General features: G+C 69.6%; 45 protein-coding genes. 26 read left to right on the forward strand and 19 right to left on the reverse strand.

Going from position 1 to position 49,405, the window contains the following annotated elements:
- Positions 1 to 537: 537 nt before the first annotated feature.
- The 6 genes from AB4Z01_RS22445 to AB4Z01_RS22470 all read right to left on the reverse strand — a co-directional run bounded on the left by AB4Z01_RS22445 (position 538) and on the right by AB4Z01_RS22470 (position 6,228).
- Positions 538 to 867, reverse strand: a complete 330-nt coding sequence (locus AB4Z01_RS22445; RefSeq protein ID WP_441697747.1) for a hypothetical protein — start codon at positions 865 to 867, stop codon at positions 538 to 540.
- Between the two features lie 8 nt (positions 868 to 875).
- A complete protein-coding gene (locus AB4Z01_RS22450) occupies positions 876 to 1,235 on the reverse strand; it encodes a hypothetical protein (protein WP_441697749.1) in 360 nt (119 codons plus the stop codon).
- Positions 1,236 to 1,331: 96 nt separating this feature from the next.
- A complete protein-coding gene (locus AB4Z01_RS22455; protein WP_441697750.1) occupies positions 1,332 to 2,606 on the reverse strand; it encodes a DUF763 domain-containing protein in 1,275 nt (424 codons plus the stop codon).
- 29 nt (positions 2,607 to 2,635) lie between these two features.
- Positions 2,636 to 3,196 (reverse strand): DUF6886 family protein, encoded by a 561-nt coding sequence (locus AB4Z01_RS22460; protein WP_441697752.1) that lies wholly within the window; start codon positions 3,194 to 3,196, stop codon positions 2,636 to 2,638.
- Positions 3,197 to 3,363: 167 nt separating this feature from the next.
- Positions 3,364 to 5,517 (reverse strand): methylmalonyl-CoA mutase, encoded by a 2,154-nt coding sequence (scpA, locus tag AB4Z01_RS22465; RefSeq protein WP_441697753.1) that lies wholly within the window; start codon positions 5,515 to 5,517, stop codon positions 3,364 to 3,366.
- Positions 5,518 to 5,598: 81 nt separating this feature from the next.
- Positions 5,599 to 6,228: a LysE family translocator gene (locus tag AB4Z01_RS22470; RefSeq protein WP_441697755.1), complete on the reverse strand. Its 630-nt coding sequence runs from the start codon at positions 6,226 to 6,228 to the stop codon at positions 5,599 to 5,601.
- Between the two features lie 291 nt (positions 6,229 to 6,519).
- Between AB4Z01_RS22470 and AB4Z01_RS22475 the strand changes: the two genes are divergently transcribed.
- Positions 6,520 to 7,365, forward strand: coding sequence for an aspartyl/asparaginyl beta-hydroxylase domain-containing protein (locus AB4Z01_RS22475; protein ID WP_441697756.1), 846 nt, complete (start codon positions 6,520 to 6,522; stop codon positions 7,363 to 7,365).
- 116 nt (positions 7,366 to 7,481) lie between these two features.
- Positions 7,482 to 8,843: a P1 family peptidase gene (locus tag AB4Z01_RS22480; protein ID WP_441697758.1), complete on the forward strand. Its 1,362-nt coding sequence runs from the start codon at positions 7,482 to 7,484 to the stop codon at positions 8,841 to 8,843.
- 5 nt (positions 8,844 to 8,848) lie between these two features.
- Here AB4Z01_RS22480 and AB4Z01_RS22485 read toward each other — a convergent pair whose 3' ends face one another.
- Positions 8,849 to 9,313 carry an MEKHLA domain-containing protein gene (locus tag AB4Z01_RS22485; protein ID WP_441697760.1) on the reverse strand — a complete coding sequence of 155 codons (465 nt, stop codon included), beginning with the start codon at positions 9,311 to 9,313 and terminating at the stop codon, positions 8,849 to 8,851.
- A 184-nt stretch (positions 9,314 to 9,497) separates the two neighbouring features.
- Between AB4Z01_RS22485 and AB4Z01_RS22490 the strand changes: the two genes are divergently transcribed.
- Both AB4Z01_RS22490 and metH read left to right on the forward strand, forming a co-directional pair.
- Positions 9,498 to 10,289, forward strand: coding sequence for a substrate-binding domain-containing protein (locus AB4Z01_RS22490; RefSeq protein ID WP_441697762.1), 792 nt, complete (start codon positions 9,498 to 9,500; stop codon positions 10,287 to 10,289).
- Positions 10,290 to 10,545: 256 nt separating this feature from the next.
- Positions 10,546 to 14,313, forward strand: a complete 3,768-nt coding sequence (gene metH / locus AB4Z01_RS22495; RefSeq protein ID WP_441697764.1) for a methionine synthase — start codon at positions 10,546 to 10,548, stop codon at positions 14,311 to 14,313.
- A 34-nt stretch (positions 14,314 to 14,347) separates the two neighbouring features.
- On the opposite strand, the gene AB4Z01_RS22500 is transcribed toward metH, so the two are convergent.
- The 3 genes from AB4Z01_RS22500 to AB4Z01_RS22510 all read right to left on the reverse strand — a co-directional run bounded on the left by AB4Z01_RS22500 (position 14,348) and on the right by AB4Z01_RS22510 (position 15,686).
- Positions 14,348 to 14,782, reverse strand: a complete 435-nt coding sequence (locus AB4Z01_RS22500; protein WP_441697765.1) for a hypothetical protein — start codon at positions 14,780 to 14,782, stop codon at positions 14,348 to 14,350.
- Positions 14,783 to 14,792: 10 nt separating this feature from the next.
- A complete protein-coding gene (locus AB4Z01_RS22505) occupies positions 14,793 to 15,062 on the reverse strand; it encodes a type II toxin-antitoxin system prevent-host-death family antitoxin (protein ID WP_441697766.1) in 270 nt (89 codons plus the stop codon).
- A 150-nt stretch (positions 15,063 to 15,212) separates the two neighbouring features.
- A complete protein-coding gene (locus AB4Z01_RS22510; protein ID WP_441697768.1) occupies positions 15,213 to 15,686 on the reverse strand; it encodes a MarR family winged helix-turn-helix transcriptional regulator in 474 nt (157 codons plus the stop codon).
- Positions 15,687 to 15,800: 114 nt separating this feature from the next.
- Here AB4Z01_RS22510 and AB4Z01_RS22515 point away from each other — a divergent pair, with 114 nt between their 5' ends.
- From AB4Z01_RS22515 to AB4Z01_RS22530, 4 genes are all read left to right on the forward strand, one after another.
- Positions 15,801 to 17,204 (forward strand): MFS transporter, encoded by a 1,404-nt coding sequence (locus tag AB4Z01_RS22515; RefSeq protein ID WP_441697769.1) that lies wholly within the window; start codon positions 15,801 to 15,803, stop codon positions 17,202 to 17,204.
- Positions 17,205 to 17,362: 158 nt separating this feature from the next.
- Positions 17,363 to 19,225 carry a dihydroxy-acid dehydratase gene (gene ilvD / locus AB4Z01_RS22520; protein ID WP_441697771.1) on the forward strand — a complete coding sequence of 621 codons (1,863 nt, stop codon included), beginning with the start codon at positions 17,363 to 17,365 and terminating at the stop codon, positions 19,223 to 19,225.
- 137 nt (positions 19,226 to 19,362) lie between these two features.
- Positions 19,363 to 20,488, forward strand: a protein-coding gene (gene prfB, locus AB4Z01_RS22525; protein WP_441697773.1) for a peptide chain release factor 2 whose coding sequence is annotated in 2 segments (ribosomal slippage) — positions 19,363 to 19,431 and positions 19,433 to 20,488 — 1,125 coding nt in all. Because the reading frame shifts where the segments join, the coding sequence is not laid out codon by codon here.
- Positions 20,489 to 20,542: 54 nt separating this feature from the next.
- Positions 20,543 to 21,436, forward strand: a complete 894-nt coding sequence (locus AB4Z01_RS22530; RefSeq protein WP_441697775.1) for a TIGR01459 family HAD-type hydrolase — start codon at positions 20,543 to 20,545, stop codon at positions 21,434 to 21,436.
- A 47-nt stretch (positions 21,437 to 21,483) separates the two neighbouring features.
- Here AB4Z01_RS22530 and AB4Z01_RS22535 read toward each other — a convergent pair whose 3' ends face one another.
- Complete coding sequence (locus AB4Z01_RS22535; RefSeq protein ID WP_441697777.1) at positions 21,484 to 21,792, reverse strand: ribbon-helix-helix domain-containing protein; 309 nt, start codon at positions 21,790 to 21,792, stop codon at positions 21,484 to 21,486.
- A 178-nt stretch (positions 21,793 to 21,970) separates the two neighbouring features.
- Positions 21,971 to 22,933 carry a cation diffusion facilitator family transporter gene (locus AB4Z01_RS22540; RefSeq protein ID WP_441697779.1) on the reverse strand — a complete coding sequence of 321 codons (963 nt, stop codon included), beginning with the start codon at positions 22,931 to 22,933 and terminating at the stop codon, positions 21,971 to 21,973.
- Positions 22,934 to 23,162: 229 nt separating this feature from the next.
- Between AB4Z01_RS22540 and AB4Z01_RS22545 the strand changes: the two genes are divergently transcribed.
- The 6 genes from AB4Z01_RS22545 (at position 23,163) to AB4Z01_RS22570 (ending at position 30,050) form a co-directional block, all read left to right on the forward strand.
- Positions 23,163 to 23,723: a F0F1 ATP synthase subunit delta gene (locus AB4Z01_RS22545; RefSeq protein ID WP_438605820.1), complete on the forward strand. Its 561-nt coding sequence runs from the start codon at positions 23,163 to 23,165 to the stop codon at positions 23,721 to 23,723.
- On the forward strand, positions 23,723 to 25,252 hold the full coding sequence (gene atpA / locus AB4Z01_RS22550; RefSeq protein WP_441697781.1) for a F0F1 ATP synthase subunit alpha: 1,530 nt from the start codon (positions 23,723 to 23,725) through the stop codon (positions 25,250 to 25,252). The genes AB4Z01_RS22545 and atpA overlap by 1 nt, the downstream gene beginning before the upstream one ends.
- A 41-nt stretch (positions 25,253 to 25,293) precedes the next feature.
- Positions 25,294 to 26,172, forward strand: coding sequence for a F0F1 ATP synthase subunit gamma (locus AB4Z01_RS22555; RefSeq protein WP_441697783.1), 879 nt, complete (start codon positions 25,294 to 25,296; stop codon positions 26,170 to 26,172).
- Positions 26,173 to 26,224: 52 nt separating this feature from the next.
- The gene (gene atpD, locus AB4Z01_RS22560; RefSeq protein ID WP_441697785.1) at positions 26,225 to 27,658 is read left to right on the forward strand and encodes a F0F1 ATP synthase subunit beta; all 1,434 of its coding nucleotides are present in this window, start codon (positions 26,225 to 26,227) and stop codon (positions 27,656 to 27,658) included.
- Positions 27,659 to 27,687: 29 nt separating this feature from the next.
- Entirely contained in the window at positions 27,688 to 28,116 is a 429-nt protein-coding gene (locus tag AB4Z01_RS22565) for a F0F1 ATP synthase subunit epsilon (RefSeq protein WP_441697787.1), read from the forward strand.
- A gap of 125 nt (positions 28,117 to 28,241) precedes the next feature.
- The gene (locus tag AB4Z01_RS22570) at positions 28,242 to 30,050 is read left to right on the forward strand and encodes an adenine deaminase (RefSeq protein WP_441697789.1); all 1,809 of its coding nucleotides are present in this window, start codon (positions 28,242 to 28,244) and stop codon (positions 30,048 to 30,050) included.
- Positions 30,051 to 30,563: 513 nt separating this feature from the next.
- Here the strand turns inward: AB4Z01_RS22570 and AB4Z01_RS22575 are convergent.
- The 3 genes from AB4Z01_RS22575 to AB4Z01_RS22585 all read right to left on the reverse strand — a co-directional run bounded on the left by AB4Z01_RS22575 (position 30,564) and on the right by AB4Z01_RS22585 (position 33,820).
- The gene (locus AB4Z01_RS22575; RefSeq protein WP_441697791.1) at positions 30,564 to 31,019 is read right to left on the reverse strand and encodes a DUF3293 domain-containing protein; all 456 of its coding nucleotides are present in this window, start codon (positions 31,017 to 31,019) and stop codon (positions 30,564 to 30,566) included.
- An 11-nt stretch (positions 31,020 to 31,030) separates the two neighbouring features.
- Positions 31,031 to 31,315, reverse strand: coding sequence for a DUF4242 domain-containing protein (locus AB4Z01_RS22580; protein WP_441697793.1), 285 nt, complete (start codon positions 31,313 to 31,315; stop codon positions 31,031 to 31,033).
- A 63-nt stretch (positions 31,316 to 31,378) separates the two neighbouring features.
- Positions 31,379 to 33,820, reverse strand: coding sequence for a penicillin-binding protein 1A (locus AB4Z01_RS22585; protein ID WP_441697795.1), 2,442 nt, complete (start codon positions 33,818 to 33,820; stop codon positions 31,379 to 31,381).
- A gap of 590 nt (positions 33,821 to 34,410) precedes the next feature.
- On the opposite strand from AB4Z01_RS22585, the gene AB4Z01_RS22590 reads away from it, so the two are divergent.
- The 5 genes from AB4Z01_RS22590 to pth all read left to right on the forward strand — a co-directional run bounded on the left by AB4Z01_RS22590 (position 34,411) and on the right by pth (position 40,145).
- The gene (locus AB4Z01_RS22590; RefSeq protein WP_441697797.1) at positions 34,411 to 37,140 is read left to right on the forward strand and encodes an Rne/Rng family ribonuclease; all 2,730 of its coding nucleotides are present in this window, start codon (positions 34,411 to 34,413) and stop codon (positions 37,138 to 37,140) included.
- 530 nt (positions 37,141 to 37,670) lie between these two features.
- Positions 37,671 to 37,883 carry a hypothetical protein gene (locus AB4Z01_RS22595; protein WP_034848324.1) on the forward strand — a complete coding sequence of 71 codons (213 nt, stop codon included), beginning with the start codon at positions 37,671 to 37,673 and terminating at the stop codon, positions 37,881 to 37,883.
- 56 nt (positions 37,884 to 37,939) lie between these two features.
- Positions 37,940 to 38,746: a MetQ/NlpA family ABC transporter substrate-binding protein gene (locus tag AB4Z01_RS22600; RefSeq protein ID WP_441697799.1), complete on the forward strand. Its 807-nt coding sequence runs from the start codon at positions 37,940 to 37,942 to the stop codon at positions 38,744 to 38,746.
- 147 nt (positions 38,747 to 38,893) lie between these two features.
- Positions 38,894 to 39,544 carry a 50S ribosomal protein L25/general stress protein Ctc gene (locus AB4Z01_RS22605; RefSeq protein WP_441697801.1) on the forward strand — a complete coding sequence of 217 codons (651 nt, stop codon included), beginning with the start codon at positions 38,894 to 38,896 and terminating at the stop codon, positions 39,542 to 39,544.
- 28 nt (positions 39,545 to 39,572) lie between these two features.
- Complete coding sequence (gene pth, locus AB4Z01_RS22610; protein ID WP_441697803.1) at positions 39,573 to 40,145, forward strand: aminoacyl-tRNA hydrolase; 573 nt, start codon at positions 39,573 to 39,575, stop codon at positions 40,143 to 40,145.
- A 251-nt stretch (positions 40,146 to 40,396) separates the two neighbouring features.
- Here pth and AB4Z01_RS22615 read toward each other — a convergent pair whose 3' ends face one another.
- Positions 40,397 to 40,636 (reverse strand): hypothetical protein, encoded by a 240-nt coding sequence (locus AB4Z01_RS22615; RefSeq protein WP_441697805.1) that lies wholly within the window; start codon positions 40,634 to 40,636, stop codon positions 40,397 to 40,399.
- Positions 40,637 to 40,790: 154 nt separating this feature from the next.
- Complete coding sequence (locus tag AB4Z01_RS22620) at positions 40,791 to 42,311, reverse strand: YifB family Mg chelatase-like AAA ATPase (protein ID WP_441697807.1); 1,521 nt, start codon at positions 42,309 to 42,311, stop codon at positions 40,791 to 40,793.
- A 178-nt stretch (positions 42,312 to 42,489) separates the two neighbouring features.
- Here AB4Z01_RS22620 and AB4Z01_RS22625 point away from each other — a divergent pair, with 178 nt between their 5' ends.
- Genes AB4Z01_RS22625 through AB4Z01_RS22635 form a run of 3 tightly spaced genes read left to right on the forward strand, consistent with a single transcriptional unit; the run spans position 42,490 to position 43,997 of the window.
- A complete protein-coding gene (locus tag AB4Z01_RS22625; RefSeq protein WP_441697809.1) occupies positions 42,490 to 43,323 on the forward strand; it encodes a hypothetical protein in 834 nt (277 codons plus the stop codon).
- Positions 43,324 to 43,374: 51 nt separating this feature from the next.
- On the forward strand, positions 43,375 to 43,623 hold the full coding sequence (locus AB4Z01_RS22630; protein ID WP_429224797.1) for a type II toxin-antitoxin system Phd/YefM family antitoxin: 249 nt from the start codon (positions 43,375 to 43,377) through the stop codon (positions 43,621 to 43,623).
- Positions 43,620 to 43,997, forward strand: a complete 378-nt coding sequence (locus AB4Z01_RS22635) for a type II toxin-antitoxin system VapC family toxin (RefSeq protein ID WP_441697811.1) — start codon at positions 43,620 to 43,622, stop codon at positions 43,995 to 43,997. The genes AB4Z01_RS22630 and AB4Z01_RS22635 overlap by 4 nt, the downstream gene beginning before the upstream one ends.
- An 18-nt stretch (positions 43,998 to 44,015) precedes the next feature.
- Here the strand turns inward: AB4Z01_RS22635 and AB4Z01_RS22640 are convergent, their stop codons facing one another.
- Entirely contained in the window at positions 44,016 to 45,236 is a 1,221-nt protein-coding gene (locus AB4Z01_RS22640) for a PQQ-dependent sugar dehydrogenase (protein ID WP_441697813.1), read from the reverse strand.
- A 187-nt stretch (positions 45,237 to 45,423) separates the two neighbouring features.
- Between AB4Z01_RS22640 and AB4Z01_RS22645 the strand changes: the two genes are divergently transcribed.
- Positions 45,424 to 45,759 (forward strand): MliC family protein, encoded by a 336-nt coding sequence (locus tag AB4Z01_RS22645; protein ID WP_441697815.1) that lies wholly within the window; start codon positions 45,424 to 45,426, stop codon positions 45,757 to 45,759.
- A gap of 34 nt (positions 45,760 to 45,793) precedes the next feature.
- Here AB4Z01_RS22645 and ychF read toward each other — a convergent pair whose 3' ends face one another.
- On the reverse strand, positions 45,794 to 46,888 hold the full coding sequence (gene ychF, locus AB4Z01_RS22650) for a redox-regulated ATPase YchF (RefSeq protein WP_441697817.1): 1,095 nt from the start codon (positions 46,886 to 46,888) through the stop codon (positions 45,794 to 45,796).
- Positions 46,889 to 47,121: 233 nt separating this feature from the next.
- Between ychF and AB4Z01_RS22655 the strand changes: the two genes are divergently transcribed.
- The 3 genes from AB4Z01_RS22655 to AB4Z01_RS22665 form a co-directional block, all read left to right on the forward strand.
- The gene (locus tag AB4Z01_RS22655) at positions 47,122 to 47,853 is read left to right on the forward strand and encodes a glycerophosphodiester phosphodiesterase family protein (RefSeq protein WP_441697819.1); all 732 of its coding nucleotides are present in this window, start codon (positions 47,122 to 47,124) and stop codon (positions 47,851 to 47,853) included.
- A 52-nt stretch (positions 47,854 to 47,905) separates the two neighbouring features.
- Positions 47,906 to 48,556 carry a DedA family protein gene (locus AB4Z01_RS22660; RefSeq protein ID WP_441697821.1) on the forward strand — a complete coding sequence of 217 codons (651 nt, stop codon included), beginning with the start codon at positions 47,906 to 47,908 and terminating at the stop codon, positions 48,554 to 48,556.
- Positions 48,531 to 49,405 (forward strand): hypothetical protein (locus AB4Z01_RS22665; protein WP_441697823.1); only part of this gene is annotated, 875 nt, incomplete at its 3' end. The genes AB4Z01_RS22660 and AB4Z01_RS22665, both read left to right, overlap by 26 nt.

Consider the following 49,405-nt stretch of genomic DNA (forward strand, 5'->3'; position numbering starts at 1 on the left):
CACCGCACGCCCGCCGGATCTACCACCCCGGCCTTTGATGGCTATGGACTTCGCGATCATTTGCTCGCTCGTCCGGCCGGGTAGGCCTTCTATCCGGTTCTTGTCCATCGGGCCGCGGCTTTGCTCCACGCTTCCTTCAGACCCCGCCTCGCGGCGACGCCCTTGCGCTTCGCTAACCCTTCACCGCCATCAGGCTGGGTAGAGGACTTTCACCTCCAAGCTGTCGATCATGCTCGGCACACAAAAAAGCCCCCGGAGCGAGGCTCCGGAGGCTGCAAGTGTGGATCGGGCCGGAGGAACGCCAGCCAGGGACCGGCCCGATCGTCGACGGATCGACGGCTTTCACGATGGCGGCGGCTAGGTCGTCCAGCCCGCCCGATCCGTGATCTCATGAATGACTGCGGCCTCAACAGAGATTGCAAATCATTCGCAATCTCACGATACGACTCTGTCGGCCGAATGCAAGCGGGAAACGGCACGGGCAGCAAGAAGCCGGCCGCGGCACGAGACCACGGCCGGCTGAACGAACCCGGAGCTTCAGTCGAAGCGCAGCGGGATGTTGATGGTGATGCCCGGGCTCGGCGCGACATAGACCGGAGGCGGCGGCTCGACATAGACCGGCCGCGGGCGCCGAACGTAGTAGGCTGGCGGGTCGTCGTAGACGATCACCCGGTCGCGATGCGGCCGGTAGTAATAATGAGGCGGCGGTCCGTCGCGCCAATGGCCGTGGCGGTGATGGTGACGCCAGCCACCATCGTCATCGTCATCGTCCGCCAGCGCCGCCGCCGGATGCAGCAGCAGGGTCGGGGCGGCGGCGGTCAGGGCGAGCAGCGCCAGGAGCGACAGGCGCGCCAGGGACTGTTGCATGCCGGGCCTCAGTCGAAGCGCAGCGGGATGTTGACCGAGATGCCAGGGCTCGGCGCCACATAGACCGGCGGCGGCTCGTAGTAGGCCGGCGGCCGTTCGACATAGACGGGCGGGCGCTCGACATAGACCGGCGGCCGCTCATAGTACACCCGCGGCCGCTCGTAGTAGTAGCGCGGGCGCGGCTGCACCACCACCACGTCCGGGCGGCGGTCGTAGTAGCCGCGGTCGTAGTAGCCATCGTGGTGGCGCCACGGCGGTCCCCAGCCATGGCCATGCTTCCAGCCATCGGCGAGGGCTGGGGTCGACACCGCCAGCGTGACCGCGGCGGCGGCCAAGGCACCGGCCAGAATGCGGCGAGTCGAGATCATCAGGTCCTGTCCTTCTGCTGCCGGGCGGCCCACCGGGCCAAGCCCACCAACTCAGACCTCACAACGCATGACCCGGTTGCTTCGATCCGGCCGCAATCAAGGTATTTTCGTGGCATTGCCCGGAAGTTCGGCCAAGACCTCGGCCGGCGGCGGCTCCCAGCCGAAGACGCTGCGGCCGCCATATTCATGCGATCGCCGGCGCTCGGTCGCGATGTGCTCCGGCAAGGTCGGGCCGGTCGCGTGGCGCTCGACCCGCCGGGCCTGGTCGTCGAGGCGGCGGATCGCGTCCAGCCGCTCGTCATTGCCCAGCTTGGCCTGGGCGACGGCGGATTTCAGCACGGCGATGGTCTGGTCGTAGACCAGGGTCGGCACCGGATAGGGGTGCCGGTCCTTGCCGCCATGGGCCAGGGAGAAGCGGCCGGGATCGGCGAAGCGGCAGGGCGCGCCATGCACCACCTCGGCCACCATCGCGAGCGAATGCACGGTGCGGGCGCCGACGCCCGGCACCAGCAGCAGCTCGGAGAAATCCTCCGGCGCCCGGTCCGCCGCGGCGCTGAGCGCCCCGTGCAGCCGGCGCAGGATCACGTCCTTGGGCCGGACGTCGTGATGCGCCGGCATCACCAGATGCGGCAGCGCCGGCTGCTCCGGCGGCGGCGGTACCCGGCCCTCGATCGCCGCGACCTCGCCGACCAGCCGGTCGGGGCCGAGATCGCGCAACAGGTCCAGTTGGCGCCGGCGCGAGGCCGCGGCCCGCCGGTCGGTCAGGTTGACGATCACGCCCTGGCCGGGCCCCTCGATCGCCGTGTGCGGGGCTTCGACGAAGCTCTTCAGATCCTCGGAGCACCAGTGGTAGCGGCGGGCCAGGCGGCTGTCGCCGTTCATGCCCTGCTGCACCACCACCCAACGCCCGTCATCGGCGACGATGAAGCCGTGCAAGTACAGGTCGAAACCGTCCTGCACCGCGGCGCTGTCGACCTTGGCGACCAGCCGGCTGGCCCTGGCCAGCGCCGCGCCGTCGAAGCCGACGCGCTGGCCGATCGCCACCAGCTCCGCCGGGGTCTGCCGGGAATGGGACCCGCGGCCGCCGCAGACATGCAGGCCGAGCTCGCCCGCCATCGGCTGCAGGCCGCGCTTCAGCGCGCCGATCACGCTGGTGGTGATGCCGGAGGAATGCCAGTCCATGCCCATCACGGCGCCGAAGGACTGGAACCAGAAGGGGTGCGCCAGGCGGCGCAGGAACTCGTCGCGGCCGTAATGGTGGATGATCGCCTCGGCGATCACCGCGCCCAGCCGGGACATGCGTTGCCCGAGCCAGGCGGGCACCCGGCCGTGATGCAAGGGCAGATCGGCACTGCCGGCCCGTTTCGCCACGACTCCTCCGGAACAAAGACGGAACGATCCTAGCGCGGACCTTGTGGGGACGCCAGTGGCCAAGTGGCCGAATAGCGCAGCCGAATGCCGCTGACATGCAGGCTGCTGTCCCACAGGGCGGCGAGCGGCGCCAGGGAGTCGACCACGCAGAGGTCGACGCCGCAGCGCGCCAGCTCGCCGTCGAGTCCGGTCAGGGCGACGCGCCCGAGCGGGATAACCGGCGCCTCCGACACCCACATCCCGGCATCCTCAAGGCTGCGGAAGGTCGCGGCCGGCAGCTCATAGCGGTGGATCTCGGCGGCGCGCAGCCGGTCGATCCAGGCGGTCTCGACAAAGGCGGCGGCGCGGGGAGCGCCCGGCCCCAGCCAGCGCGCCCGGTCGGCCGCCGAGCTTTGCGGCGTCGCCCAGGCCAGGATCCGAGGGCAGTCCCGCGGGAAGAGGTAGAGCATCTGATGGGCGTCGTCGATCGCCCAGACCAGCGGGCCGTTCAGCCACTCCCGCCCGGTGGGGCGCACCGACGGCACCCCAACCGGCCGCGGCTCGAACCGCGCGATCGCCGGGTTGTCGCTGAAATGGAACAGCTTCACCATCGACGTCTCCAGATAGCGCGAGCGATGCGCCGGAGTCTCCCCCWCACCCGAAATCGCTGCGCGATTTCGACCTCTCCCCAAGGAGAGGTGAAAGGAGCCGGCGCTCTTCTCCCTCTCCTCGGGGAGAGGGAGGGGCCCGGCCCGCTTGGGCCGGGAGGGTGAGGGGGTTACGCCGCCGCCGCTCGCGCCTTGGCGATCAGGGCCAGGATCTCGGCCGCCGCCTGCGGGATGTTGGTGCCGGGGCCGTAGACGGCGCTGACGCCGGCGGCCAGCAGCGTCTCGTAGTCCTGCGGCGGGATCACGCCGCCGCACACCACCAGGATCTCGCCGGCGCCCTCGGCCTTGAGCGCATCCATCAGCTGCGGCACCAGGGTCAGGTGCCCGGCCGCCTGGGACGAGACGCCGACGACATGGACGTCGTTCTCGATCGCCTGGCGCGCCGCCTCCTCCGGCGTCTGGAACAGGGGCCCGACGTCGACGTCGAAGCCGATATCGGCGAAGGCCGTGGCGATCACCTTGGCGCCGCGGTCGTGGCCGTCCTGGCCCATCTTCACCACCAGCATGCGCGGCCGCCGACCCTCGGCCTCGGCGAACCGCGCGACCTCGGCCTGGATCCGGGCATAGCCCTCGTCGCCGGCGAAGGCGCCGCCATAGACGCCGGAGACCGAGCGGGTCACGGCGCGATGGCGGGTGAACACCTGCTCCAGCGCGTCGGAGATCTCGCCGACCGTGGCCCGCGCCCGGGTCGCCTTGACCGCAAGGTCCAACAGGTTGCCCTCGCCGGACCTGGCCGCCTCGGTCAGCGCTGCCAGCGTCGCCCTGCAGGCGGCCTCTTCGCGGCTGGCGCGGATCTGCTTCAGCCGCGCCACCTGGGATTCGCGCACCGCCGAATTGTCGATCGCCAGCACCTCGACATGGTCCGGCTTCTCGGGGACGTATTTGTTGACGCCGACGATCACCTGCTCGCCGCGGTCGATCCGGGCCTGGCGGCGGGTGGCGCTCTCCTCGATCCGCAGCTTCGGCAGGCCGGCTTCGACCGCCTTGGTCATGCCGCCCATGGCCTCGACCTCGTCGATCAGCAGCCGGGCCTTGGCCGCCAGCTCGGCCGTCAGCGCCTCGATGTAGTAGCTGCCGCCGAGCGGGTCGACGGTGCGGGTCACCCCGGTCTCCTCGGCGATGATCAGCTGGGTGTTGCGGGCGATGCGGGCGGAGAAGGGCGTGGGCAGGCCCAGCGCCTCGTCGAAGCTGTTGGTGTGCAGGCTCTGCGTGCCGCCCAGCACCGCGGCCAGCGCCTCGATCGTGGTGCGGACAACGTTGTTGTAGGGGTCCTGCTCGGTCAGCGACACGCCGGAGGTCTGGCAATGGGTGCGCAGCATCAGGCTCTCGGCCTTCTTCGGCGCGAACTCGGCCTGGACCAGCTCGGCCCAGAGCTTACGGGCGGCGCGCAGCTTCGCCACCTCGGTGAAGAAGTCCATGCCGATGGCGAAGAAGAAGGACAGGCGGCCGGCGAAGGCGTCGACGTCGAGCCCGCCGGAGATCGCGGCGCGGACATATTCCAGCCCGTCGGCCAGGGTGTAGGCCAGTTCCTGCACCGCCGTCGCCCCGGCCTCCTGCATGTGGTAGCCGGAGATCGAGATCGAGTTGAACTTCGGCATCCGCTGCGCCGTATAGGCGATGATGTCGGCGACGATCCGCATCGAGGGCCCGGGCGGGTAGATATAGGTGTTCCGGACCATGAACTCCTTGAGGATGTCGTTCTGGATGGTGCCCGACAGCTTGGCCTCCGGCACCCCCTGCTCCTCCGCGGCCACGATGTAGCCGGCCAGCACCGGCAGTACCGCGCCGTTCATGGTCATCGACACCGACATGCGGTCGAGCGGGATGCCGTCGAACAGGATCTTCATGTCCTCGACGGAATCGATCGCCACCCCGGCCTTGCCGACATCACCGACCACGCGCGGATGGTCGCTGTCATAGCCGCGATGGGTGGCAAGGTCGAAGGCGACCGAAACGCCCTGCTGCCCGGCCGCCAGGTTGGCGCGGTAGAAGGCGTTCGACGCCTCGGCGGTGGAGAAGCCGGCGTATTGCCGGACGGTCCAGGGCCGGCCGGCATACATCGTGCCGCGCACGCCGCGGGTGAACGGGGCGAAGCCCGGTAGCTCCCCCCCCGCGCCCTCCGGCACATCCGCCGCGGTGTAGAGCGGCCTGACCGCGACGCCCTCGGCCGTCTCGAAGGACAGCGTCTCCAGCGGGCGGTCGCGCAGCTCCTTGCGGGCCAGCGCCTCCCAATCGGCGGGATTCCGCTTGTCGAAGGCGGTCATGGCATTCCTCCTGTCACGGAGGCGAGTATAGGGGCGGTCCCGGCCGCGGTCACGCGGCGCGCATGATTGTTTCGTGTGTGCTCAGTTCCGGCTGAGCGCCATATGCGCGCCGAGGCCGACCAGGGCCGAGCCGCTGGCCAGGCGCAGCCAGCGTGCCACGCGTTCGCTGCGGCGCAACCGGGCCATCGCCCGGTCGATGCACAGCAGGGTGACGACATCGGCCGCGAAGAACACGGCGTTGACGATCATCCCCAGCACCAGGAACTGGGCCCAGACCGGCAGGACGGCGGCGGGGTCGACGAACTGGGGCAGGAAGGCGATGAAGAACAACGCCGTCTTCGGGTTCAAGAGCTCGACCGTCACGCTTTCGGCGAAGGCGCGGCGCGCCGTCTTCTCCGCCACCTGCGGCAGAGCGTCGCCGGACGAACGGCTGCGCACCATGCGGATGCCGAGCCAGACCAGATAGGCGGCGCCGAAGATCTTCACCACCAGGAACAGCGTCGGCGACCAGCGGAACACCGCCGACAGGCCGGCCGCGGCGGCGGCGACATGGACCAGGTCGCCGACCGCGATGCCGGTGGCGGCGCGGAACCCCGCCGCCCGGCCGCGCGCCAGGGTTTGCGCCACGGTGTAGAGGATCGCCGGCCCGGGGATGATCGCGATCAGCACCGTGGCGACGAAGAAGGGCAGCAGATGCGCGAGCGACGGCATGGGCGGGCTCCGGCGGGTTACGCTGGCCACAATAGCGCGGCTGGGGGCGGACGTCAGTCCCGGGCCCAATGTCGCGCCACCCCCGCAGTGTCTTGACCTTGTCACAAATCCGGCTAGGAATGATTCGCAGATGGAGCGATGGCAACCGCCCCATCATTGGTGTAGGGGAAGGAATCCTGTGGCGGACCACCACCCCAACCGCCGTTTTCTGCGATATAATCCCCTCGGCGCAGCGACGAGACACGTCGCTGCCCCTGGTCGGAAGCGAGAGCACAGTCGGAGTGTGAGACCGTGAACGCAAGCGTCGGACACCAAGGCACCGCGACGCATCCGGGTCCAATCAACCCGAAGCAGGTGCTGGTCACCGAAGGCATCGACGCGACCCTGGAGCGGCCGAGCGCGGTGACGCGCTTCTTCATGCGGCTGGTCACCTGGGCCGAGCGGCTCAACCTCAGATACACCAAGGTCGGCAACCCGCCGGTCTACGACACCGCCGTCTTTCCGTGGGTCGCCGAGATCGAGCGGGAATGGCCGCTGATCCGGGCCGAGCTGGACCACGTGCTGCTGCGCCAGCACGAGCTGCCAAGCTTCCACGACATCTCGTCCGACGTGAAGACCATCAGCAAGGACAACCACTGGAAGACGTTCTTCCTGGCCGGCTACGGCGTCAGCTCGGAGAGGAACATCGCCCAGTGCCCGGAGACTTGGCGCATCGTCCAGAAGATCCCGGGGCTGAAGACGGCGATGTTCTCGATCTTCGAGCCGGGCAAGCACCTGGCGGCGCATCGCGGCCCCTATAATGGCGTGCTGCGGCTGCACCTGCCCCTGCTGGTGCCGGAACCGCGCGAGAAGCTGGCGATCCGGGTCGACAAGCAGATCTGCCATTGGGAGGAAGGCAAGGCCCTGGTGTTCGACGACGCCTATGAGCACGAGGCCTGGAACCACACCGAGAAGACCCGGGTGGTGCTGTTCATCGATTTCGTCAAGCCGCTGCGCTTCCCGGCGCGGCTGGTGAACTGGCTGCTCCTGAACCTGGCCGTCTTCACCCCCTTCATCCGCGAGGGGCAGGACGCGCACAAGGAGTGGGAGAAGAAGTTCTACGCCCAGGCCGAGGCCCTGCGGAACAAGAAGGCCTGAGCCGGAACCAGCCTGCCGCCCGCCGGCGGCAGACAACGCTGTCGCCGCCGTCCCACCGAGGCTAGGCTGGGCCGAAAGTCCTAGCGAGCTGCGGAGGGGCGATGCGACAGGGGTGGATGGCTTTCCTGCGATGCGGCTTGGCGGCCATGGGCTTGGCGGTCGTTCCGCCGGCCCTGGCGGATGAAGCCTCGGCCCCGGTGCTGAACGCCGGCGACAAGCTGCTGCAATTCGACTGGCCGGCGATCCAGGTCGGCACCGGCGAGTACGAGGAGGGGCCGACCGGCGTCACCGTGTTCCATTTCGACCGGCGGTCCCTGGGCGCAGTCGATGTCCGCGGCGGCGGGCCCGGCACGGTCAACACCGACTATCTGCGCCTGGGCTATGACGCGCCGGAGCTGGACGCCGTGGTGTTCGCAGGCGGCTCCTGGTATGGGCTCGAGGCCACCACCGCCGTGGCCTCGGCGCTGAAGGAGGACGGGGTTCGCGGCGGCCATTGGGACAACATCGCCTTGTCGGTTGGCGCCATCATCTACGATCTCGGCGGCCGCCGGCTGAACGAGATCGTGCCGGACAAGCGGCTGGCCCAGGCGGCCTTCCGCGCCGCCAAGCCCGGCGTGTTCCCGCTGGGCGCCCAGGGCGCCGGCCGGCTGGCGGTCACCGGATCGCTGTTCGGCTGCAACGCCTTCTCCGGCCAGGGCGGGGCCTTCCGCCAGCTCGGCGAGGTCAAGGTCGCCGCCTTCGTCGTGGTCAATGCGCTCGGCGTGGTGACGACGCGCGACGGCAAGGTCGCGGCCTGCTATGGCGATGAGGGCTGGCCGAAGGATCTGACCTCGGCAGCGCTGCTGGCGGGCTATCCGGCCAGCCGCAAGCCGGGCTGGACCGGCGCACCGAACGCCGACGCCCCGGCGCGCAACACCACGGTCAGCCTGGTCGTCACCAACCAGAAGCTGAAGCCGGCGGAGCTGCAGCGCCTGGCGATCCAGGTGCACAGCTCGATGGGCCGGGCGCTGCAGCCCTTCGCCACCGAGTTCGACGGCGACGTGCTGTACGCCGTGTCGACCGGCGAGCTGGCGGACCAGGCGGCGATGCTGCCGACGGTCGATCTCGGCGTGATCGGCGGCGAGGTGATGTGGGACGCGATCCTGGCCTCGGTGCCCGACCAGCCGAAGCCGGCGACGCCGGCCGGCAAGCCGGTGTTGGCCGCCGACAAGCTGGCGGCACTGGCCGGCGACTACGTGTTCAGCCCCTTCGTGACGCTGAAGGTCACGGCCGAGGGCGACCGACTGTTCGCCCAGGCGACCGGCGCGCGCGACGCCTTCGCCATCGGCCGCGAGGAGAAGACCGAGCTGACGCCGGTCTCGGCCACCGACTTCATGGTGCCGGGGCGCTATCCGCTGACTTTGCGCTTTGAAGAGTCCGGCCGGCTGGTGGTCAACCCCGGGCACTGGCAGCAGATCGGGACGCGGCAGGGCGGATGAGGACCCTATTCTTCCCGCCAGTCCCGGAACGTCGCCGCCTGGCCGCGCAGGGTGCCGGCATCGTCGATCAGCTGCCAGACGACCGCGTTCTCGATCCAGAAGCGGCGGCCGGATTTGGCGATGCGCAGGCCGCGATAGTCGCCGATGAAGCCGTCGCGGGCGACGGCCTCCAGCAGGCGCTGCCGCTCGGCCCGGTCCGGCGCCTCGGCGGAGAGACGGGAGGGCAGCGTCGTGAACTCGTCCCAGCCATATTCGAACCGGGCCTGGGCGGCCTGGTTGGCGTAGACGAAGCGGGGATCGGTGTCGGTGTTGTGCGCCAGCACGCAGAACGGCGCCGATTCGTACAGCCAGCGCGCCTGCGCGGCAGGGTCGCCGTCGGCCATATCCTCCGGCAGCAGCGGCGCACCGGTGAGCCGGGCGTGGCTGCCGGCCAGGAGGCGCAGGAAATCGGGATCGTGGGCCAGGCTCATCAGAAAACTCCGAGCGCGCCGCGACGGCAGCGCGCATGGGAACTACGTCGGACATAAGTCTCGGCCAGGCAAGCCGGCTGCGGCACGGTGTCCGGGCATGGCTGGACTACCGCACCAGCGGGCACGGGTCGCGCTGTGTTGGGCGACGATCGGGCCCGATCCGAATTCAGCCGAGGACTTCCCCATGACGCTGCCGTCGATCGTTTCCCGCTTCGCCGCCGTTGCTGCCGCCGGCCTGCTGCTGCTGGTCCAGCCCGTCGCCGCGGCCGAGTTGCAGGTCGTCAGCTCCGGCGGTTTCGCCGCCGCCTACCGCGCCTTGGCACCGGAGTACGAGCGCGCCAGCGGCGACACGCTCAAGATCGCCTGGGGCCCGTCGATGGGCGACACGCCGAACGCGGTGCCGGCCCGGCTGGCCCGCGGCGAGAAGCTGGATGTCGTGATCATGGTCGGCACCGCCCTCGACGACCTGATCAAGCAGGGCAAGGTGCTGCCCGACAGCAAGGTCGTCCTCGCCCGCTCCAGCATCGGCGTCGCGGTGAAAGCCGGCGCGCCGAAGCCGGACATCGGCTCGGCCGAGGCAGTGAAGCAGGCGCTGCTGGCCGCCAGATCGATCGCCTATTCCGACAGCGCCAGCGGCGTCTATATCTCGACCAAGATGTTCCAGCGCCTGGGCATCGCCGAGCAGATGGCCGGCAAGGCCCGCCGGATCCCGGCCACGCCGGTCGGCGAGATCGTGGCCAAGGGGGAGGCGGAACTAGGCTTCCAGCAGATCGCCGAGCTGAAGGCGGTCGAGGGCATCGACCTGGTCGGCCCGCTGCCGCCGGAGCTGCAGCAGGTGACGCCGTATTCCGCCGGCATCGTCACGGGCTCGCACGACCCGGCGGCGGCGAAGAAGCTGCTCGACTTCCTGGCCTCCCCCGCCGCCGCCCCGGCCATCGCCGCGACCGGGCTGGAGCCGACTGCGGAGAGCAAGTAAGGCCGCAATCCACAACCGTCATTGCGAGCGCAGCGAAGCAATCCAGGGCCGCTCGCAACGACCCCCTGGATTGCTTCGTCGGCTCCGCCTCCTCGCAATGACGCGGGGATGGGCCTCGCAAAGGCCTGGTCGGGAAGAGAGAGCCCGTCGCTCTCCTGGCGACATCCGTCGCTCATTTGGCGACATCGGATGTTGATATAAAGATATCTTTATGTCATTACATACGGCCCCGATCCGGAACCACCGGCTGCTCGCCATGACCACGTCTACCCTGGACATCCCCCTGGAGCCGGTCGACGGCACCGAGGTTCTGGCCGCGTTGACCGCAGCGGCGCGCGAGCGCGTGCTGATCCTGGACGGCGCCATGGGCACCCAGATCCAGGGCCTTGGCTTTGGCGAGGAGCATTTCCGCGGCACCCATTTCGTCGGCTGCGACTGCCACCTGCAGGGCAACAACGACCTGCTGATCCTGACCCAGCCGGACGCGATCGAGGCGATCCATTTCGGCTATGCCATCGCCGGCGCCGACATCATCGAGACCAACACCTTCTCCTCGACCTCGATCGCCCAGGCCGATTACGGCATGGAGGCGGTGGTCTACGACCTGAACCGCGAGGGCGCGCGGCTGGCCCGCCGGGCCGCCGCCAAGGCCCGGGCGATGGACGGCCGCCGCCGCTTCGTCGCCGGCGCGCTGGGGCCGACCAACCGCACCGCCTCGATCTCGCCGGACGTCAACAATCCGGGCTACCGCGCCGTCACATTCGACCGGCTGCGCGACGCCTATGCCGAGCAGGTGCGCGGCCTGATCGACGGCGGCGCCGAGATCATCCTGATCGAAACCATCTTCGACACGCTGAACGCCAAGGCGGCGATCTTCGGCACCGAGCTGGTCTTCGCCGAGAAGGGCGTGCACCTGCCGGTGATGATCTCCGGCACCATCACCGACCTGTCGGGCCGCACCCTGTCGGGCCAGACGCCAACCGCCTTCTGGAATTCGGTGCGGCACGCCCGGCCCTTCACCATCGGCCTGAACTGCGCGCTGGGCGCCAATGCCATGCGGGCGCATCTGGCCGAGATCGCCGAGGCCGCCGACACCTTCGTCTGCGCTTATCCGAATGCCGGCCTGCCGAACGAGTTCGGCCAGTATGACGAGACGCCCGAGGCGATGGCCGCGCAGATCCGCGGCTTCGCCGAGGAAGGGCTGGTCAACATCGTCGGCGGCTGCTGCGGGTCGACCCCCGACCACATCCGCGCCATCGCCGATGCGGTGGCGGACCTGCCGCCGCGCCAGGTGCCCACGATCGCGCCGCTGATGCGGCTGTCGGGGCTGGAGCCGTTCACGCTGACCACCGACATCCCCTTCGTGAATGTCGGCGAGCGCACCAACGTCACCGGCTCGGCCCGCTTCCGCAAGCTGATCACCGCCGGCGACTACGCCGCGGCGCTGGAGGTGGCGCGCGACCAGGTGGCCAACGGCGCCCAGATCCTCGACATCAACATGGACGAGGGCCTGATCGATTCCGAGCGGGCCATGGTCGAGTTCCTGAACCTGATCGCGGCCGAGCCCGACATCGCCCGCGTGCCGGTGATGATCGACAGCTCGAAATTCTCGATCATCGAGGCCGGGCTGAAATGCGTCCAGGGCAAGCCCCTGGTCAATTCGATCTCGATGAAGGAGGGCGAGGAGGCCTTCCTGCATCACGCCCGGCTGGTGCGCTCCTACGGCGCCGCCGTGGTGGTGATGGCCTTCGACGAGGCCGGACAGGCCGACACGCTGGAGCGCAAGGTCGCGATCTGCACCCGGGCCTACAAGCTGCTGACCGAACAGGCCGGCTTCCCGCCCGAGGACATCGTCTTCGATCCCAACGTCTTCGCGGTCGCGACCGGCATCGAGGAGCACAACGGCTACGGCGTCGCCTTCATCGAGGCCACCCGGCAGATCCGGCAGACCCTGCCGCACGCGCATATCTCTGGCGGCGTCTCCAACCTGTCCTTCTCGTTCCGCGGCAACGAGCCGGTGCGCGAGGCGATGCACGCGGTGTTCCTGTACCACGCCATCCAGGTCGGCATGGACATGGGCATCGTCAACGCCGGGCAGCTGGCGGTCTATGAATCGATCGAGCCGGAGCTGCGCGAGGCCTGCGAGGACGTGGTCCTCAACCGCCGCGACGACGCCACCGAGCGGCTGCTGACCCTGGCCGAGCGCTTCAAGGGCGCCGCCGGCCGCGAGGCCAAGGAGCGCGACCTGACCTGGCGCGAGCGGCCGGTCGGCAAGCGGCTGGAGCATGCGCTGGTCAACGGCATCACCGAGTTCATCGACGCCGATGTCGAGGAGGCGCGGCTGGAGGCCGCCCGGCCGCTGCATGTGATCGAAGGCCCGCTGATGGCCGGCATGAACGTGGTCGGCGACCTGTTCGGCGCCGGCAAGATGTTCCTGCCCCAGGTGGTGAAGTCGGCCCGCGTGATGAAGCAGGCGGTGGCCCATCTGCTGCCCTATATGGAGGCCGAGAAGATCGCCAATGGCGGCGCCGGCGGGCGGCAGAGCGCCGGCAAGATCCTGATGGCGACCGTCAAGGGCGACGTGCACGACATCGGCAAGAACATCGTCGGCGTCGTGCTGGCCTGCAACAACTACGAGATCATCGATCTCGGCGTCATGGTGCCGGCGACCAAGATCCTGGAGACGGCGAAGGCCGAGAAGGTCGACATCATCGGCCTGTCCGGGCTGATCACCCCGTCGCTGGACGAGATGGTGCATGTGGCGGCGGAGATGGAGCGCGACGGCTTCGACATCCCGCTGCTGATCGGCGGCGCCACCACCAGCCGGGTGCATACGGCGGTGAAGATCCACCCGCGCTACGCCCGCGGCCAGACTGTCTATGTCAACGACGCCAGCCGCGCCGTCGGCGTGGTCTCCAACCTGCTGTCGCCCGAGGCGAAGCGCGGCTATGTCGAGGGCGTGCGCGAGGAGTACCGCAAGGTCGCCGACAGCCATGCCAGGGCGGAGGCGGAGAAGCAGCGCCTGCCGCTGGCGGCCGCCCGCGCGACGCCCTTCGCCATCGACTGGGCCGGCTACCAGCCGCCGAAGCCGTCCTTCCTGGGCACAAGGGTGTTCGAGGACTGGGACCTGGCGACGCTGGCGCGCTACATCGACTGGACGCCGTTCTTCCAGACCTGGGAGCTGAAGGGCCGCTACCCGGCGATCCTGCAGGACGAGAAGCAGGGCGAGGCCGCCCGGCAGCTGTTCCAGGACGCCCAGGCGATGCTGGCCCGCATCATCGAGGAGCGCTGGTTCAAGCCGCAGGCGGTGATCGGCTTCTGGCCGGCCGGCACGGTGGGCGACGACATCCGCCTGTTCACCGACGAGGCGCGGCGGCAGGAGCTGGCGACCTTCTTCACCCTGCGGCAGCAGCTGTCGAAGCGCGACGGCCGGCCGCGGGTGGCGATGTCCGACTTCGTGGCGCCCGTGGACAGCGGCAAGGCCGATTATGTCGGCGGCTTCGTCGTCACCGCCGGGATCGAGGAGGAGGCGATCGCCAACCGCTTCGCCCGGGCCAATGACGACTATTCCTCGATCCTGGTGAAGGCGCTGGCCGACCGCTTCGCCGAGGCCTTCGCCGAGGCCATGCACCAGCGCGTGCGCCGCGAGTTCTGGGGCTATGCGCCGGACGAGGCCTTCGCGCCCGACGAGCTGGTCGGCGAGCCCTATCGCGGCATCCGCCCCGCCCCGGGCTATCCGGCCCAGCCGGACCACACCGAGAAGGTCACCCTGTTCCGGCTGCTGGACGCCGAGAAGCGGATCGGCGTGCGCCTGACCGAGAGCTACGCCATGTGGCCGGGCTCATCGGTCTCCGGCCTCTACCTGGCGCATCCGGACTCCTATTATTTCGGTGTCGCCAAGGTCGAGCGCGACCAGGTCGAGGACTATGCCCGCCGCAAGGGCATGCCGATCGCCGAGGTCGAGCGCTGGCTGGGGCCGATCCTGAACTACATCCCCGCCCCGCTGGTCGAGGCGGCGGAGTAGGGGTCGGCCGCCGTCACACTGACGATCGGCGCGCTCAGTCTGGTGCGGCCGCCTTGCCACGCCCCTGGCGCCACAGGTCGCGGGCCCGCGTCACGATGCTCGTGAACAGACGCGGCGGCAGAAACCCGTAGGCAATCCGATGCCGCGTCCCCGGAATCGGGCGCAGATCATATCCCGGCCAGACGAAGTCGTTGACCTCGTCGACGACGATCCAAGAACGGCCCGCATCGAGGCCGAGATGCTGCTTTACCCGCTGGGGCAGTTCAATGGCAACGTCGGGATTGGCCGGTGGGCTGTGCGTCACGGGAACGACCCGCACCAGCGTTCCGCCGTCATCCTGCTGGTCGATCGCAAGCACGATCACGCATGGCCGGGACTTGAGACCTTCCTCGCGGTTCGCGCGATGCTCATGATACCAAAGATAAGAATAGGAAATGACCGAGCCGGGCTGCGGATCGGGGAGCGCCATGCCTCAGCGGTCACTCGTCCTCGAGCAGCGCATCGAGGCGATCGTGCTCCGGTCCCATCCGGCTCGCGGAGACAGCTTCGATTTCCGCCTCGGTCAGGTCGGTGATGGCGCGCGGCCGGCGGGCGAGGGCCTTGAGGCGCTGCATCTCCTCATACTCGACCGCGGAAATGAAATACCCCGTCGGCCGGCCGTGGCTGGTGACGGCCACAGGCTCACGCTGCGCGACCTCGCGGTAAAGACCGAAATTGCGGGTGAACTCCGTGGCTGGAACTTCGCGCATGGCATCCTCAGCATATTTTGATGAAAATACGCAAAATTCGTATTTCCAGCAAGAGGCAGGTTCAAGGCTGCTGGGCCGACAACAACAGTGGACCGAACACTTCCTTGACCATTTTCGCGGCCGGTTTGCCCGGTCTGTCCCACACCGCGATCAGTTGCCAGGATCGGCCGCCTCCTGATACTCCGCCAAGCGCTGCAGCAGGGCGCCGGCGGCGATCAACTGGGCCCGTTCCTCCGCAGTCAGGCAACCGGCCACGGCCTGGGCCAGCCAGGCTTCGCGCCGGCTGCGGTTTTCCAGCACCGCCTGGGTGCCGGCATCGGTGATCACCACATGCAGCCGGCGCCGGTCGCCGGCATCGGCCTCGCGCCGCACCAGCCCGTCCTTCTCCAGCTCGCGCAGCAGCGCCGCGGCATTGGACGAGCGCAGGCCCTCGACCGTGGCGAGCTCGGTCGGGCTGGCCGTGCCGCCCAGGCGCAGCAGCGCGGCCAGCAGCATCAGCTGCGACAACGGGATGTCGCCGCCGTCGGATTCGCGCCGCAGCCGGCGCAGCAGCGCCATCAGCTGCAGCCGGAAAGCGCCGAGCTGGTCCCGCTCGGTCGGAGAGATCTGGCTCGGTTCGATCATTTTGCTATTCTGTTATAGCTAAAACGCCATAGCTATTCGCAACGGCTGGTTCCAGGATCATGCCATGGGCGGCGGCACCGAGGGGTGCCCGCCGCGAAGAGCGAGGTCAGTCCCGTGTCCCTTCCCGACGGCCTGCCCCTGCCCCGCCGCAGATGGGCCTTCGCCACCGTCGTGCTCGGCATCATGCTCGCCGTGCTCGACGGCTCCGTCGCCAATGTGGCGCTGCCGACGATCGCGGCCGAGTTCCAGGCCAGCCCGTCGATGTCGATCTGGATCGTCAACGCCTACCAGCTGGCGGTGGTGGTCTCGCTGCTGCCCCTCGCCGGGCTGGGCGAGATCTACGGCTACCGCCGGGTCTATCTCGGCGGCCTGGCCCTGTTCACCGTCGCCTCGGTCGCCTGCGCCCTGTCGGATTCGCTGCTGACCCTGACCCTGTCGCGCGTCGCCCAGGGCTTCGGCGCCGCCGGGATCATGAGCGTCAACACCGCGCTGATCCGCTACATCTTCCCGCGCGCCCGGCTGGGCCATGTGCTGGGCGTCAACGCCATGATCGCGGCCGGCGCCTCGACCATCGGGCCCAGCTTTGCCGGCGCCCTGCTGTCGTTCACCTCCTGGCCGTGGCTGTTCGCGATCAACCTGCCGCTCGGCGTCGCCGCCCTGATCATCGGCAGCCGCAACCTGCCGGAAAGCGACCTGGCCGACCGCCGCTTCGACCTGCCGAGCGCACTCTTGTCCGCCGCCACCTTCGGCCTGCTGATCACCGGCATCGACAGCATCGCCCATGCGCTCGACTGGCCGCTGATCGCATTGCAGTTTGGCTTGTGCCTCGTCGCCGCGATCTGGCTGGTGCGGCGGCAGCTGGGCCGGGCGACGCCGCTGGTGCCGCTGGACCTGCTGCGCATTCCGGTTGTCGGGCTGTCGGTCGTCACCTCGATCAGCTCCTTCGCGGCGCAGATGGCCGCCTTCGTGACGCTGCCCTTCCTGCTGCAGACCGGTTCCGGCTTCTCGCCGGCCCAGGTCGGCCTGCTGATGATCCCCTGGCCGCTGGCCGTCGCGATCACCGCGCCCATCGCCGGCCGCCTGTCCGACCGGCACCCGCCCGGCCTGCTGGGCGGCATCGGCCTCGCCCTGCTCGCCATCGGCCTGGTGCTGATGGCGACCCTGCCGGCGGATCCCTCCCCCTTCGGCATCGTCTGGCGCATGGCGCTGTGCGGCGCCGGCTTCGGCCTGTTCCAGGCGCCCAACAACCGGGTGATGATCGGGTCGGCCCCGCGCAGCCGCAGCGGCGCCGCCAGCGGCATGCTGGGCACCGCCCGCCTGCTGGGCCAGGCCACAGGCGCGGCGCTGGTGGCACTGCTGTTCGCGCATTTTCCGGACCATGGCGCCCAGGCGGCACTGCTTACCGCGGCCGGGCTGGCGACCGCCGCCACGGTGGTCAGCTGCCTGCGCCTGGCCACCCCGGCCTACGCCGCCGATGACCCGGCGCCGGAGCCCGGGGACGCGGCAGCGAGCCGCTAGGGGCACTCCGCGCGCGGGAGCGTTGCGTCGGCCACCCTTGCGCCGCGGGCGGGAATGGCGTTCTTTCTGGGTGTTTCCGACGGATGCCGCGGTTCTTTTCTGACCATCGCGGCCATCCTATCCGACCGAAAGTGACCCGAGCAGCACGGACCCGACCCATGCCAGCCTATCGTTCCCGCACCACCACCCACGGCCGCAACATGGCCGGAGCCCGCGGGCTCTGGCGCGCGACCGGCATGACGGATGCGGATTTCGGCAAGCCGATCATCGCCGTCGTCAACTCCTTCACCCAGTTCGTGCCCGGCCATGTCCACCTCAAGGACCTCGGCCAGCTGGTGGCGCGGGAGATCGAGGCCGCGGGCGGCGTCGCCAAGGAATTCAACACCATCGCCGTCGACGACGGCATCGCCATGGGCCATGACGGCATGCTGTACAGCCTGCCGTCGCGCGAGATCATCGCCGACAGCGTCGAGTACATGGTCAACGCGCATTGCGCCGACGCCATGGTCTGCATCTCGAACTGCGACAAGATCACGCCCGGCATGCTGATGGCCGCGATGCGGCTGAACATCCCGGTGGTGTTCGTGTCCGGCGGGCCGATGGAGGCCGGCAAGATCAAGGTCGGCGGCGAGACCAAGGCGCTGGACCTGATCGACGCCATGGTCGCCGCGGCGGACAGCCGGATCAGCGACGAGGACGTGAAGGTGATCGAACGGTCGGCCTGCCCGACCTGCGGCTCCTGCTCCGGCATGTTCACCGCCAATTCGATGAACTGCCTGACCGAGGCGCTGGGCCTGGCCCTGCCGGGCAATGGCTCGACCCTGGCCACCCATGCCGACCGCCGGCGCCTGTTCGTCGAGGCCGGGCACCTGATCGTCGACCTGGCGAAGCGCCACTACGAGCAGGACGACGAATCAGTGCTGCCGCGCGCCATCGCCAACTTCGCCGCCTTCGAGAACGCGATGACGCTCGACATCGCCATGGGCGGGTCGACCAACACCGTGCTGCACCTGCTGGCCGCGGCGCAGGAGGGCGGGGTCGACTTCACCATGGCCGACATCGACCGGCTGTCGCGCCGCGTGCCGGTGCTGTGCAAGGTCGCGCCGGCGCTGTCGACCGTGCATATGGAGGACGTCCACCGCGCCGGCGGCATCATGGCCATCCTGGGCGAGCTGGATCGCGCCAACCTGTTGAACCGCGACACCCGCGTGGTCCATGCCGAGAGCCTGTCGGCGGCGCTGGACCAGTGGGACATCAAGCGCACCGACAGCGAGTCCGTGCACCGCTTCTACGCAGCGGCGCCGGGCGGGATCCCGACCCAGGTCGCCTTCAGCCAGGACGCGCGCTACCCCAGCGTCGACGCCGACCGCAAGCGCGGGGTCATCCGCAACCTGGAGCACGCCTTCAGCCCCGATGGCGGCCTGGCGGTGCTGTACGGCAACATCGCCGAGGATGGCTGCGTGGTGAAGACCGCAGGCGTCGATGCCAGCATCCTGACCTTCTCCGGCCCCGCCCGGATCTTCGAGAGCCAGGACGCGGCGGTGGAGGCCATCCTGGGCGACACCGTCAAGCCCGGCGACATCGTGCTGATCCGCTACGAGGGCCCGAAGGGCGGCCCCGGCATGCAGGAGATGCTGTACCCGACCAGCTATCTGAAGTCGAAGAGCCTGGGCAAGGTCTGCGCCCTGGTCACCGACGGCCGCTTCTCCGGCGGCTCCTCCGGCCTGTCGATCGGCCATGTCTCGCCCGAGGCGGCGGAGGGCGGCGCCATCGCCTTGGTCGAGGAGGGCGACACCATCGAGATCGACATACCGTCCCGCAAGATCCACCTCGCCGTCTCCGACGAGGTTCTGGCCCATCGCCGGGCGGCGATGAACGCCCGGGCCGACGGCGGCTGGCAGCCTTCCGCGCCGCGCGCGCGAAAAGTCTCGCAGGCACTGCTGGCCTACGCCGCGCTGACCACCAGCGCCGCCCGCGGCGCCGTGCGCGACGTCAGCCAGCTGAGGCCGCGGAAGGCTTGAGGTCCAGGCCGCGGGCGAGTTTTCCCGCCCGCGGCCTTTACCTGACCGCCGATCCGTCCTACATCCCCGGTTCGCATCGCAGGCCGCCCCGCGGCCCGCGATCCCGTGACCGGACCGAATTCGAGAGGAGCGCACCGATGCGCGCCGAGACCGAAGCCAAGGCCCAAGAGATCAAGCAGTCGCTCGCGCTGCTGAGGAGGTCTCTTTGACTGGGACAACGCACTCAGACGACTGGACGAGCTGAACGCTCTCGCCGAGGATCCCAAGCTCTGGGACAGCCCGGAGAAGGCGCAGACCCTGCTGCGCGAGCGCACCCATCTGGATGACGCCATCGGCGGCTACAAGGCGCTGGCCGGCGAGCTCGACGACACCGTCGGGTTGATCGAGCTGGCCGAGGCCGAGAATGACGCCGAGGTGCTGGCCGACGCCGAGGCCCAGCTGGGCAAGCTGGCCGAGCGGGTGGCGAAGAAGCAGCTGGAGAGCCTGCTGGCCGGCGAGGCCGACGGCAACGACGCCTATCTCGAGGTCAATGCCGGCGCCGGCGGCACCGAGGCCCAGGACTGGGGCCTGATGCTGCTGCGCATGTATATGCGCTGGGCCGAGAAGCACGGCTTCAAGGTCGAGTGGCTTGAAGAGAGCCCGGGCGAAGAGGCCGGGATCAAGTCGGCCACGGTGCTGATCAAGGGCCACAACGCCTATGGCTGGCTGAAGACCGAATCGGGCGTGCATCGCCTGGTGCGGATCAGCCCGTTCGACAGCGCGGCGCGGCGGCACACCAGCTTCTCCTCGGTCGCGGTGTCGCCCGTGGTCGATGATACGATCGAGATCACGATCCTGGACAAGGATTTGAAGGTCGACACCTACCGGGCCTCGGGCGCCGGAGGCCAGCACGTCAACAAGACGGATTCGGCAATTCGCATCACCCATATGCCGACCGGCGTCATCGTCGCCTGCCAGAACGACCGGTCGCAGCACCGCAACCGGGCCATGGCAATGGACATGCTGCGGGCCCGCCTCTACGAGCGCGAGCTGAAGATCCGCGAGGCCCAGGCCGACGCGCTGAACGCCGAGAAGACCGACATCGGCTGGGGCCACCAGATCCGCAGCTACGTGCTGCAGCCCTACCAGATGGTGAAGGACCTGCGCACCGGCGTGGAGACCAGCGCCTCCTCGGCCGTGCTGGACGGCGACATCGACCAGTTCCTGGAAGCCTCGCTGGCGGCGCGGCTGAAGGGCCAGGGCGAGGATCTGCATACGGCGTAAGCCCCGGGCGGCGCGGTGGCACCGCCCCTGATCGGAATGGGACGAACAGACTCGATGACCGACAGCATTCCGATCCTCGACGGCATCGCCGCGATCCGCGACCGCTACGACGCCTTCATCGTCGACCTGTGGGGCGTGGTGCATGACGGCGTCACGCCCTATCCCGGCGTGATCGACTGCCTGCAGCGGCTGCGTGCCGACGGCAAGCAGGTGTGCCTGCTGTCGAACGCGCCGCGGCGGGTCGGGTCGGTGGTGCAGCGCTTGGCCCAGATCGGCGTGCCTGAGGATTGCTGGGATGCGATCCTGTCCTCGGGCGAGGCGGCGCATCTGGCGCTGGCGGAACGCGACGACGACTTCCACCAGGCGCTGGGCGAGCGCTTCCTGCATCTCGGCCCTGACCGCGACGCCGACGTCTATGAGGGCGTCGACGACGTCGTCCGGGTCGACGGCCTGGCCGATGCCGACTTCGTGCTGAACACCGGCATCGACGACCCGGAGGAGCGGGTCGAGGACCATGCCCCGCTGCTGGAGGCCGCGGCGGCGCGCCGCCTGCCGATGATCTGCGCCAACCCTGACATCGTCGTCATCGTCGGCGGCCGGATGCAGATCTGCGCCGGTGCCCTGGCGCAGCATTACGAGACGCTGGGCGGCCCGGTGTTCTATCACGGCAAGCCGCACCCGCCGGTCTATCGCCGCTGCTTCGAGCTGCTCGGCCGGCCCGACCCGGCGCGGGTGCTGGCGGTCGGTGACAGCTTCCACACCGACATGGCCGGCGCGGCCGCGGCCGGGATCGACGGGCTGTTCGTGATCGGCGGCATCCATGGCGCCGAGCTGCGCGACAGTGCGACCGGCCGGCCGGTTTCGCACAAGCTGGCCGCCGCCGCCGAACGGCACCGGCTGCGGCCGGTGGCCGCGGTGGAGCGACTGAACTGGGACGGCCTCGTCTGAGGCTCGGTGACGATGCCGGGTTCGCCGCGGCGGACCCGGCCCGCGTTTTACGCCCGCGCCCCGATCACGCCTTCCAGCGCGGCGATCAGCAGCGCCGGCGGGGTCTGGACCGAGGCGTGGACCGGCGGCTGCACCGCTGCCGGCCGGCGCGTCAGCTCGCGGAAATAGCACAGGACGAAGACCCGCAGCGCCCCGGTCAGGCCGCTGCCCTTGCGGGCGGCGTCGATCCGGGTACAGATCTCGTTCAGCCCGATCTGCTCGCGCGCGCAGATCTCCATCAGCCCGTCCCAGAACACGACCTCCATGCGGACGCTGGTGCGCCGCCCCGCAACCGTCACGTTGCGGCAGATGGACATCGGGTCCGCGTCACGGGCTAGAGCTCCATTATGGCCCATCATCACCTTTCCGGGCCCGCAGCCCCGGACAGCCGGGCCATGGGCGACATCAAATGCACAGGTATTATGTCGAATAATTACCGCTTCCCGGCAAAAAGGTGAACTGTCGATTGCGTTTTTCCGTCGCGACAGGTTTCGCTTAATGTCGCGGGGCGCTGTCGGCGTCGGCGCAGACCTCGAATTCGGCCTGGACCGTGGCGTGACCGACACCGAAGCGGTCGCGCAGCAGGCGGGTCACCGCGCCGATCGCCTGGTCGGAATCGGCGCCCTCGCGCAGCCGGGCGTGCAGCGTCACCAGCGGCCGATCCGGCGTCAGGGTCCAGGCATGGACGTGATGGATATCGATCACCGCCGGCACCTCGGCGAGGATCGCCGCGCTCAGCGCCGCCTCGTCGATCCCGCCCGGCGACCCTTCGACCAGCACATGGCCGGATTCGCGCAGGATCGCCCAGGCGCTGCGCAGCACCAGCAGCGACACCAGCACCGACAGGATCGGGTCGATCGGGGTCCAGCCGGTCAGCAGGATCACAGCGCCGGCGGCGAGCGCGCCGACCGAGCCGAGCAAGTCGCCCATCACATGCAACGCCGCGCCGCGCAGGTTCAGATTGCGGCGATCGCCGCCCTGCAGCACCCGGAACGCCACCACATTGGCCACCAGCCCGGCCGCAGCGACGCCGATCATCAGCCCGCCCTCGACCGCCGCCGGCTCGGCCAGCCGGCCGGCAGCCTCGACCACGATGGCGACGACCACCGCCAGCAGCACGATGCCGTTGGCGAAGGCGGCCAGCACCTGCACCCTGCCATAGCCGTAGCTGCGCCGGGCGTCGCGCGGCCGCCGCGCCATCCGCGCCGCCAGCCAGGCCAGCGCCAGCGCCGCGGCGTCGGTCAGCATGTGGCCGGCATCGGCCAGCAGGGCCAGGGAATTGGCGAACCAGCCGCCCGCCGCCTCGACCAGCATGAAGCCGGCGGTGATGGCCAGCGCGATCAGCAGGCGCCGCTCGCCATCCGCCCCCTCCGGCATGCCGTGATGGTGGGCATGGCCCGGCCCGTGATCATGCGCCGCATGATCATGGCCGGAGCCGGGCAGATGGTCGTGCGGCATTGTGGCCTCCGGAGGATGCGAATCGCTCGCGCCAGTCTACATCCGGCGCCGCGCCATGAAAAACCCGCCGCCATGCCGGTTGCGCCCCCCCTACCGCTATGTTAGATGACGGCGCGCCGAGCGTAAGGGGTGGGCCTCGGACAGCCCTCTGTTGTGCGATAGAGCCCCCCGAACTTTCGGTGGTCGTGGCCTCCTGCCACGATCGACAACAACGATCGAGGGACGATCGGTGGCAGCCACAGGCTCAGGGATTTCCGGCCTCGCATCCAGCTACGCGACGGCGCTCTACGCACTCGCCGACGAGGGCAAGGCGCTCGACCAGACCGCGGACGACCTGCGCGGCCTGAAGACCGCCCTGGCCGAAAGCGAGGATCTGCGCCGTCTGGTCCGCAGCCCGCTCTTGTCGCGCGACGCGCAGGGCAAGGCGATGGCCGCGGTGCTGGAGCGGGCGGGCGTGTCCGACCTGGTGCGCCGCTTCATCGCCCTGGTGGCGCGCAACCGCCGCCTGTTCGCCCTCGACGCCATGATCGACGCCTTCCTGGCCGAGCTGGCCCGCCGCCGCGGCGAGGTCACGGCCGATGTCACCGCCGCCTCGGCGCTGACCGACGGCCAGACCGAGGCGCTGGTCGACCAGCTCAAGAAGGCCATGGGCGCCAAGGTCCAGGTCAATGTCAAAATCGATCCCGCGCTGCTCGGCGGGATGATCGTCAAAGTCGGCTCGCGCATGGTCGACAGCTCCCTGCGCACGAAACTGGCCAAGCTGCAGCTCGCGATGAAGGGAACCGTCTGATGGACATCCGTGCCGCCGAAATCTCTGCGATCATCAAGGACCAGATCGCCAATTTCGGGACCGAGGCCGACGTTGCCGAGGTCGGCCAGGTGCTGTCGGTCGGTGACGGCGTCGCCCGCGTCTACGGCCTCGACAACGTCCAGGCGGGCGAGATGGTCGAGTTCCCGGGCGGCATCAAGGGCATGGCGCTGAACCTCGAGACCGACAATGTCGGTATCGTGATCTTCGGCGAGGACCGCGACATCAAGGAAGGCGACACGGTCAAGCGCACCGGCGCCATCGTCGAGGTTCCGGTCGGCCGCGGCCTGCTGGGCCGCGTGGTCGACGGGCTGGGCAACCCGATCGACGGCAAGGGTCCGATCACCGACGCCAAGCTGAGCCGCGTCGAGGTCAAGGCCCCGGGCATCATCCCGCGCAAGTCGGTGCACGAGCCGATGCAGACCGGCTTGAAGTCGATCGACGCGCTGACCCCGGTCGGCCGCGGCCAGCGCGAGCTGATCATCGGCGACCGCCAGACCGGCAAGACCGCGGTGGCCATCGACGCCATCCTGAACCAGCGCGAGATCAACAAGTCCGGCGACGAGAGCCAGAAGCTCTACTGCATCTACGTCGCGATCGGCCAGAAGCGCTCGACGGTCGCCCAGATCGTCAAGACGCTCGAAGAATACGGCGCGCTGGAATACACCATCGTCGTCGCCGCCACCGCGTCCGAGCCGGCGCCGCTGCAGTTCCTGGCGCCCTACACCGGCGCCGCGATGGGCGAGTTCTTCCGCGACAACGGCATGCACGGGCTGATCATCTATGACGATCTGTCCAAGCAGGCCGTGGCCTACCGCCAGATGTCGCTGCTGCTGCGCCGCCCGCCGGGCCGCGAGGCCTATCCGGGCGACGTGTTCTACCTGCACAGCCGCCTGCTGGAGCGCGCGGCCAAGATGAACGACGAGCACGGCAACGGCTCGCTGACCGCGCTGCCGATCATCGAGACCCAGGCCGGCGACGTCTCGGCCTATATCCCGACCAACGTGATCTCGATCACCGACGGCCAGATCTTCCTCGAGACCGGCCTGTTCTATAAGGGCGTCCGCCCGGCGGTAAATGTCGGCCTGTCGGTCAGCCGCGTCGGCTCCGCCGCCCAGATCAAGGCGATGAAGCAGGTCGCCGGCCGCATCAAGCTCGAGCTCGCGCAGTACCGCGAGATGGAGTCCTTCGCCCAGTTCGCGTCGGACCTCGACGCCTCGACCCAGAAGCTGCTGGCCCGCGGCGCGCGCCTGACCGAGCTTCTGAAGCAGCCGCAGTTCAGCCCGCTGCCGGTCGAGGAGCAGGTGGCGTCGATCTTCGCCGGCGTCCGCGGCCATCTCGACACCGTCCCGGTCAACCGGATCTCGGATTTCGAGAAGGGCCTGCTCGACGCGCTGCGCGACGACGGCAAGGCCATCCTCGAAGGCATCCGGACCGAGAAGCAGATCTCGCCGGGGAACGAGGAGAAGCTGGCCGCCTTCATCACGAACTACGCCAAGACCTTCGTCTGAGCGGCAGTCGTACCCACCACACCGATTGAAGGCGGGGCGCCATGCCGTCGTTGAAGGACCTCAGGAACCGGATCGCCAGCGTCAAGTCGACGCAGAAGATCACTGCGGCCATGAAGATGGTCGCGGCGTCGAAGCTGCGCCGCGCCCAGGATCAGGCCGAAGCCGGCCGGCCCTATGCCGACCGCATGGAGCGGATGCTGACCGGCCTTGCCGCCGTCGCTAAGACGGCGGGCCAAGGCCCCAAGCTGATCTCCGGCACCGGCAAGAGCGACGTGCACCTGCTGCTCGTCATCACCTCTGACCGCGGCCTGGCCGGGGCGTTCAACGCCACCGTGCTGCGCGAGGCGCGGCGCCAGATCCGCGAGCTGCAGGGCCGCGGCAAGACCGTCAAGCTGTTCACCGTCGGCCGCAAGGGCCGGGACAGCCTGCGCCGCGACTTCGCCAACCTGATCGTCGAGAGCGTGATCGACGTCGGCCGGCCGAAGCTGGGCTTCGCCGACGCCGACGGCATCGCCACCCGGATCCTGGCGATGTTCGAGGCGGGCGACTTCGACGTCTGCTCGGTCGTCTACAACAAGTTCAAGTCGGCGATCGCCCAGATCATCACGGTGCAGCAGCTGGTGCCGGTGGCGCTGCCGGCCGTGGCCGAGGACACGGCCTCGAACATCGTCTACGAGTTCGAGCCGAGCGAGGAGCAGATCCTGGCGGAGCTGCTGCCGCGCAACCTGGCGATCCAGATCTACAAGGCGCTGCTCGAATCCGCCGCCTCCGAGCAGGGCGCGCGCATGACCGCGATGGACAATGCGACCCGCAACGCCGGCGACATGATCAAGCGGCTGACGCTGGTCTACAACCGAACCCGCCAGGCCTACATCACCAAGGAGCTGATCGAGATCATCTCCGGCGCCGAAGCCATCTAAGGCGCCCTGATCCACCGATCGCTTGAAGACAGTTCTGAGGAGCGTGAACACCATGGTCGAGACCCAGACCGGAAGCAACGTCATCGGCCGCATCAGCCAGGTTCTGGGCGCCGTGGTGGACGTCCAATTCGATGGCGAGCTGCCMGCCATTCTGAACGCCCTGACCACCGACATCGGCGATCGCAAGCTGGTGCTCGAGGTGGCGCAGCATCTCGGCGAGAACACCGTGCGCTGCATCGCCATGGACTCGACCGACGGCCTGGTCCGCGGTGGCAAGGTGCATGACAGCGGCAACGCCATCCAGGTGCCGGTCGGCCCGGAGACGCTGGGCCGCATCATGAACGTGATCGGCGAGCCGATCGACGAGCGCGGCCCGATCAACGCCAAGCTGCATTCGCCGATCCACCGCCAGGCGCCGGCCTTCGTCGACCAGGCGACCGAGGCCGAGATGCTGGTCACCGGCATCAAGGTCGTCGACCTGATCAGCCCCTACGCCAAGGGCGGCAAGATCGGCCTGTTCGGCGGCGCCGGCGTCGGCAAGACGGTGACCATCCAGGAACTGATCAACAACATCGCCAAGGCACATGGCGGCGTGTCGGTCTTCGCCGGCGTGGGCGAGCGGACCCGCGAGGGCAACGACCTGTACCATGAGATGATCGACTCCAAGGTCATCAACCTCGACGGCGAATCGAAGGTGGCGCTGGTCTATGGCCAGATGAACGAGCCGCCGGGCGCCCGCGCCCGCGTCGGCCTGTCGGGCCTGACCGTGGCGGAGTACTTCCGCGACGTCGAGGGCCAGGACGTGCTGTTCTTCGTCGACAACATCTTCCGCTTCACCCAGGCGGGCGCCGAGGTGTCGGCGCTGCTGGGCCGCATCCCGTCGGCCGTGGGCTATCAGCCGACCCTGTCGACCGACATGGGCACGCTGCAGGAGCGCATCACCTCGACCAACAAGGGCTCGATCACCTCGGTGCAGGCCATCTACGTGCCCGCCGACGATCTGACCGACCCGGCGCCGGCGACCTCGTTCTCGCATCTCGATGCGACGACCGTGCTGAGCCGCGCGATCTCCGAGCTCGGCATCTACCCGGCGGTCGATCCGCTCGACTCGACCTCGCGCATCCTCGACCCGCGCGTGGTCGGCCAGGAGCACTACGAGGTGGCCCGCGCCGTGCAGCGCACGCTGCAGGAATACAAGGCGCTGCAGGACATCATCGCCATCCTGGGCATGGACGAGCTGACCGAAGAGCAGAAGCTGACCGTGGCCCGCGCCCGGAAGATCCAGCGCTTCTTCAGCCAGCCCTTCCACGTCGCCGAGGTGTTCACCGGCACGCCGGGCGAGCTGGTCCCGGTCGAGGAGACGATCCGCGGCTTCAAGGGCATCGTCAACGGCGACTATGACCACCTGCCGGAGGCGGCCTTCTACATGGTCGGCACCATCGACCAGGCCATCGCCAAGGCGAAGAAGCTCGCCGAAGCCGCCTGACGCCAGCAGCATCGTAGCCGGGGACATCCATGGCCGAGAAATTCGCCTTCGAACTGGTCTCGCCCGAGAAGCTGCTCGTGGCGCAGCAGGTCGAGATGGTGGTCGTCCCCGGTGGCGACGGCTATTTCGGCGTGCTGAAGGGGCACATGTCGATGCTGTCGACCGTCCAGCCGGGCGTGATCGACGTCTATGAGCAGCGCAGCGCCATCTCCAGCCGCCTGTTCGTCACCGGCGGCTTCGCCGAGGTGACGCCGGAGCGCTGCACCGTGCTGGCCGAGGAGGTGATGCCGGTGGCCTCGCTGGACCGTGCTAAGGTCGAGCAGGAACTGCGCGACGCCGAGGAGGACGTGGCCGACGCCAAGACCCCCGGCGACAAGGCGGTGGCCGAGCGGGCGCTGAAGTTGGCCCAGGCCAAGCTGACCGCCGTCACCCGCGGCGCGCCGGCCGGCCACGCCTGACCGGCAAGCCGCACGGTTGAATTGGAAGGGCCCCGTGAGGGGCCCTTTTTCATGGCCGAAGCGGCAACGGCCTCGGCTCCTGGTAAGCTGCCGGCACTCGATTCCCGCGGCAAGAGAGCAGGCTGATGTCCGGTCTCACACGCTTCTCCGTTCTCCCCCTCTCCCGCATGACCCGGCGGCTGACGGATGTCGCCTCCGGCCGCGCCGCGCCCGACCTGGTGATCCGCGACGTCCGGGTGCTGTCGACCTATTCCGAGCGCATCCTGCCGGGCCGTGAGGTCTGGCTGGCCGGCGGGCGCATCGCCGCGGTGAAGCCGACGGGGTCGTGCCGGGACGGATCGGTCGCCGTGTACGACGGAAAAGGCGCCATCCTCGCGCCCGGGCTGGTCGATCCGCACATCCACATCGAATCGAGCATGGTGACGGCCTGCGCCTATGCCGAGGCGGCGCTGCTGAACGGCACCACCACGATCTTCTGCGACAGCCATGAGATCGGCAACGTCATGGACGTGGCCGGGGTCGAGGCGATGCTGGAGGATGCCCGGGCTGCGCCGCTGTCGATCTTCCTGACCGTGCCCAGCACCGTGCCCGCCACCTCGCCGCGCCTCGAGACCGCCGGCGGCGACCTGACGGCCGAGAAGATCGCCGGCCTGTTCGACCGCTGGCCGGAGGCGGTGGCGCTGGGCGAGAAGATGGATTTCGTCCCGGTGACCATGGGCGACGAGCGCAGCCATGCCATCATCGCCGCGGCGCTAGAGCGCGGCCGGCCGGTCTCCGGCCATGTCTATGGGCGGGAGTTCGTCGCCGCCTATGCCGCCGCCGGCGTCACCGACACGCATGAGGCGATCGACCGCGACATCGCCGATGACATGCTGGAAGCGGGGATCTGGCTGTTCCTGCGCGGCGGGCCGCCGACCACGCCCTGGCACAGCCTGCCCGAGGCGATCAGGACGATCACCGAGCTGGGCGCCTCGCACAAGCGCATCGCCGTCTGCACCGATGACCGCGACGCCGACGACCTGCTGCATTTCGGCCTGGACTGGGTGGTGCGCGAGGCGATGCGCGCCGGCATGTCGCCCGAACAGGCCTGGTCGATGGGGTCGCTGCACGGCGCCACCCGCTTCGGCCACGACGGCGAGGTCGGCGGCTTCGGCGGCGGCCGCCGGGCGGATCTCGTGCTGCTGGACGACGGCCACAAGCCGGTCAGCACCTGGTACGGCGGCGAGCTGGTGGTGGAAGGCGGCCGGATCACCCCGGCCCTGGACCAGGCGCTGTCCGCCCGCTGGCGCTATCCGGAGGCGGCCTACCACACCGTGCGGCTGCCGGCGGCCGTCAAGCTGACGCCCGACCTGCCGGCAGAGCCCGTCACTGCCCATGCGATCCGGACGGTCCTGCCTGGCATCCTGCTCGGCCATGTCACGATGGAGCTCGAGCCGGCGAATGACTGGCAGGCGCATTTCGACCGGCACGGCCTGTGCTTCGTCACGGTGGTGGAGCGGCACGGCAAATCGGCCGGCAACGTGGCGCACGGCCTCCTGTCCGGCTTCACGCTGAAAGCGGGCGCCGTCGCCTCCTCGGTCGGGCATGACAGTCACAACATCATCATCGCCGGCACCAACGAGGCCGACATGCAGGTGGCGCTGCAGGCGATCGAGGCGACACAGGGCGGCGTCTGCGTCGTGCGCGACGGCCGGCTGACGGCGATGGTGCCGCTGCCGATCGCGGGCCTGCTGTCTGACAAGCGTGTGACCGAGGTGGCGGAGGAGGTGAAGGCGCTGAAGGCCGAATGGGAGAAGGCCGGCTGCTCCATCCCCTATATGGGCTTCAACCTGATCCCGCTGTCGGTGATCCCGGAGATCCGGATCACCGACAAGGGGCTGGTGCTGGTGCCCGAGATGGAGATCGTGCCGCTATTCGAGCCGGCGCCGGCCTGAGAGGGGCTGGACGTCTGGTCCTGCCGCTCCCGGGTCGAGCCCGGCATGACAGGCAGAGACGGAGTTGCGCTCGCGTATCGCGAGCCGAACCTACGAGACTGCTTTGCCCCTCCCGCTTGCGAGCTATCGGATTCACATATCTCATCCGCACGCTCGCCGGGCCCTGTTCGTTGCCTCTCCCGCTTGCGGGAGAGGTCGGGCTCGCGCAGCGAGACCGGGTGAGGGCGGCTCGGTCGCGACACCAGGATCAGCGTTTCAGGACCGGGCGGATCATGCGCTCGCTCACGGCAAAGCGGCACTTTCGTCGAGGCTGCTATCCCCTCACCCGGACATCCTTCGGATGTCCGACCTCTCCCGCAAGCGGGAGAGGCAATCTGTTCGCATACCTACGGTCGGTCTCACTGATCGATGTGTGAATGTCGTAGCGCTCGCGGGAGAGGCAACGCGAAATCCCTGAAATCCGGCTGCCCCTGCTGATCGCGCTGGAGCGATCCAACCTCAAGCCATCATGCTTTAAGCATCCGCTCTCAGTGCCTCGAGCAGCAGCCGGGTCGGCACCAGCCGGGCGGGCCGGCCGGGGGCGAACCAGACGATGGCGTTCTGGCCGAAATCCTCCGCCAGGGCGATGAGATCCGTCACCGGCAGGCCAAGCACCAGGAGACCATGCTCCGGCGGCCATTCGCCGTCCGTCCCGGCACCGGTGTGCGGCACCGCGCCGGCGCCGCGCCGGAGCACCACCTCGGCCAAACGCTGCCGCGCTGCCGCGTTCTCCGCCGCCGGTGTCAACCGGCTGCGCGGGTTGTCCGCGGTGATGAAGCCGGCGCCAGCCTCGCCGCGGCTGGCCAGCCAGGCCTCGGCCTGCGGGTTCCGCCGATCGATCCGCACCTCGTGCTCGATGCCGTCGGCGGCGAACAGGTAGCGGGTGTCGCGATAGGCCTCGAGCAGCCGGATGAAGCCCGAGAGATCCATCCGGCGCCCCGTCAGCCGGCCCGTTCGGTCGTCGGGTCGATCATCTTGCGGATCTCGGTGATCTTGGTCGCCGGGAAGCCACTGATCTCGGCGTGCTTGCGGATCACCGCCTCGTCCTGGGCCAGGTAGACGCAGAAGGTTTTGTTGTCGGCGACATAGCTCTCGACCCACTGGATGTCGGGGCCGATCTGCCGCAGCGCCTCGTTCGACTTGGCCGCGGCACCGCGCAGCTGGTCGCGTTCGAGGGTGCCGACGTCGGGGATATCACGCTCGATGATGAATTTACGCAGTGCCATGGGGTCCTCCCTGTGTGCGGCCCGACGACTGCCGCTTCGCTTTGAACTAGGCCGCGCCGGCGCTCAGTACAGCCCGCCCGTCCCGGTCGTGGCGTCGGGCACGCTGTCGCCGAAGCCGGTATCGCCCTGGTCAGTGGTGCCGCCGCTGCCGCCGTCGAGCCGGTCGAGGGCGTAGCCGGTGCCGGGCTCGGTGCCGGGACGGAACGCCTCCCAGATCGTGTCGCCGCCGCTGCCATAGGCGGGCTGGCCGGTCTGCCGGTCGATCTTCACCAGGTTTACCCCCGGCGGGATGCGGAACGGCGGCACGTCCTTGCCCTGCAGCGCCGCGGACATGAAGTCGCGGAAGATCGGCAGCGCCGCGGTCGAACCCCATTCCCGGGCGCCCAGCGTCTTCGGGTCGTCGAAGCCGACATAGATCGCCACCACCAGGTCGGGCGCGAAGCCGACGAACCAGGCGTCCTTGGCGTCGTTGGTGGTGCCGGTCTTGCCGGCCAGGGTGAAGCCCAGCTTGTTCAGCGCCGAGGCGGTGCCGCGCTGGACCACGCCCTGCAGGATCGACGTCATCTGGTAGGCCGAGACCGGGTCGGCGATCTGCTCGCGCGTGTCCGGGATCACCGGCGTCGCCTGATCGGCCCAGGGCTGGCCGCAGCTGTCGCAGGGCCGCTCGTCGTGGCGGTAGATGGTACGGCCGGTGCGGTCCTGGATCCGGTCGATGAAGGTCGGCAGCACCTTCTTGCCGCCATTGGCGATCTGGGCGAAGCCGGTCGCCATCTGCAGCGGCGTGGTGGCGCCGGCGCCGAGCGCCATCGAGTACAGCAGCGGCATGTCCTTGTAGACGCCGAAGCGCTCCGCCGTCGCCTTGACCTTGTCGAGGCCGACCGCCTGGATCAGCCGCACCGTCATCAGGTTGCGCGACCGCTCGACGCCGACGCGCAGCGGCATCGGGCCGAGGAACCGGTGGTCGTCATTCTCCGGCGTCCAGTCGGTGGTGCCGACATCGATCGTGATCGGGGCGTCGTCGATGATGGTCGTCGGGGTGTAGCCGGCCTCCAGCGCCGTCAGATACACGAAGGGCTTGAAAGTCGAGCCGGGCTGCCGCACCGCCTGGGTGCCGCGGTCGAACTCGCTCATCGCATAGTCATAGCCGCCGCTGATCGCCAGCACCCGGCCGGTGTTGGGGTCCAGCGCGACCAGCGCGCCCTGCGCGTCGGGGATCTGGCGCAGGCCGAATTCCTGCGGCACCGCCTTGTCGTCCGGCACCGGGCCGGTCGGCTCGACCAGGATGACGTCGCCCTTGGCCAGCACGTCGGACGGCTTCCTGGGATCGGCGCCGACGGTCTGGTTGGCGCGCCAGGGCCGGGCCCATTTCATCTCGGCGAAGGGGATGGTGCCGCGGCTCTTGTCTGAGAAGCCGATGTCGGCGGCCTTGGCGTCGACCTCCAGCACCACCGCCATCTGCCAGTCGCCGGCGCCGGCCGGCCGCTCGACCGCGGCGAGCTGCCCGGCCCAGTCGTCGAAGCCCTCGATCTTCTTCAGCGGGCCGCGCCAGCCATGCCGCTGGTCATAGCTGCGCAGGCCGCTGCGCAGCGACTGGTCGGCCACGTCCTGCAGATGCGGGTCCAGCGAGGTGCGGACCGACAGCCCGCCCTGGTAGAGCGCATCGTTGCCGTACAGGCGCTGCAGCTCACGCCGCACCTCCTCGGCGAAATAGTTGGCGCTGACGAACTCGATCTGCCGGCGGTCCTTGGTCACCAGCGGCTCGGCCCGGGCGGCGTCGGCCTGCTCCTTGCTGATCGCCCTGTCCTCGAGCAGCCGGCCGATGACGTAGTTGCGGCGGTTGACGGCCGCGTCCATCCGGGTCTTCGGATCGTAGCTGCTGGGCGCCTTCGGCAGGCCGGCCAGGAAGGCGGTCTCGGAGACCGTCAGGTCCTTCAGCGGCTTGTTGAAATAGGCCAGCGACGCCGCCGCCACGCCATAGGCGCCGCGGCCGAGATAGATCTGGTTCAGGTACAGCTCGAGGATCTGCTGCTTGGTGAAGGCGCTCTCGATGCGCAGCGCCAGCAGCACCTCACGGATCTTGCGGCTGACCGCCCGATCGGGCGTCAGGAAGAAGTTGCGCGCCACCTGCTGGGTGATGGTCGATGCGCCCTCGACCCGCTTGCCGGAGGCATAGTTCTGGACCGCGGCGAGGCCGGCCCGGGCGATGCCCTGCAGGTCGATGCCCGGATGGTCGTAGAAGCGCTGGTCCTCGGCCGAGACGAAGGCCTGCGCCACCAGCGGCGGGATCGCCCCGAACGGCACGAACAACCGGTTCTGGTTGGCATACTCCGCCATCAGCCGGCCGTCGCCCGCGTGCAGGCGGGTGGTGATCGGCGGCGCGTATTCGGCCAGCTGCGCCGTGTCCGGCAGGTCGCGGCCGAAATAGCTCGCGGCCGCGAAGACCCCGACCGCCGCGATGACGAGCAGGAGGATGAGGGAGGACAGGAGCCAGCCGATCAGGCGCATCGAACCATGGGGGCAGTGGATGGGCGGCGGCCGGCCGCCCGAACATGGCGGGGTCGGCCCGGCAGGCCGGCCTCGTCGCAGAAGCGGATAGGCCGCGATTGTGTTCCGTTGATGACCACAGGCTGACGACCCGCGGGCCAGGCGGCTTCAGTTACCATAGCGCCGGCCGCGAGTCAGGCCTTTGCGCCAGGCAAGCCCCTTACCCCTGAAATCTCCCATTGTCGAGAGTGCGGTGCCTCGGTATCGTGACGGCGCGACAGTCTGCCCGATCGGTCGATCGGATATCCGGGTTCCCCGGGTATCCGGGTCGATCGCGCGGTGGCACATCGATTTCCGCCGGGAAACGTCTTTCGTCGAACGGCCGGCACGCGATGCGCGGCTGCGATGTCGGGCGACATTGAGATCAACTCGAGGCCGTGCCCCGGCGCATCCGCGCCGGACCGGTGGTCGCGGACCCTCCCGTCTGGCCTGCTGCGAAGCGCCGTTCTCGGGTGATCACGGTTCGCGCCCCCGGCGGCTTCGGCAGGACAAGGACGCGCCGCAGCCCCGTCGGTCGCGCGGGGTGACGGCAGCGTCGCCAGGGTTTGTACATGGCTAAAAGAATGCTGGTGGACGCCACCCATGCGGAAGAAACGCGGGTGGTGGTGCTGGACGGCAATCGGCTCGAGGAATTCGACTTCGAGACCGAAGCCAAGAAGCAGCTAAAAGGTAATATCTACCTGGCCAAGGTGACGCGGGTGGAACCCTCGCTCCAGGCCGCTTTCGTGGAGTATGGCGGGAACCGGCACGGTTTCCTCGCCTTCTCGGAAATCCATCCCGACTACTACCGGATCCCGATCGCCGACCGCGAGGCCCTGCTGGCCCGCCAGGCCGCGGAGGCCGACGAGGCCGAGGCCGGCGAGGCGAAACCGGCCGAGCCGGCGTCCCGCCGGCGCCGCGGCCGTGGTGACCGCCGCCCGGCCCGCGCCGAGGGCGCCGAGGCCGGCCCGAGCGAGGCGTTCGAGGCGAGCGATGGGGTGCCGGGCGATGGGGTGGCGGGCGAGGTGATCCACGCCGAGCCCATCGTCGAGGAGAGCTTCGGCGAGACCCTGTCGAGCGAGGGTGACAGCGGCCCGGTCGCGCTGCTGGCCCCGCCCGAGTCGCCGCGGGGCGACGACCCGGCCACCGCCGAGGGCGAGAACGGCAACGGCCATGGCAATGGCCATGAGGGCGAGCAGGAGCCGGTCGAGGTGCTGGGCGGCGACGAGGCCGAGGAAGCCCGCGACCGCCGCTCGAGGCTGCCGAACTACCGCAACTACAAGATCCAGGAGGTCATCAAGCGCCGGCAGATCATGCTGGTGCAGGTGACCAAGGAGGAGCGCGGCAACAAAGGTGCGGCGCTGACCACCTACCTGTCGCTGGCCGGCCGCTACTGCGTGCTGATGCCGAACACGCCGCGCGGCGGCGGCATCAGCCGGAAGATCGCCAACCCCAAGGATCGCAAGAAGATGAAGGCGATCATGGATGACCTGGACGTGCCGGACGGCATGGCGGTCATCCTGCGGACGGCGGGGCTGGAGCGGACCAAGCTGGAGATCCGCCGTGACCTCGACTACCTGCTGCGGCTGTGGGATTCGATCCGGCAGACGACGCTGCAATCGACCGCCCCCTGCGCCATCCATGAAGAGGCGGACCTGATCAAGCGGGCGATCCGCGACCTCTATTCCAAGGACATCGAGGACGTCCAGGTCGCCGGCGAGGAAGGCTACCGCGTCGCCAAGGACTTCATGCGCATGCTCATGCCGAGCCATGCCAAGAAGGTGCAGCCCTATCTGGACCAGGACGTCCCGCTCTTCCACCGCTTCAACGTGGAAGGCCAGATCGACGCGATGCACAGCCCGGTGGTGCAGCTGCGCTCCGGCGGCTACATCGTCATCAACCCGACCGAGGCGCTGGTCTCGATCGACGTCAACTCCGGCCGCTCGACCCGCGAGCGGAACATCGAGGAGACGGCGTACAAGACCAATCTCGAGGCCGCCGACGAGGTCGCCCGCCAGCTGCGGTTGCGCGACCTGGCCGGGCTGATCGTCATCGACTTCATCGACATGGAGGACGACCGCCACAACAAGGCGGTCGAGCACCGGCTGAAGGAGGCGATGCGGCAGGACCGCGCCCGCATCCAGATCGGCCGGATCAGCGCCTTCGGCCTGCTCGAGCTGTCGCGCCAGCGGCTTCGCCCGAGCCTGATGGAGACGCATTTCGAGACCTGCGCCCATTGCGGCGGGCTGGGCATGACCCGGACCACCGGCTCGGCCGCCCTGTCGGTGCTGCGCGCGATCGAGGAGGAGGGCATCCGCAAGCGCGCCTCCGAGGTCACCGTGCATGTCGCCACCGCCATGGCGCTGTACCTGCTCAACCAGAAGCGCGACGCGCTGGCCGACATCGAGCGGCGCTACGGCGTGCGGGTGCTGATCGAGGCCGATGACAGCCTGATCCCGCCGGCGCATCGGATCGAGCGCACCCGCGCCCGTGGCACCGAGCTGCCGGCCCCGGCGGCGCCGATCGACAACACCGCCCGGATCATGGCCGAGACCGACGCCGCGCTGGAGCACGAGGCGGACGAGGTCGAGGACGAGGCGGAAGAGGTCGAAGAGGTCGTCGAGGCCCAGGAGCCGGCGCGCCAGCCGCAGCAGCAGCGCCCGGGACAGCCGCTGCAGCATCACGGTGGCGGCCAGCAGGCCGATGGCGAGGGTCGGGGTCGTCGCCGCCGGCGGCGGCGCGGCCGCCGGCGCGGCGAGGAGGGGCATCGCCCGGACCAGCCCGCGCAGGTCGCCGCTGACGGCAGTTTCGGCTACGACCCGCGCGACGAGGCCGAGGACGGCGTGCGCGAGGACCAGGCCGCCGAGCCGTTCRYGCTCGAGGCCGCCGATGCCGCCAGCCATGCCGAGCCCGAAGCCGAGACGGCGCCAGAGACGGTTGCGGCCGCCGAGGCCGTGATCACGCCCGAGCCCGCCCCGGCGGAAGCTGCCCCAGCGGAAGCTGCGGCGCCGGCCGAGGAGGCGCCGAAGCCGAAGCGCCGTGCCCCGCGCAAGAAGAAGGCCGAGGTAGTTGCGGAGGCTGCGGCCGAGCCGGCTGTCGAGGCTCCGGTGCCCGCTCCGGCGGCGGAGCCGGAAACGGCGGCGCTGAACGGGGCGGTGCCCGAGCCGGCGCCCGTCGCCGCCGAGCCTGCCCCGGCACCCGAGCCCGAGGCCCAGCCCGAGAACCTCGCGGTCGAGGCCAATCAGGTGGTGAACCAGCCGCCCGAGGCCCCGAAGCGTGGCTGGTGGCGCCGCGGCGCCTGACCCAGCCTGCAGTCGGATCAGAAGGCCCGCCCGGGAAACCGGGCGGGCTTTTTGCTGGCTTCTGCGAGCGGCCCTGCCGAACGCCACGCCGTCATTGCGACCCCGGCCTTGAGCCGGGGGAAGCAATCCAGAAGCCCCACGCACCGGCCCCTGGATTGCTTCGTCGGCTTTGCCTCCTCGCAATGACGATATTAGCTATGAATGTTTGTAGATTTTTTATTATTGACAAGCCGGCCCGTATGTTCGAGGGTCGGCACCGGTCTTCGGGCCCGCGGGATTTTGACGGAAGCAGCTTGCGCCGCGTCACCAAACGCTAAAGCGCCACGACGTGAGTTCGTGGTTCCGGCAGTTTGATGCTGAGGAGCCGACCGATGGTTTCGACCCTGTCCCGACCGATCCTCTCCGCCGCCATGCCGCGCGTCGGCATGTGTCGCGCCTGTCGCTGTTGCTGATCGCGGGCCTGCCCGCCGCACCCGACCGCACGACACATGCAGCACGCCTAGCCGGCGTGCCCCGAGAGGATCCCTTCCATGGCTGACGCCTTCATCATTGTCGCCGGTGGCCTGACCGCCGGCATCGTCACGCGCGAGCCGCGCGGCTTCCGCTTCTACGCCTCCGATTCGGCCTTCACCCCGCTGGAGGGGCGCCTGTTCCGCACCACCCGCGCGGCCGGGCGGGCGGCGCATGCGGCGCTGACCACGATCGCCCGCCGCCAGCACCGGCCGGAGCAGGCCCGGGCCTGACCCGCGGCGCGAAGCCGGCCATATCCATACCGACCCAAGACGTGCAGGAGCCCATCATGTCCCTTTCCCCGCTGACGCGCGGCCTGATCGGCCTGGCGCTCGGCCTCGCCCTCGGCGCCGCCACCGCCGGCAGCGCCCTCGCCGCCAGCATCAAGCTCGGCGTCATGGGCGGCAGCGAGGAGGAGATCGCCGAGGTCGCCAAGCAGGTGGCGGCCAAGAAAGGCCTCGAGGTCGAGCTGATCACCTTCTCCGACTACGCCATCCCGAACGAGGCGCTGGAGCATGGCGAGCTGGACGCCAACGCCTTCCAGCACCAGCCCTACCTGGACGCGCAGATCGCCGCCCGCGGCTATCACATCGTCCCGATCGGCTTCACCATTGTCGAGCCGATCGGCCTGTACTCGAAGAAATTCGACAAGATCGACAAGCTGCCCGACGGCGCGAAGATCGGCATCCCGAACGACCCGAGCAATGGCGGCCGGGCGCTGAACCTGCTGGCCGCCAACGGCCTGATCAAGCTGGCCGACGGCAAGGGCCTGAACCCATCGCTGCTCGACGTCGCCGCGAACCCGCACAACTTCCAGTTCTCCGAGCTGGACGCGGCGCAGCTGCCGCATGCCCTGCCGGACCTGGACGGCGCCATCATCAACACCAATTACGCGCTGGAGGCCGGGCTGGACCCGCGCAAGGACGCGCTGATCGCCGAGAGCCGGACCAACAACCCCTACGGCAACTTCGTCGCCGCCCGCGCCGGCGACAAGGACCGGGCCGACCTGAAGACCCTGGTCGAGGCCTACCAGTCGCCCGAGGTGGCGCAGTTCCTGGAGACCCGCTTCAAGGGCGCGATCCTGCCCGCCTGGTAAGCCTGCCGCCGCAGGCCGGGGCTGCGGCCCCGGCCGTTGCGGAAGCGGACCAATTCTGATAGACGACCGCGCTTGCGTGAGCATTCACTCACGCCGTACCGACGCCGGCACCCCTGGAGGCCGGCGTCTTCACTTGGGAGAGAGCCAATGGCCGAAACCATCAAGATCACGGCCGAGGCGCGCGACCGGGCCGGTAAGGGGGCAGCACGGGCAGCGCGTCGGGCCGGGATGATTCCTGGCGTCATCTACGGCGACAACAAGCCGCCGGTGCTGTTCAGCGTCAATGCCCAGTCGCTGCTGAAGATCCTGCGCGACCCGGCGGCGCTGACTCACCTCTATGACATCGAGATCGGCAGCGAGAAGCACCACGTGCTGGCGCGCGACATCGCGCTGGACCCGGTGAGCGACAAGGCGATCCATCTCGACTTCCTGCGCGTCAGCGACAAGACCACGGTCCATGCCGACGTGCCGGTGCATTTCGAGAACGAGGCCGCGTCGCCCGGCATCAAGCGCGGCGGCGTGCTGAACGTCGTGCGCCACGATGTCGAGCTGATCTGCCGCGCCGAGTCGATCCCGGAGTTCGTCTCGGTCGACCTGACCGGTGCCGACATCGGCGATTCGCTGCGCATGAGCGCCGTCAAGCTGCCGGAGGGCGTCCGCCCGGCCGTGCAGGACCGCGACTTCGTGATCGCCACCGTCGCGGCGCCGTCGGCCGTCCGCGCCGAGGCGGCCGAGGCTGCGGCCGCTGCGGTGACCGGCGAGGCGGCCCCGGCCGCCGCCGAGGAGCCGAAGGCCTGATCAAGGCCCTGCGGGCTGGGAGAGTGCGATGCTGCTGTTCGTCGGCCTCGGCAATCCCGGCTCGCAATATGCGTATCACCGGCACAATGTCGGGTTCATGGCGCTCGACGACATCGTCGAGCGCCATTCCTTTTCGCCCTGGAAGCTGAAGTTCCAGGGCCGGCTGGCGGAAGGCCGGCTCGGTCCCGAGCGCGTGCTGGCGCTGGAGCCCACCACCTATATGAACGAGAGCGGCCGGTCGGTCGGCGAGGCGATGCGCTTCTACAAGCTCACGCCCGACGACGTCGTCGTGTTCCATGACGAGCTCGACCTCGCGCCCGGCAAGGTCCGGGTCAAGAAGGGCGGCGGCACCGCCGGCCACAATGGCTTGCGCTCGCTCGACGCCCATATCGGGCCGGAGTTCTGGCGCGTCCGCATCGGCATCGGCCATCCCGGCCACAAGGACCGGGTGCATGGCTGGGTGCTGGGCGACTTCGCCAAGGCCGACGAAGCCTGGCTCGACCCGCTGCTCGAGGCGATCGCCGGGGCGGCGCCGCTGCTGGCTGAGAAAGCGGCCGGGAAGTTCATGACCCAGATCGCCCAGACCACCCAGGCGGCGTGATCCGACACCGACAGTGGCAGCCTCATTGGCCTTTGCTGCGCCGCACGACGACCCCCTTGATCCGATCGTTCCGGGGGCGCATCGTGTGTTCACGTGGTCGGCATAGCCGGTAACGCGTATTGGCCAGCCGCAACGCCCTTGCGGCGACCTCCGCCAGAATGGCAACCCGGCATCGTCGGGTGAGCCTGCGGACAAGAGAGCAAAACGAGGAGCCGCCGCCGTGCGGCTCCTCTACTGTCTGGGCCCTGGAGTCAGTCCCAGATCGGCGGGATCGGCGTCTGCGCCACCAGCGAGTTGGCCGGTTCGACGCATTGGAAGCCGATGTAGTTCACTTGCCGATCGGCAGCCAGCGCCATGCGGCCGAACCGGCCGCAATAGCGGTCGGCGGCGGTCTGCGCCCCCGCGGCGCCCTCGTTGAACACCTCGACCACGACGAAATCCTTCGGCGCCGGCTGCGGCACGCAGGCGCCGGCCAGAAGCGCGGCGGACATAAGCAGGATCGATCGCATCGGCGGACTTCTCCATCGGGTCGCGGTGCAAGGCAGCCGCTTCGGACGGAAGCGAACCCGGTCAGGATCACAAAATTTCCGCCGCCGGCCAACCGGCTTTTGCTGAAACCTGCGCGGCCGCCTTCCGCGCACCGGCCTACCCGGCCACGGCCAGCCGCCGATAGGACAGCGCCTCGGCGATCTGGGCCCGGCCGACGGCTTCGGCGCCGGTCAGGTCAGCCAGGGTGCGGGCGACGCGCAGCACCCGGTGATAGCCGCGGGCCGACAGGCGCAGCCGCTCCGTTGCCTGGGTCAGCAGGGTGGCGCCGGCCGAATCGGGCGCTGCCACGCGGCCCAGCACCGAGCCGTCAGCCTCGGCGTTGGTGGTGATGCCGTCGCCGGCGTAGCGCGCGGCCTGGATCTCGCGGGCCGCCGCGACCCGGGCCGCCACCTCGGCCGTGCCCTCGGCCGGCGGCGGCAGCGACAGGTCGGCGGCCGAGACCGCCGGCACGTCGACATGCAGGTCGATGCGGTCGAGCAGCGGGCCGGACAGGCGCGACTGGTAGTCCTGGCCGCAGCGCGGCGCTCGGCCGCAGCCCAGCGCCGGGTCGCCGAGATGGCCGCAGCGGCACGGGTTCATCGCCGCCGCCAGAAGTACGCGAGACGGATAGGTGACATGCGAGTTGGCCCGCGCGATCACCGCCCGGCCGCTCTCCATTGGCTGGCGCAGCGATTCCAGCGTGGCCCGGGCGAATTCCGGCAGCTCGTCCAGGAACAACACGCCGCGATGGGCCAGCGAGATCTCGCCCGGCCGGACCCGCAACCCACCGCCGACCAGGGCCGGCAGCGAGGCGGAATGGTGCGGGTCGCGGAACGGCCGGCGGCGCATCAGCCGCCCGCCCTCCAGCAGGCCGGCGACCGAATGGATCATCGACACCTCGAGCGCCTCGGCCGGCGACAGCGGCGGCAGCAGCCCGGGCAGCCGCGCCGCCAGCATCGACTTGCCGGATCCTGGCGGGCCGATCATGAGCAGGTTGTGGTTTCCCGCGGCCGCGATCTCCAGCGCCCGTTTCGCCGTCTCCTGCCCTTTGACCTCGCGCAGGTCGAGGCCGGGCCCATCCGCCGGTGCCAGCAGCGGCTGCGGCTGGGCCAGCACCTGGGTGCCCTTGAAGTGGTTGATCAGGGCCAGCAGCGTCGGCGCCGCCAGCACGTCGATCCGGCCCTCGGCATCGGCCGCCCAGGCCGCCTCCGGCCCCGAGGCGGCCGGGCAGATCAGGCCGAGCCCGCGCTCCGCCGCGCCCAGCGCCGCCGGCAGCACCCCGGCGACCGGGGTCAGCGCGCCGTCCAGCGCCAGCTCGCCCAGTGCCATGTACTGCCCGACCTCGTGCACCGGCAGCACGTCGAGCGCGGTGAGCAGCCCAAGTGCGATCGGCAGGTCGTAATGGCTGCCTTCCTTGAGCATGTCGGCCGGCGCCAGGTTGACGGTGATGCGCTTCGGCGGCAGCGCCAGGCCCAGGGCGTGCAGCGCCGCCCGCACCCGCTCGCGGCTTTCCGCCACCGCCTTGTCCGGCAGGCCGACCAGGGTGATGCCGGAAAAGCCGCCGGAGACCTGCACCTGCACGTCGACCGGCGCCGTCTCGATCCCCTGGAACGCGACCGTGGCGATCCGGGCGACCATCTAGGTACGGTCCGCAAGGTGTGGAAGCAGCGGCGAGAGCATATCTAAAATTGTTTTCTATAGATGAAACACAACTTATATTCAGTCCGCGGCGGGACGCTTGTCAATCGCTCTTCCCGCCCATCAAAGCGCAGCGAAGCGGTCTTGCTGCCGCGTCGGTCCTTGGCAATCATGCGGCATGGGTGATCCGAACGATTCCGCCGCACCGATGGCCGGCCCCCTGCCGCTATCACGCCTGATCGACGCGGTGTATGGCCGGCTGTTCGGCAATCTCGGCGCCTTCCTCAAGGTCGCCCTGACCTGGACCCTGATCACCGTGATCCTGGTCGTCGCCCTGGTCGCCCTGGCGCCGGAGGCCTGGGATGGGCCGGCTGGAAGCCTTGCCATGGCCGTCGTAGGCGCCGGCATCGCTATCGGCTGGCACCGCTTCGTGCTGCGTGAGGAGCGCCGCGCCTTCTCCCGCCCGAACACGCTCGCGCGATACGTGCTGCTGGCTGCCGTCGCCGTGATGCCCGGTGCCGCGATCGTGCTGATGGGCACGCCCGCCATCGCCACCCTGCTGCGCGGGCTGGGCGACCGGGCCGGCGCCACGGTGATGACGGCTGTCATCATCCTCCTGGTCGTCGTCGGCATCGCTGTCACCTTCCGGCTGTCTCTCATCCTGCCGGCCGTGGCGATCGGCGACCGCTCGATGACCTTCCGGCGGAGCTGGGCGGCGACGCGGGGCAATGTCGCCCGGATCTTCGTCGGCTGCGTTGCGGTGCAGATTCCGCCCTGGCTGGGCATCGGCCTGCTGACCTGGCTGCTGGAGCGGTGGCAGGGCTTGCCATCCTCCGCCGGGCCCGACGCCGGCGATGTGGTCTTCGCCGTTGTCGGGGCGGTGCTCTGGCTGCTGCTCTCGGCCCTCGCCACAGCCCTGTTCGCCGGCTTCCTGTCGGAACTCTATCTCCGGCTGTACCTGGATCCGGAGGATCCCGCGCCCGTTCCTGAGCTGGCCAGCCGCCCGGCTTGACCAGGATTGGTCAGAGCCCCATCTTAGCTTGACCAACTTCGGTCAAGCCCAATGAAGCAGATCAACATCTACGCGGCGAAGACCCAGCTCTCGCAGATCGTCGATCGGGTCAGCAAGGGCGAGAGCTTCATCATCGCCAAGTCGGGCACGCCGCTGGCCAAGCTGGTGCCGTTGGACGACGGCAAGCCGGCCAAGATCCGGTTCGGCCTGATGAAGGGCGAGATCCATATCGAGCCCGATTTCGATGCGCCGCTGCCCGATGCCGTCCTCGACGCATTCGAGGGCGGCTCCTCGACGTGAGGCTGCTGCTCGACACCAACATCCTGATCTGGGTGATGGACGACGATCCGATGCTGTCGCCCACGGCGCGTCGGACGATCGAACAGGCGACAGCCGTGTTCGTCAGTTCGGTCTCGATCTGGGAAATCAGCATCAAGGCGGCTCTCGGCAAGCTGCGCCTCGACATGACCAAGTTCATGCCACGGTTGGCAGAGGCCGGGTTCGAGCCGCTGGCCGTAAGCTGGGATCACGCCCGGGCCGTGCACGACCTGCCGCACCATCACCGCGACCCGTTCGACCGGATGCTGGTCGCCCAGGCGGTCAGTGAACCGCTGCACCTGCTGACGCATGACGGGATGCTGGCGCGCTACAGCGACCTCGTGACCGTCGTCTGACCGCCGGAGCGCCCGGCCTCAGTTGCTGGCCTTGGCGATGCGCCAGATCGTGCCGCCCTCGTCGTCGGAGACCAGGATCGCCCCGTCCGGCAGCACTGCGATCCCGGCGGGGCGGCCCCAGACCTGGGCGGCGCCGTCGCCTCGATTGACCCGGAAGCCGGTCGCCAGCGCCTCGTAGCCGCCCACGGGCTTGCCGTCCCGGAACGGCACCCGGACCACCATGTAGCCGATCGGATCGGCGCGGTTCCACGAGCCGTGCAGCGTCACCAGCGCGTCGCCGCGCCAGTCGGGGAACATCGAGCCGTCGTAGAAGACGACGTCGAGCGGCGCCGAATGCGACTCGAACAGCAGGTCAGGAACGATCGCCTGCCTCACCAGATCGGGTTTCTTGTCCGCCAGGTCGGGCTGCGGGTTCCGGCCGAGATAGGCATAGGGCCAGCCATAGAAACCGCCCTCCTGCACCACGGTCAGATAATCCGGCACCAGTCCGTTGCCCAGGCCGTCGCGCTCATTCACCACGGTGTAGAGCAGGCCAGTGCCCGGCTGCAGCGCCAGCCCGACCGGGTTGCGCAGGCCGGAGGCATAGGTGCGGCCGCCCGAACCGTCGGCGGCGAAGACCTGGATGGTAGCGCGCGGCGCCGGCTCCTCGGCGATGTTGCTGCGGCTGCCGATGGCGACGAAGAAGCGGTCCGATGCCGGGTCCCAGATCAGGTTGCGGCTGTGATGGCCGTTGCCGCCGTCGAAGGCGCCGTCCGACGTGATCCGCTGCGGCCTGGCCTGCGCCTTGGCGTCGCCCGGCGCATAGGGCACGCGCCACAGCCCGTCGAGATCGGCGACGTAGAGCGCGTCGCGGCGCAGTGCCATGCCGTAGGGCTGGTCCAGCCCGGTCAGGAACGGCATCGCCCCGGCCCGCGCCGGCGGGTTGGGCGCGACCAGCCGGCTGATCCGGCCAGCCCCCGGCTCCGATACCAGGATCGACCGGTCCGGCAGCACCAGCATCTCGCGCGGGCCGGAGAGGCCGGTGGCAAACAGCGTCGCGGTCATTCCCTTCGGCACCTGCGGCCGCATCGCATCGGTGCGGGCGACGGTCTCGGAGCTGTTGGCCACGGCATCGGTGGCATAGGGCCTGGGCAGAGCGTCGGGCCGGACCTCGAACTTCGTCCCCGGCGCGATATCCTGGGCCGCGGCCGGCAGAGTGATCAGCGGGATCGCGAGCAGGGCTGCGAACGTCGGTCGCATCGGTGTTTCCTCCACGTCCTTGTTGAAGGATGTGGAGCTCTCGACGCCGCCGAAAAGGCCTTTATGGGAAAATTGTCCGACAAAGCCCGGTGCCGCTTCGCCCGGCCGCGAAACAAATGGCCGGCTGCGGCGTTGCTGAGGGGCGATTGTCCGCCCGGCACGGTGCCGGGCCACGAAGGAGACTGCAATGATCCGCCGCCTGACCCTGATCCCCTGTGTGCTGGCCCTCGCCGCGCTGGCCGCCTGCGGCGACGACACCCCGAACCCGACCGCGCGGACCGAAGCCATCGCCAGCAAGACCGTGGGCTACCGCTGCGCCGACGGCACCAGCCTGTCCGCCGGCTTCACCGGCGACGCGCTGGTGCTGGCCGACGGCGGCAACACGGTGACGCTGCAGCGCGCGATCTCGGGCAGCGGCGCGCGCTACACCAACCCCTATGGTGCCGAGTTCTGGGACAACGGCGGCCAGGCGACCTACAGCCGGATCGCCGGCGCCCAGAGCACCAGCTGCACGGCGGGATAGGGTCGGAGCCGGTCGCGAAACCCGCGACCGGCCGTCAGACGTTGAAGCGGAAGTGGAAGATGTCGCCGTCGCGGACGATGTAGTCCTTGCCTTCCTGCCGCATCTTGCCGGCGTCCTTGGCGCCCTGCTCGCCACCCAGCGCGACGAAGCTGTCGTAGTCGATGGTCTCGGCCTTGATGAAGCCGCGCTGGATGTCGCTGTGGATCTCGGCCGCGGCTTCCGGCGCGGCGGCGCCGGCCCGCACGGTCCAGGCCCGCGCCTCCTTCGGCCCGACGGTGAAGAAGGTGAGCAGGCCGAGCAGCTTGTAGCCGGCGCGGATCACCTTGTTCAGCCCCGGCTCCTCGAGCCCGATCGAGGCCAGGAACTCCTGCTTCTCCTCGGCCGAGAGCTGCGCCAGCTCGGCCTCGATCGCGGCCGAGATCACCACCGCCTCGGCACCCTGGGCCTTCGCCATCGCTTCGACCCGCGCCGAATGGGCGTTGCCGGTCGCGGCCTCGTCCTCGGAGACGTTGCAGACATAGAGCACCGGCTTGGAGGTCAAGAGCGCCAGGCGCCGGAACGGCTCGCGCTCGTCGGCTGAGAGCTCGACGGTGCGGGCCGGCTTGCCTTCGCGCAGCACCGCCAGCGCCCGYTCCATCAGGTCGATCTCGGCCTTGGCGTCCTTGTCGCCGCCCTTGGCCCGCTTGGCCGCCGACTGCACCCGCCGCTCCAGCCCCTCCATATCGGCCAGCATCAGCTCGGTGTCGACGATCTCGGCATCGCGCACCGGGTCGACCGAGCCCTCGACATGGGTGACCTCGCCCTCGAAGCAGCGCAGCACATGCAGCACCGCGTCGGTCTCGCGGATATTGGCCAGGAACTGGTTGCCCAGCCCCTCGCCCTTCGACGCGCCGCGCACCAGCCCGGCGATGTCGACGAACTCCAGCTGGGTGGCGACGACCTTGGCCGAGGCCGCGATCGCCGCCAGCTTGTCCAGCCGCGGATCGGGCACGCCGACGCGGCCGGTGTTCGGCTCGATCGTACAGAACGGATAGTTCGCCGCCTCCGCCGCCTGGGTGGAGGTCAGCGCGTTGAACAGCGTCGACTTGCCGACATTGGGCAGGCCGACGATGCCGCAATTGAATCCCATGGGTTCTCGTCCGGATCTTCGAATCGGCGCCCGCTCTAGCACGGATGCCGGGCCGAGGGGAGTCATGGCCGGGCTGTGCCGGACTTGACGTCGGCTCGGCGAGGATGGCACCTGGAGGGAGATTGTCCTGACGAGCTGCCGGTCCTTTCCGTCCGGGCGAGTGAGCCGGACCCTTGCCGACCAAGCCGAAACCCGCCTCCCGCAGTGCCTTGACGTCCCCCGGAGACCGTCCCATGACCCTGACCCTGCCCCGAGTCATCGGCCATCGCGGTGCCGCGGCCCATGCGCCGGAGAACACCCTGGCCTCGTTCCGCAAGGCCGCCGCGCTGGGCGTCGAGATGGTCGAGTTCGACGTCAAGCTGACCCGTAACCGGGTGCCGGTGGTGATCCATGACGACACGCTGGACCGCACCACCGACGGCAGCGGCCCGATCGCCAATTCCGACTTCGCGGCGATGCGGATGCTGGATGCCGGCCGGAAATTCGCGCCCGAGTTCCGCGGCGAGCGGGTGCCGACCCTGGACGAGGTGCTGACCCTGGCGCTGGAGCTGGGGCTGGCGGTCAACATCGAGATCAAGCCCTGCCCCGGCCGCGAGGTCGAAACGACGGAGGTGGCGCTGGCCGCGGCGCTGAAGCTGTGGCCGGCCGACCGGCCGAAGCCGCTGGTCTCCAGCTTCGCCATCGAGAGCCTGCTGAAGGCCCGCGAGATCGCGCCCGACTGGCCGCGCGGCTACCTGATCTGGGAGCGGCCGGCGGTCTGGGCCGCCAATGCCGACGCGATCGGCGCCGCCACCATCAATGTCAGCCAGGAGAAGGAGACGGCGGAGACCATCGCCGAATACCGCGCCACCGGCCGGCCGGTGCTGGCCTATACGGTGAACGACGCGGAGCGGGCCAAGGCGCTGTTCGACATGGGGGTCGCCGGCGTCTTCTCCGACGCGCCCGACCGCATCCTCGCCCTCTGATCGCCGCTTTTGCCGCCGATAGGGGGCGCGAGCTTCGGGAGAGATCGGGCGCGTGCAGGGCTTCATCGACCAGACGATCGCCGAGATCGGCGCCCACGCCGCCTGGGCTGGGCCGATCATCCTGGTCTTCGCCTTCGGTGAATCCTTCGCCGTGCTCAGCCTGCTGCTGCCGGCCACCGCCATCCTGGTCGCCGCCGGCACGCTGATCCAGTCGGGCACGCTGAGCCCGTGGGACGTCATCCCCTGGGCGATCGCCGGTGCCATTCTGGGCGACGCCGTCTCATACTGGATCGGGGTGTGGCTGGAGCACCGGGTGGAGCGGATCTGGCCGTTCACCCGCCACCCGCAGCTGCTGCGCACCGGCCGCGACTTCTTCCACCGCTGGGGCGGCATCAGCGTCTTCATCGGCCGCTTCCTCGGCCCGGTCCGCGCCGTGATTCCGCTGGTCGCCGGCATGCTGGGGATGCGCCACATCCCGTTCCAGATCGCCAATGTCGCCTCGGCGATCGTCTGGGCGCCGGTCTGGGTCAGCCTCGGCTGGTTCGCCGGCGAGGCCCTGGCCCGCATCTTCGGGATTGAAGATGCGGCGCCGCTGCTGATCATACTCATCGTCGTCGCGACGCTGGTCGGCGCCGCGGCGGCCTTCCGCCTGCTGACGCGCAAGAGCAAGAGTTCGCATGAGGATCGCTCGGACCGTTCCTAGCCTGGTCATCGCCGCCGCGCTGGCCTTCGCCACCGCGCCCGGGCCGGCGCGCGCGGATGGGCTGGACGACTTCTTCAGCGGCATCCGCCGCCAGTTCGAGGAGCCGGCCAAGCCGAGCCGGTCGCAGAGCTGCGCCCAGACCGAGGCCGAGGCGCATGTGCTGGCGACCACGGCGGAAAGCGATCTCGGCCGGGTGGGGACGCGGATCGAGCGGATCGAGCGCGACGCCGGCGCCGGCACCGCCCGCGATTCGATCGACCAGGCGACCCAGATCGCCAGCCAGGCCCAGGGCCTGTCGGCCAAGCTGCGCCGGGCCCAGGCGGCGTATCGCACCATCATCGGCCAATGCGGCCGGCCGGACCTGCAGAGCGAGCGGCTGGGCAGCCTGGCCCGCCGGCTGGACGCCGAGGCGCGGCGGGCGAACCGCCTGGCCGACCGCATCGCCTCGACCCCGACCGGCGCCCTGCCCGGCGGCCCGCAGGCCTGCCCGGCGCTGGTCGACGACGCCCAGTCGGTGCAGGCCGACACCACCGCCGTCCTCGACCGCATCGGCAAGCGCCTGGGCGCGCTGGAGGGCTCCGACCCGCTGGCCGCCCGCACCGGCGCCCTGGCTGTCGCCAATGATATCGCCGAGCAGCGCCAGCGGGTCGACACCATCGATGCGCGCGCCGCCACCCAGGGCCCGGACTGCGCCGAGGCCGCGGAGATCCGCGACCGCGCCGCCGGCGACCGCCAGTCGCTGCAGGCGCTGCAGAACCAGGCCGACCTCCTGATCGGCCCGCCGGCGCCGGACGGCGCCGAGCCGGCGCTGACCACGGCGCAGCGGCGCAAGGTCCAGGAGCGCCTGGT

It is taken from the genome of Inquilinus sp. YAF38, assembly GCF_052113205.1.
Taxonomy (GTDB): domain Bacteria; phylum Pseudomonadota; class Alphaproteobacteria; order DSM-16000; family Inquilinaceae; genus Inquilinus.

What these genes read in the sequence shown, in the direction of transcription:
- AB4Z01_RS22535 (WP_441697777.1), bottom strand. Translation starts at nt 21,792, where the DNA reads ATGTCCATCTGCCGCAACGTGACGGTTGCGGGGCGGCGCACCAGCGTC.
- AB4Z01_RS22540 (WP_441697779.1), bottom strand. Translation starts at nt 22,933, where the DNA reads ATGCCGCACGACCATCTGCCCGGCTCCGGCCATGATCATGCGGCGCAT.
- atpA (WP_441697781.1), top strand. Translation starts at nt 23,723, where the DNA reads ATGGACATCCGTGCCGCCGAAATCTCTGCGATCATCAAGGACCAGATC.
- AB4Z01_RS22605 (WP_441697801.1), top strand. Translation starts at nt 38,894, where the DNA reads ATGGCCGAAACCATCAAGATCACGGCCGAGGCGCGCGACCGGGCCGGT.
- AB4Z01_RS22565 (WP_441697787.1), top strand. Translation starts at nt 27,688, where the DNA reads ATGGCCGAGAAATTCGCCTTCGAACTGGTCTCGCCCGAGAAGCTGCTC.
- AB4Z01_RS22485 (WP_441697760.1), bottom strand. Translation starts at nt 9,313, where the DNA reads ATGAGCCTGGCCCACGATCCCGATTTCCTGCGCCTCCTGGCCGGCAGC.
- AB4Z01_RS22585 (WP_441697795.1), bottom strand. Translation starts at nt 33,820, where the DNA reads ATGCGCCTGATCGGCTGGCTCCTGTCCTCCCTCATCCTCCTGCTCGTC.
- AB4Z01_RS22500 (WP_441697765.1), bottom strand. Translation starts at nt 14,782, where the DNA reads ATGGCGCTCCCCGATCCGCAGCCCGGCTCGGTCATTTCCTATTCTTAT.
- AB4Z01_RS22575 (WP_441697791.1), bottom strand. Translation starts at nt 31,019, where the DNA reads ATGGATCTCTCGGGCTTCATCCGGCTGCTCGAGGCCTATCGCGACACC.
- AB4Z01_RS22655 (WP_441697819.1), top strand. Translation starts at nt 47,122, where the DNA reads ATGACCCTGACCCTGCCCCGAGTCATCGGCCATCGCGGTGCCGCGGCC.
- AB4Z01_RS22530 (WP_441697775.1), top strand. Translation starts at nt 20,543, where the DNA reads ATGACCGACAGCATTCCGATCCTCGACGGCATCGCCGCGATCCGCGAC.
- AB4Z01_RS22480 (WP_441697758.1), top strand. Translation starts at nt 7,482, where the DNA reads ATGGCTTTCCTGCGATGCGGCTTGGCGGCCATGGGCTTGGCGGTCGTT.
- AB4Z01_RS22595 (WP_034848324.1), top strand. Translation starts at nt 37,671, where the DNA reads ATGGCTGACGCCTTCATCATTGTCGCCGGTGGCCTGACCGCCGGCATC.
- AB4Z01_RS22460 (WP_441697752.1), bottom strand. Translation starts at nt 3,196, where the DNA reads ATGGTGAAGCTGTTCCATTTCAGCGACAACCCGGCGATCGCGCGGTTC.
- AB4Z01_RS22505 (WP_441697766.1), bottom strand. Translation starts at nt 15,062, where the DNA reads ATGCGCGAAGTTCCAGCCACGGAGTTCACCCGCAATTTCGGTCTTTAC.
- AB4Z01_RS22490 (WP_441697762.1), top strand. Translation starts at nt 9,498, where the DNA reads ATGACGCTGCCGTCGATCGTTTCCCGCTTCGCCGCCGTTGCTGCCGCC.
- AB4Z01_RS22640 (WP_441697813.1), bottom strand. Translation starts at nt 45,236, where the DNA reads ATGCGACCGACGTTCGCAGCCCTGCTCGCGATCCCGCTGATCACTCTG.
- AB4Z01_RS22620 (WP_441697807.1), bottom strand. Translation starts at nt 42,311, where the DNA reads ATGGTCGCCCGGATCGCCACGGTCGCGTTCCAGGGGATCGAGACGGCG.
- AB4Z01_RS22615 (WP_441697805.1), bottom strand. Translation starts at nt 40,636, where the DNA reads ATGTCCGCCGCGCTTCTGGCCGGCGCCTGCGTGCCGCAGCCGGCGCCG.
- AB4Z01_RS22450 (WP_441697749.1), bottom strand. Translation starts at nt 1,235, where the DNA reads ATGATCTCGACTCGCCGCATTCTGGCCGGTGCCTTGGCCGCCGCCGCG.
- pth (WP_441697803.1), top strand. Translation starts at nt 39,573, where the DNA reads ATGCTGCTGTTCGTCGGCCTCGGCAATCCCGGCTCGCAATATGCGTAT.
- ilvD (WP_441697771.1), top strand. Translation starts at nt 17,363, where the DNA reads ATGCCAGCCTATCGTTCCCGCACCACCACCCACGGCCGCAACATGGCC.
- AB4Z01_RS22510 (WP_441697768.1), bottom strand. Translation starts at nt 15,686, where the DNA reads ATGATCGAACCGAGCCAGATCTCTCCGACCGAGCGGGACCAGCTCGGC.
- AB4Z01_RS22630 (WP_429224797.1), top strand. Translation starts at nt 43,375, where the DNA reads ATGAAGCAGATCAACATCTACGCGGCGAAGACCCAGCTCTCGCAGATC.
- AB4Z01_RS22600 (WP_441697799.1), top strand. Translation starts at nt 37,940, where the DNA reads ATGTCCCTTTCCCCGCTGACGCGCGGCCTGATCGGCCTGGCGCTCGGC.
- AB4Z01_RS22470 (WP_441697755.1), bottom strand. Translation starts at nt 6,228, where the DNA reads ATGCCGTCGCTCGCGCATCTGCTGCCCTTCTTCGTCGCCACGGTGCTG.
- metH (WP_441697764.1), top strand. Translation starts at nt 10,546, where the DNA reads ATGACCACGTCTACCCTGGACATCCCCCTGGAGCCGGTCGACGGCACC.
- AB4Z01_RS22625 (WP_441697809.1), top strand. Translation starts at nt 42,490, where the DNA reads ATGGGTGATCCGAACGATTCCGCCGCACCGATGGCCGGCCCCCTGCCG.
- AB4Z01_RS22570 (WP_441697789.1), top strand. Translation starts at nt 28,242, where the DNA reads ATGTCCGGTCTCACACGCTTCTCCGTTCTCCCCCTCTCCCGCATGACC.
- scpA (WP_441697753.1), bottom strand. Translation starts at nt 5,517, where the DNA reads ATGACCGCCTTCGACAAGCGGAATCCCGCCGATTGGGAGGCGCTGGCC.
- AB4Z01_RS22580 (WP_441697793.1), bottom strand. Translation starts at nt 31,315, where the DNA reads ATGGCACTGCGTAAATTCATCATCGAGCGTGATATCCCCGACGTCGGC.
- AB4Z01_RS22645 (WP_441697815.1), top strand. Translation starts at nt 45,424, where the DNA reads ATGATCCGCCGCCTGACCCTGATCCCCTGTGTGCTGGCCCTCGCCGCG.
- AB4Z01_RS22555 (WP_441697783.1), top strand. Translation starts at nt 25,294, where the DNA reads ATGCCGTCGTTGAAGGACCTCAGGAACCGGATCGCCAGCGTCAAGTCG.
- AB4Z01_RS22445 (WP_441697747.1), bottom strand. Translation starts at nt 867, where the DNA reads ATGCAACAGTCCCTGGCGCGCCTGTCGCTCCTGGCGCTGCTCGCCCTG.